The organism is Chromatiales bacterium (assembly GCA_020445605.1).
In the GTDB taxonomy this organism is placed as follows: domain Bacteria; phylum Pseudomonadota; class Gammaproteobacteria; order JAGRGH01; family JAGRGH01; genus JAGRGH01.
Window position 1 is genome coordinate 111,898 of record JAGRGH010000049.1, and the last position, 55,956, is coordinate 167,853.

Annotated in this window: 57 protein-coding genes, 1 tRNA gene and 1 pseudogene (2 of these 59 cut by a window edge); 23 read left to right on the forward strand and 36 right to left on the reverse strand. The window is 65.4% G+C overall.

Going from position 1 to position 55,956, the window contains the following annotated elements:
* The 3 genes from lysS to KDG50_10865 form a co-directional block, all read right to left on the reverse strand.
* Window positions 1-578 carry the 5' portion of a lysine--tRNA ligase gene (lysS, locus tag KDG50_10855; GenBank protein MCB1865922.1) on the reverse strand. 922 nt of this gene lie to the left of the window's left edge, so 578 of the gene's 1,500 nt are visible here — the first part of the coding sequence; the start codon lies at window positions 576-578; the stop codon falls past the left edge of the window.
* Window positions 579-599: 21 nt separating this feature from the next.
* Window positions 600-1,698 (reverse strand): peptide chain release factor 2 gene (gene prfB / locus KDG50_10860; protein ID MCB1865923.1). Its coding sequence is split into 2 segments (ribosomal slippage): window positions 600-1,622 and window positions 1,624-1,698, totalling 1,098 coding nucleotides; the frame shifts between segments, so codons are not numbered across the junction.
* A gap of 98 nt (window positions 1,699-1,796) precedes the next feature.
* Entirely contained in the window at window positions 1,797-2,288 is a 492-nt protein-coding gene (locus tag KDG50_10865; GenBank protein ID MCB1865924.1) for a DM13 domain-containing protein, read from the reverse strand.
* 108 nt (window positions 2,289-2,396) lie between these two features.
* Between KDG50_10865 and KDG50_10870 the strand changes: the two genes are divergently transcribed.
* A complete protein-coding gene (locus KDG50_10870; GenBank protein ID MCB1865925.1) occupies window positions 2,397-2,729 on the forward strand; it encodes a hypothetical protein in 333 nt (110 codons plus the stop codon).
* A 32-nt stretch (window positions 2,730-2,761) separates the two neighbouring features.
* Here KDG50_10870 and KDG50_10875 read toward each other — a convergent pair whose 3' ends face one another.
* The 18 genes from KDG50_10875 to KDG50_10960 all read right to left on the reverse strand — a co-directional run bounded on the left by KDG50_10875 (window position 2,762) and on the right by KDG50_10960 (window position 18,324).
* Window positions 2,762-3,508 carry a molecular chaperone DnaJ gene (locus tag KDG50_10875; protein ID MCB1865926.1) on the reverse strand — a complete coding sequence of 249 codons (747 nt, stop codon included), beginning with the start codon at window positions 3,506-3,508 and terminating at the stop codon, window positions 2,762-2,764.
* Window positions 3,509-3,514: 6 nt separating this feature from the next.
* Window positions 3,515-4,225, reverse strand: a complete 711-nt coding sequence (locus KDG50_10880) for a VWA domain-containing protein (GenBank protein ID MCB1865927.1) — start codon at window positions 4,223-4,225, stop codon at window positions 3,515-3,517.
* On the reverse strand, window positions 4,215-5,063 hold the full coding sequence (locus KDG50_10885; GenBank protein MCB1865928.1) for an alpha/beta hydrolase: 849 nt from the start codon (window positions 5,061-5,063) through the stop codon (window positions 4,215-4,217). The genes KDG50_10880 and KDG50_10885 overlap by 11 nt, the downstream gene beginning before the upstream one ends.
* A gap of 18 nt (window positions 5,064-5,081) precedes the next feature.
* A complete protein-coding gene (locus tag KDG50_10890; GenBank protein MCB1865929.1) occupies window positions 5,082-5,678 on the reverse strand; it encodes a lytic transglycosylase domain-containing protein in 597 nt (198 codons plus the stop codon).
* Between the two features lie 4 nt (window positions 5,679-5,682).
* On the reverse strand, window positions 5,683-6,180 hold the full coding sequence (locus KDG50_10895; protein MCB1865930.1) for an SEC-C domain-containing protein: 498 nt from the start codon (window positions 6,178-6,180) through the stop codon (window positions 5,683-5,685).
* Window positions 6,181-6,185: 5 nt separating this feature from the next.
* On the reverse strand, window positions 6,186-7,433 hold the full coding sequence (gene fabF / locus KDG50_10900) for a beta-ketoacyl-ACP synthase II (GenBank protein ID MCB1865931.1): 1,248 nt from the start codon (window positions 7,431-7,433) through the stop codon (window positions 6,186-6,188).
* 72 nt (window positions 7,434-7,505) lie between these two features.
* Entirely contained in the window at window positions 7,506-7,742 is a 237-nt protein-coding gene (acpP, locus tag KDG50_10905; GenBank protein ID MCB1865932.1) for an acyl carrier protein, read from the reverse strand.
* Between the two features lie 241 nt (window positions 7,743-7,983).
* A complete protein-coding gene (gene fabG, locus KDG50_10910; protein ID MCB1865933.1) occupies window positions 7,984-8,724 on the reverse strand; it encodes a 3-oxoacyl-ACP reductase FabG in 741 nt (246 codons plus the stop codon).
* Window positions 8,717-9,673 (reverse strand): ACP S-malonyltransferase, encoded by a 957-nt coding sequence (gene fabD / locus KDG50_10915; protein MCB1865934.1) that lies wholly within the window; start codon window positions 9,671-9,673, stop codon window positions 8,717-8,719. Before fabD ends, fabG begins: the two co-directional genes overlap by 8 nt.
* Window positions 9,674-9,695: 22 nt before the next feature.
* Window positions 9,696-10,661, reverse strand: a complete 966-nt coding sequence (locus KDG50_10920) for a ketoacyl-ACP synthase III (protein MCB1865935.1) — start codon at window positions 10,659-10,661, stop codon at window positions 9,696-9,698.
* A gap of 11 nt (window positions 10,662-10,672) precedes the next feature.
* Window positions 10,673-11,695, reverse strand: coding sequence for a phosphate acyltransferase PlsX (gene plsX, locus KDG50_10925; GenBank protein MCB1865936.1), 1,023 nt, complete (start codon window positions 11,693-11,695; stop codon window positions 10,673-10,675).
* 68 nt (window positions 11,696-11,763) lie between these two features.
* Window positions 11,764-11,943, reverse strand: coding sequence for a 50S ribosomal protein L32 (rpmF, locus tag KDG50_10930; protein MCB1865937.1), 180 nt, complete (start codon window positions 11,941-11,943; stop codon window positions 11,764-11,766).
* Between the two features lie 122 nt (window positions 11,944-12,065).
* Entirely contained in the window at window positions 12,066-12,593 is a 528-nt protein-coding gene (locus KDG50_10935) for a DUF177 domain-containing protein (GenBank protein MCB1865938.1), read from the reverse strand.
* Window positions 12,594-12,679: 86 nt separating this feature from the next.
* Entirely contained in the window at window positions 12,680-15,190 is a 2,511-nt protein-coding gene (locus KDG50_10940) for a heavy metal translocating P-type ATPase (protein MCB1865939.1), read from the reverse strand.
* Window positions 15,191-15,400: 210 nt separating this feature from the next.
* Window positions 15,401-16,033 carry a cytochrome c4 gene (locus KDG50_10945; GenBank protein MCB1865940.1) on the reverse strand — a complete coding sequence of 211 codons (633 nt, stop codon included), beginning with the start codon at window positions 16,031-16,033 and terminating at the stop codon, window positions 15,401-15,403.
* A gap of 2 nt (window positions 16,034-16,035) precedes the next feature.
* Window positions 16,036-17,658 (reverse strand): cbb3-type cytochrome c oxidase subunit I, encoded by a 1,623-nt coding sequence (locus tag KDG50_10950; protein ID MCB1865941.1) that lies wholly within the window; start codon window positions 17,656-17,658, stop codon window positions 16,036-16,038.
* Between the two features lie 17 nt (window positions 17,659-17,675).
* Complete coding sequence (locus KDG50_10955) at window positions 17,676-18,158, reverse strand: hypothetical protein (protein MCB1865942.1); 483 nt, start codon at window positions 18,156-18,158, stop codon at window positions 17,676-17,678.
* Between the two features lie 13 nt (window positions 18,159-18,171).
* The gene (locus tag KDG50_10960) at window positions 18,172-18,324 is read right to left on the reverse strand and encodes a hypothetical protein (GenBank protein ID MCB1865943.1); all 153 of its coding nucleotides are present in this window, start codon (window positions 18,322-18,324) and stop codon (window positions 18,172-18,174) included.
* A gap of 260 nt (window positions 18,325-18,584) precedes the next feature.
* Between KDG50_10960 and KDG50_10965 the strand changes: the two genes are divergently transcribed.
* Window positions 18,585-19,277 (forward strand): Crp/Fnr family transcriptional regulator, encoded by a 693-nt coding sequence (locus KDG50_10965; GenBank protein MCB1865944.1) that lies wholly within the window; start codon window positions 18,585-18,587, stop codon window positions 19,275-19,277.
* A gap of 323 nt (window positions 19,278-19,600) precedes the next feature.
* On the opposite strand, the gene hypE is transcribed toward KDG50_10965, so the two are convergent.
* The 6 genes from hypE to KDG50_10995 are packed head-to-tail and all read right to left on the reverse strand — an operon-like array spanning window position 19,601 to window position 25,399.
* A complete protein-coding gene (gene hypE / locus KDG50_10970) occupies window positions 19,601-20,656 on the reverse strand; it encodes a hydrogenase expression/formation protein HypE (protein ID MCB1865945.1) in 1,056 nt (351 codons plus the stop codon).
* Between the two features lie 4 nt (window positions 20,657-20,660).
* Window positions 20,661-23,000, reverse strand: a complete 2,340-nt coding sequence (gene hypF, locus KDG50_10975) for a carbamoyltransferase HypF (protein ID MCB1865946.1) — start codon at window positions 22,998-23,000, stop codon at window positions 20,661-20,663.
* Window positions 22,891-23,991, reverse strand: a complete 1,101-nt coding sequence (gene hypD / locus KDG50_10980) for a hydrogenase formation protein HypD (GenBank protein MCB1865947.1) — start codon at window positions 23,989-23,991, stop codon at window positions 22,891-22,893. Before hypD ends, hypF begins: the two co-directional genes overlap by 110 nt.
* Window positions 23,988-24,791: a hydrogenase nickel incorporation protein HypB gene (gene hypB / locus KDG50_10985; GenBank protein ID MCB1865948.1), complete on the reverse strand. Its 804-nt coding sequence runs from the start codon at window positions 24,789-24,791 to the stop codon at window positions 23,988-23,990. The genes hypD and hypB overlap by 4 nt, the downstream gene beginning before the upstream one ends.
* Window positions 24,792-24,801: 10 nt before the next feature.
* Entirely contained in the window at window positions 24,802-25,164 is a 363-nt protein-coding gene (locus tag KDG50_10990; protein ID MCB1865949.1) for a hydrogenase maturation nickel metallochaperone HypA, read from the reverse strand.
* Complete coding sequence (locus KDG50_10995; protein MCB1865950.1) at window positions 25,157-25,399, reverse strand: HypC/HybG/HupF family hydrogenase formation chaperone; 243 nt, start codon at window positions 25,397-25,399, stop codon at window positions 25,157-25,159. The genes KDG50_10990 and KDG50_10995 overlap by 8 nt, the downstream gene beginning before the upstream one ends.
* A gap of 201 nt (window positions 25,400-25,600) precedes the next feature.
* Between KDG50_10995 and KDG50_11000 the strand changes: the two genes are divergently transcribed.
* The 11 genes and pseudogenes from KDG50_11000 to hemN all read left to right on the forward strand — a co-directional run bounded on the left by KDG50_11000 (window position 25,601) and on the right by hemN (window position 35,860).
* Window positions 25,601-26,116 (forward strand): hydrogenase maturation protease, encoded by a 516-nt coding sequence (locus KDG50_11000; GenBank protein ID MCB1865951.1) that lies wholly within the window; start codon window positions 25,601-25,603, stop codon window positions 26,114-26,116.
* A complete protein-coding gene (locus tag KDG50_11005; protein MCB1865952.1) occupies window positions 26,103-26,528 on the forward strand; it encodes a hydrogenase expression/formation protein in 426 nt (141 codons plus the stop codon). The genes KDG50_11000 and KDG50_11005 overlap by 14 nt, the downstream gene beginning before the upstream one ends.
* Complete coding sequence (locus KDG50_11010; GenBank protein MCB1865953.1) at window positions 26,521-27,615, forward strand: hydrogenase small subunit; 1,095 nt, start codon at window positions 26,521-26,523, stop codon at window positions 27,613-27,615. Before KDG50_11005 ends, KDG50_11010 begins: the two co-directional genes overlap by 8 nt.
* Window positions 27,612-28,268, forward strand: a complete 657-nt coding sequence (locus KDG50_11015; protein ID MCB1865954.1) for a nitrate reductase — start codon at window positions 27,612-27,614, stop codon at window positions 28,266-28,268. The genes KDG50_11010 and KDG50_11015 overlap by 4 nt, the downstream gene beginning before the upstream one ends.
* 29 nt (window positions 28,269-28,297) lie before the next feature.
* Window positions 28,298-29,635: a (Fe-S)-binding protein gene (locus KDG50_11020; protein ID MCB1865955.1), complete on the forward strand. Its 1,338-nt coding sequence runs from the start codon at window positions 28,298-28,300 to the stop codon at window positions 29,633-29,635.
* A 96-nt stretch (window positions 29,636-29,731) separates the two neighbouring features.
* Complete coding sequence (locus tag KDG50_11025; GenBank protein MCB1865956.1) at window positions 29,732-31,453, forward strand: nickel-dependent hydrogenase large subunit; 1,722 nt, start codon at window positions 29,732-29,734, stop codon at window positions 31,451-31,453.
* A gap of 13 nt (window positions 31,454-31,466) precedes the next feature.
* Window positions 31,467-32,033, forward strand: a complete 567-nt coding sequence (locus KDG50_11030) for a HupE/UreJ family protein (GenBank protein MCB1865957.1) — start codon at window positions 31,467-31,469, stop codon at window positions 32,031-32,033.
* Window positions 32,034-32,152: 119 nt separating this feature from the next.
* A pseudogene (locus KDG50_11035) lies at window positions 32,153-33,624 on the forward strand (DUF1538 domain-containing protein).
* Between the two features lie 15 nt (window positions 33,625-33,639).
* The gene (locus tag KDG50_11040) at window positions 33,640-33,990 is read left to right on the forward strand and encodes a P-II family nitrogen regulator (protein MCB1865958.1); all 351 of its coding nucleotides are present in this window, start codon (window positions 33,640-33,642) and stop codon (window positions 33,988-33,990) included.
* Complete coding sequence (locus KDG50_11045; GenBank protein MCB1865959.1) at window positions 33,987-34,394, forward strand: CBS domain-containing protein; 408 nt, start codon at window positions 33,987-33,989, stop codon at window positions 34,392-34,394. Before KDG50_11040 ends, KDG50_11045 begins: the two co-directional genes overlap by 4 nt.
* A 74-nt stretch (window positions 34,395-34,468) precedes the next feature.
* Entirely contained in the window at window positions 34,469-35,860 is a 1,392-nt protein-coding gene (gene hemN / locus KDG50_11050; GenBank protein ID MCB1865960.1) for an oxygen-independent coproporphyrinogen III oxidase, read from the forward strand.
* Window positions 35,861-36,163: 303 nt separating this feature from the next.
* Here the strand turns inward: hemN and KDG50_11055 are convergent, their stop codons facing one another.
* The 3 genes from KDG50_11055 to KDG50_11065 form a co-directional block, all read right to left on the reverse strand.
* Window positions 36,164-37,852 carry a glutamine--tRNA ligase/YqeY domain fusion protein gene (locus tag KDG50_11055; protein MCB1865961.1) on the reverse strand — a complete coding sequence of 563 codons (1,689 nt, stop codon included), beginning with the start codon at window positions 37,850-37,852 and terminating at the stop codon, window positions 36,164-36,166.
* Complete coding sequence (gltX, locus tag KDG50_11060; protein MCB1865962.1) at window positions 37,849-39,258, reverse strand: glutamate--tRNA ligase; 1,410 nt, start codon at window positions 39,256-39,258, stop codon at window positions 37,849-37,851. The genes KDG50_11055 and gltX overlap by 4 nt, the downstream gene beginning before the upstream one ends.
* A gap of 134 nt (window positions 39,259-39,392) precedes the next feature.
* On the reverse strand, window positions 39,393-39,656 hold the full coding sequence (locus KDG50_11065) for a hypothetical protein (GenBank protein MCB1865963.1): 264 nt from the start codon (window positions 39,654-39,656) through the stop codon (window positions 39,393-39,395).
* On the opposite strand from KDG50_11065, the gene KDG50_11070 reads away from it, so the two are divergent.
* The 6 genes from KDG50_11070 to KDG50_11095 all read left to right on the forward strand — a co-directional run bounded on the left by KDG50_11070 (window position 39,649) and on the right by KDG50_11095 (window position 46,822).
* Entirely contained in the window at window positions 39,649-40,206 is a 558-nt protein-coding gene (locus KDG50_11070; GenBank protein ID MCB1865964.1) for a hypothetical protein, read from the forward strand. The genes KDG50_11065 and KDG50_11070 overlap by 8 nt on opposite strands.
* Window positions 40,207-40,217: 11 nt before the next feature.
* The gene (locus KDG50_11075) at window positions 40,218-40,790 is read left to right on the forward strand and encodes a hypothetical protein (GenBank protein MCB1865965.1); all 573 of its coding nucleotides are present in this window, start codon (window positions 40,218-40,220) and stop codon (window positions 40,788-40,790) included.
* A gap of 269 nt (window positions 40,791-41,059) precedes the next feature.
* Entirely contained in the window at window positions 41,060-41,890 is an 831-nt protein-coding gene (locus tag KDG50_11080; protein MCB1865966.1) for a fimbria/pilus periplasmic chaperone, read from the forward strand.
* A gap of 30 nt (window positions 41,891-41,920) precedes the next feature.
* The gene (locus KDG50_11085; GenBank protein MCB1865967.1) at window positions 41,921-44,401 is read left to right on the forward strand and encodes a carboxypeptidase regulatory-like domain-containing protein; all 2,481 of its coding nucleotides are present in this window, start codon (window positions 41,921-41,923) and stop codon (window positions 44,399-44,401) included.
* A 67-nt stretch (window positions 44,402-44,468) separates the two neighbouring features.
* Window positions 44,469-44,543: transfer RNA gene (locus KDG50_11090), tRNA-Val, on the forward strand.
* A 398-nt stretch (window positions 44,544-44,941) separates the two neighbouring features.
* A complete protein-coding gene (locus KDG50_11095) occupies window positions 44,942-46,822 on the forward strand; it encodes a PhoX family phosphatase (GenBank protein MCB1865968.1) in 1,881 nt (626 codons plus the stop codon).
* 42 nt (window positions 46,823-46,864) lie between these two features.
* Here KDG50_11095 and KDG50_11100 read toward each other — a convergent pair whose 3' ends face one another.
* Entirely contained in the window at window positions 46,865-48,502 is a 1,638-nt protein-coding gene (locus KDG50_11100; protein MCB1865969.1) for a cation:proton antiporter, read from the reverse strand.
* A gap of 148 nt (window positions 48,503-48,650) precedes the next feature.
* Here KDG50_11100 and KDG50_11105 point away from each other — a divergent pair, with 148 nt between their 5' ends.
* The 3 genes from KDG50_11105 (at window position 48,651) to KDG50_11115 (ending at window position 50,275) form a co-directional block, all read left to right on the forward strand.
* Entirely contained in the window at window positions 48,651-49,223 is a 573-nt protein-coding gene (locus KDG50_11105; GenBank protein MCB1865970.1) for a hypothetical protein, read from the forward strand.
* A complete protein-coding gene (locus KDG50_11110; GenBank protein ID MCB1865971.1) occupies window positions 49,213-49,764 on the forward strand; it encodes a TlpA family protein disulfide reductase in 552 nt (183 codons plus the stop codon). The genes KDG50_11105 and KDG50_11110 overlap by 11 nt, the downstream gene beginning before the upstream one ends.
* A 145-nt stretch (window positions 49,765-49,909) precedes the next feature.
* Window positions 49,910-50,275 carry a TusE/DsrC/DsvC family sulfur relay protein gene (locus KDG50_11115; protein MCB1865972.1) on the forward strand — a complete coding sequence of 122 codons (366 nt, stop codon included), beginning with the start codon at window positions 49,910-49,912 and terminating at the stop codon, window positions 50,273-50,275.
* Between the two features lie 45 nt (window positions 50,276-50,320).
* Here KDG50_11115 and KDG50_11120 read toward each other — a convergent pair whose 3' ends face one another.
* Complete coding sequence (locus KDG50_11120; GenBank protein ID MCB1865973.1) at window positions 50,321-51,208, reverse strand: neutral zinc metallopeptidase; 888 nt, start codon at window positions 51,206-51,208, stop codon at window positions 50,321-50,323.
* Window positions 51,209-51,493: 285 nt separating this feature from the next.
* Here KDG50_11120 and KDG50_11125 point away from each other — a divergent pair, with 285 nt between their 5' ends.
* Window positions 51,494-52,693: a twitch domain-containing radical SAM protein gene (locus KDG50_11125; protein ID MCB1865974.1), complete on the forward strand. Its 1,200-nt coding sequence runs from the start codon at window positions 51,494-51,496 to the stop codon at window positions 52,691-52,693.
* 31 nt (window positions 52,694-52,724) lie between these two features.
* Here KDG50_11125 and KDG50_11130 read toward each other — a convergent pair whose 3' ends face one another.
* The 4 genes in view from KDG50_11130 to kdsA are tightly spaced (at most 46 nt apart) and all read right to left on the reverse strand, a layout consistent with a single transcriptional unit that may run on beyond the window.
* Window positions 52,725-53,435, reverse strand: coding sequence for a class I SAM-dependent methyltransferase (locus KDG50_11130; GenBank protein MCB1865975.1), 711 nt, complete (start codon window positions 53,433-53,435; stop codon window positions 52,725-52,727).
* Between the two features lie 46 nt (window positions 53,436-53,481).
* Window positions 53,482-54,045 carry a DNA-3-methyladenine glycosylase I gene (locus KDG50_11135; GenBank protein MCB1865976.1) on the reverse strand — a complete coding sequence of 188 codons (564 nt, stop codon included), beginning with the start codon at window positions 54,043-54,045 and terminating at the stop codon, window positions 53,482-53,484.
* A gap of 11 nt (window positions 54,046-54,056) precedes the next feature.
* Window positions 54,057-55,337 carry a phosphopyruvate hydratase gene (gene eno, locus KDG50_11140; protein ID MCB1865977.1) on the reverse strand — a complete coding sequence of 427 codons (1,281 nt, stop codon included), beginning with the start codon at window positions 55,335-55,337 and terminating at the stop codon, window positions 54,057-54,059.
* A 38-nt stretch (window positions 55,338-55,375) separates the two neighbouring features.
* Window positions 55,376-55,956, reverse strand: partial view of a 3-deoxy-8-phosphooctulonate synthase gene (gene kdsA / locus KDG50_11145; GenBank protein ID MCB1865978.1) — the 3' portion only. 262 nt of this gene lie beyond the right edge of the window; 581 of the gene's 843 nt are visible here — the last part of the coding sequence; its start codon lies beyond the right edge, outside the window — the gene reads right to left on this strand; its stop codon occupies window positions 55,376-55,378.

Sequence of the window (55,956 nt, forward strand, 5' to 3'; positions counted from 1 at the left end):
AGGTAGTCGCGGATGTACTGAATGACCGCGCTGCGCAGGCGGAAGGTCGCCCGGGTCTCGTCGGTCATGATCAGGTCGACGTAGCGCTGACGGTAGCGCAACTCCTGATCCGCGAGACCGTGAAACTTGTCGGGCAGCGGGCGCAGGCTCTTGGTCAACAGGCGAAGTTCGTCGACCCGGATCGACAGCTCCCCCGTCTTGGTCTTGAACAGCACGCCGGCCGCGCCGACGATGTCACCGATGTCCCAGCCCTTGAAGGCCTGGTAGGCATCCGCACCGAGCGTATCGCGTTGAACAAACAGCTGGATGCGGCCTGACATGTCCAGCAGATGGCCGAAACTGGCCTTGCCCATGACGCGGCGGCTCATCAGCCGCCCGGCCACGCTGACGCGGATGGCCTCGGCTTCCAGTTGGTCGCCGCTCTTCTCGCCGTGGGCCGAGTGCACCAGTGCGGCCATCGAATCGCGGCGGAAATCATTCGGAAACGCGTTGCCGGCCGCACGCAGTTCGGCAAGCTTCTCGCGTCGTTGCGCGATCAGCTTGTGTTCGTCGACTGCTGGAGTTTCGTTTTCGGACATGGGAATGATGTAAAGTGCTGGTTAAAGGCCGGCCTTGAGGCTGGCCTCGATGAACGGGTCGAGATCGCCGTCGAGCACGGCCTGCGTGTTGCCGGTTTCGTGGCGTGTGCGCAGGTCCTTGATGCGCGACTGGTCCAGCACGTAGGAACGAATCTGACTGCCCCAGCCGATGTCGGACTTGCTGTCTTCGAGCGCCTGGGCCTGTTCGCGCTTCTTCTGCATTTCGAGCTCGTAGAGCTTGGCCTTGAGCTGCTTCATCGCCGTGGACTTGTTCTTGTGCTGGGAGCGGTCGCTCTGGCACTGCACGACGATGCCACTCGGATTGTGCGTGATGCGCACGGCCGATTCGGTCCGGTTGACATGCTGGCCACCCGCGCCGGATGCGCGGTAGACGTCGATGCGCAGGTCCGAAGGGTCGATCTCGATCTCCACATCGTCATCGATCTCGGGCGATACGAACACGGCCGCGAACGAGGTATGCCGCCGGTTACCGGAATCGAACGGCGACTTGCGCACGAGGCGATGCACGCCGGTCTCGGTGCGCAGCCAGCCGTAGGCGTAGTCGCCTTCGAATCGTATCGTGGCGCTCTTGATACCTGCGACCTCGCCCGGTGAGACCTCGATGAGCTCGGTGGCGAAGCCGCGCTGTTCACCCCAGCGCAGGTACATGCGCAGCAGCATCTCGGCCCAGTCCTGGGCTTCGGTGCCACCCGAACCGGCCTGGATGTCGAGGAACGCGTTGGCGATGTCCATCTCGCCGGCAAACATGCGCTGGAACTCCAGCGCGGCAATGGAGGATTCGATGCGGTCCAGGTCCGCCGCGACGGATTCGATCGTGTCCAGGTCGCCCTCGGCGGCGGCCATCTCGAGCAGTTCGCCCGCATCGGACACGGCTGCGCCGACATTGCCCAGGGTTTCGACGACCTGTTCGAGCTGGGCGCGTTCGCGCCCGAGTGCCTGAGCACGCTCGGGGGCCGCCCAGATTGCGGGGTCTTCCAGTTCGCGCAGGACCTCGGTCAGTCGCTCGCTCTTGGTGTCGAAGTCAAAGATACCCCCTGAGGGACGTGGAGCGCCCTCTGAGGTCGGCGATCTGCGCCTTGAGTTCGTTGATCTCGGCCACGTTCGTGGTGCCTTTGCCCGGTGTCAAGAAAGCCGGGCATGTTACTACATGGTTGCCGGGCCGCGCGGAGCGGCACCCGGACTTTGCCTGGAAAGCGCCTACACCGCGCCTTCGAACAGCAGTCGCGCCGGGGAAATCAGCACGCCGAAGTGCTCGCACCACACGACGACGTTTGGATACTGCCGCGGATCCACGCCTGCCGGGATGCGGTAGTTCTGGCTGCCCTTGAACGCGCGTAAGCGGCCGAGATCGACGTACATGCTGGCGGCGACATCCGTAGCCGGGGTGACCGTTTCCTCCGGCACGAGGTAGAGGTGATAAGCCGGCCCCGGGCCGACCTCGAAGTCGTCTTCCAGACGCACCAGTCCATCGTAGAGACTGATCCGGCCGCGCCCCCAGTGCAGACGATCGCCGGGGTCGGCGTGGATGAAGCGGCCCTGCGCGAGCGGTCGTCCCCCCGCACTGCCCGGCAGGGGTTCCTCGGCGACGATGTCGGCCTGGAACAGAAACGGATAGGCAAAGATGCCGCCGGCAAAGCCCCCTGCGCCGCCTAGCGCGAGTGCGACCAGAAACGTCCAGAAATATCGCATCACCCACTCCTCATGCCGCCGTTGCGGCATTGACGGTTATCATTGGCGGCCAGCCGGATCCTCCGGATACTGCTTGCCCCGCTCGCTTCGACTTCGCCCGGATCCAGCATGTTCGATTTCCTGAAACGATTTACCGCCCGCGTCGGGATCCTTCGCGTGATGCTCGGCATCCTCGCGCTGGTTCTCGTCGCCCTTGCCCAGCCACGCGGCGCCGAAATCGCCACGGAGGGCTGGGCGATGGCGTCCACGCTGATTGCGCCATCCCTGGTGCCGTTGCTGATCTTTGGTCTGCTGCTCGACATGCTGGTGTCGCGCGTGTGGATGTCCGGCGCCAGCGCGGAGAAGCTTGCACGCCAGCGCATGATCATTCGTTTCGATGCCGTTCTGCTGTTGCTGGTGGCCATCGCCTGGGCGCCGTTTTTCTCTTCGCTCGTTGTATAAGCGTGACCGGGACGCGACATGGATCCATGCAATCAGCGTTTGCCGACCAGCACGTCCTTGGCCTGATTGATCTTGGCGGCGAGAAAATCCGATCCGCCGCGATCGGGGTGGACCCGCTGCATTAGCCGGCGATGCGCGGTGACGATCGCATCCCGATCCGCATCTTCCGCCACGCCGAGGATCGCTCGCGCCTCGGTCGGTGACATCGACCCGTCCCCGCCGGTATCGCGTCGCTCGCCATCGCCGCCGCTGGGCGACCACCCCGAGAAGCGTCGTTCCAGGTAACTGCGCAGCAGCGCACGCGAGTCCGCGTCGTCGGCAATCTCCGCCCAGAGGCGTTCGAGCGCCGCGCGATCCAGGTCGGCGAGACGCATGCCGTACTGTGAGCCGTCGATGACTTCGCCATCGAGTTCGCCGCTCGTGTGATCCAGCTCCATGCGCAGATAGCGTGAGGCCACCGAAGAGATGCCCGGTCGGGCCCCGGCCGCCGCCGCCCGTGCGCGGCGATTGGACTGAATCCAGTGGTATAGGCCCTTGAACAGCGGCACGTAGCGCAGCAACGGCAGCAGCCGTGGCAGAAACGCCAGTGCCGAGCCGATCAGCGCAAACAGCCACGACAGCCGCCCGGTGGCCGCCAACGCGATGAGGATCACGCCAGCGGCGACAAGTCCCGCCCGCTTGAAGGTGCGCAGCGCCTGCTTGGGCGGCGTACGGATGAACCAGTGGATCGCGAGAATCACGCCCAGCGCAAACGCAATCAGCAGCAGGAGTCGACCCATGGGCGTTCAGCGATCGAGTTGCTGGGTGAGGCGGCGCACGTCCGCACTGGCCGATTCGCTGAACTGTTTGAGCGCCAGGCGTCCGCCTGCGCAATACACCGCCACCGCCTGTAACAGGGCCTTGAGCTGCGCGGCGCTGGCGTGGTCGAACGGACAGTACGCACCGCCGCTCAGGTGCGCGATCTGCCGCAGGGTGTGCGCCGAACCCGGCTCATGGCCGTCCTGAAACACGAATGCCGGCAGGCCACGTACGCCGAGCTGGCCGGCGAGCCGGGTGAGTGCGTCCGGTGATTCCTCGACGACATCGCCGACGAAAACTAGCGCCTGCAACGGGCGGCGCTTGTGTTCGTCGATCGCATGGTTGAGCACGCGCGCAATCTGCGTGAGCCCGGCCGCGCAGCGCACGTGCGTCATCCCGGCGATGATCGAGTCCGCGCGCCGCTCCCAGACGCCGGTATGAAACTCACCATGGCCGCGGTAGTAGCACAGCTGCACCTCGATGCCGCCCAGCGAAGCGGCTGCCTCGAACATCTCGGCCTGCAACCCGACGGCGCGATCCCAGGTCGGCTCGCGACTGGCCGTCGCGTCCATCGCAAACAGCAGCCGGCCGCGCGGATCGGCTGTGCGCACGGCGGGTTTGGCCCGCACCTCGCGCAGAAACGCGTCGACGGCCGCATGCCCGCCCGTACGCAGCGATTTGGAACGATCATCGGCCATGGTCGAATACGAACTCCCGGAAAAACTCCGCGACGCCGCGGCGATAGGTCGAGCCGCTTTCAAAAAAACCGCTTGCATGCAGCCCCTTGATCGGCAGAAATCGCCTGGGCTCGCGTGCCGCGTCATACAGCGCCCGGCCCTGCCCGATCGGCACGAGTTCGTCGTCCGCGCTGTGGATGATGAGCACAGGCATGTTCACCTCCCCGAGCCGCTCGCGCGTAGGGTACTGAATCCGGCTGATCCAGCGCACCGGCAACCACCAGTACACCCGTGCGCCAACATCCGGCAGCGAGGTGAAGGTCGATTCGAGGACCAGCGCGCGTGCCGGCACGCGGGTGGCCAGCCAGGCGGCGATGCCGCCCCCGAGCGAGCGACCGAACAGCACAATTCGCCCTGGGGCAATGCCGCGGATTTCGGTCAGATGGCGCCAGCTGGCGGCGGCGTCTTCGTAGGTGCCGGCCTCGCTGGGGACGCCGCTGCTGCGGCCGTAGCCTCGATAGTCCACGATCAGCGTGCTGACACCGAGCCCATGCAGGATTTCGAGCGTGTCGAGCCGGCCCGTGATGGCACCGGTATTGCCGTGCAGGAACAGCACCACCGGTGCGTCGGGATCGTCAGCGGGGACCCACCACGCGGCGAGGGTTTCGCCATCGGCGGTGGCGATCTCGACGTCGTCAAAGGACAGTCCGCGCAGGCTCGGCGTGACGCCTTCCGCGGCGCGGGTCGGAAAGTAGACCAGGCGCGGTTCAAACAGCCACACCAGCACACAGATGCCGAGGTAGCCGAGCGCGAGCGCGCCGACACCATATTCGAGGATCTTTGCCAACTCTCCGGACATGGGTCGTGCCGGAGCGGTTCAACCTGGTCCGTCGATGTTGCGCCGATATTGATCGAGGACCTTGCGCACGTACTCGCGTGTCTCCCGATAGGGTGGAATCTGCTTGCCATACGATTCGACGGCGTTCTCGCCGGCGTTGTAGGCCGCGAGGGCAAGTCGCAGATCGCGGTCAAACCGATCGAGCAGTTCGCGCAGATACCGCGTGCCGCCACTCACGTTCTGCTCCGGATCGTGGCGGTCGGTTACGCCGAAACGCCTTGCGGTCGCCGGCATGAGCTGCATCAGCCCGACCGCGCCCTTTTTCGAGGTCGCGCGCGGATCGTAGGCCGATTCCATGAGGATCACCGCGTCGACGAGCTCGGGGCTCAGGCTGGCGGCCTGTGCCGAACGCTGGACCAGATCGCGGAACCGTTTTCGATTGTCGGCGACCGAGGATGCCGGCTGGTTCGACTCACGGCTGCGCAGAACGAGCTTGTAGCCCTTGTGCGGCGGTCGGTCGGTCAGGAATACGTGACCATCGGGAGCGACGAAACGGTAGATGTCGGCGCTGGCGTGCGCCGCGGGAAGGGCCAGCAGGACCGCGGTGATCAGCTTCGCTGCGGATGAACGCAGCATCTGGCTAACGTTGAGCCTGCGCCTGCCCGCAGCACTTCTTGTATTTCTTGCCGCTGCCGCACGGACATGGATCGTTGCGCCCGACCTTGGGCGTCTCGCGGGTGACGGTCGGCGGCGAAACCATGCGTCCGTCAACAAAGTACCAGCGACCGTCGCTGCGCTTGAATACGGCACGTTCGTGGTATTTGCGCGGGACACCCTTTTCGCGGTAGCGCGCGATGAATTCGACCATGCCGTCATCGTCACCGCGCAGCTGCGAGCCGATCACCTCCAGGCCAAGCCATTCGGCCTGCTCGGCCCAGCGCCGGGTCGCGTCCGGGTCGTAGTCGTCGCGGTGTTCCGGGTGCAATGAATCACCCAGGAATGCGAGTTGCATCCGCACATAGGCCGTGTAGCGCGCGCGCATGAGCGCTTCGGGCGTGGCCGCCTGGCCGCCTGCCAGGATCGGTCCACAACATGCGTCAAACGTCTTTCCAGACCCGCAGGGACAGGTTTCGCTCATGTGCGTCAACCCTGAAAACGCCGCAAAACGATCGTGCCGTTCGTTCCGCCGAAGCCGAAGGAGTTCGACACGACCGTATCAATCTTCATTTCACGCGCGTGATTGGGTACGTAGTCGAGATCGCATTCGGGATCGGGATTTTCGAGATTGATCGTCGGCGGGGCAACCTGGTCGCGCAGCGCCAGCACCGAGAACACAGCCTCGGCCCCACCGGCTGCGCCGAGCATGTGGCCGGTCATCGACTTGGTGGAGCTGACTGCCACGCTGTGCGCACGGTGACCGAACACGCCCTTGACGGCCTGCGTCTCGGCGAGGTCGCCGGCCGGCGTCGAGGTGCCATGCGCATTGATGTAATCGATCTCGCCGACGTCAATTTCGGCGTCGTTCAGCGCGGCGCGCATGCAGCGCGCGGCGCCATCGCCATCGGGCGGTGGCGAGGTCATGTGGTAGGCATCGGCACTCATGCCAAAGCCGATCAGCTCGGCGAGAATTTCCGCCCCGCGAGCCTTCGCGTGCTCGAGTTCTTCAAGCACCAGCACGCCGGCGCCACTGGCGAGCACGAAACCGTCGCGGTCGCGATCCCATGGGCGGCTTGCCCGCGTGGGCTCGTCGTTGCGCGTGGAAAGCGCCTTCGCCTGTGCGAAACCGCCCAGGCTGGTTGCCGATTCAGCCATCTCCGCGCCGCCGGTAATCATCACATCCGCATCGCCGTAGGCAATCATGCGTGCGGCGACGCCGATGTTGTGCGTGCCGGTCGTGCAGGCGGTGACGATGGCGATGTTCGGGCCACGGAATCCATAGCGGATCGACACATTGCCCGAGATCATGTTGGCGATGTTCGCCGGCACGAAGAACGGCGAAATCTTGCGCGGCCCGCCGTTCAAATAGGTGTGATAGCCGTGCTCGATGCCCATGATGCCGCCCATGCCGGCACCGATTGCAACGCCGATGCGGCTGTCGGTGTCCTGCACATCGGTCAGTCCGGCGTGCTCCACGGCCTGGTAGCCGGCGGCAACGCCGTACTGGATGCTGATGTCCATGCGCCGCAGTTCCTTGCGGTCGAAATACTGTTCCGGATCGTATGCGCGCACCGACCCCGCGATCCGCACGGGAAATGCGGAGACATCGAAATGTTCGATCGGACCGATGCCGGATTCACCGGCGAGGATTCGGGCCCAGGACGATTCGACCGTCACGCCCAGCGGGCTCAACAACCCGAGGCCGGTGACCACAACGCGTCGCGAGGATTTCATGGCGCTCGCAGATGGTGGGAGTACGGTCGACCCGCGGTCCGCGCCGGCCGACCGACTCGCAGCGGCAGTACCTCAGCCCTTCTGGGCCTTGATGTAGTCGACGGCCTGCTGCACCGTCGTGATGTTCTCGGCCTCTTCATCGGGGATTTCGCACTCGAATTCCTCTTCCAGGGCCATGACCAGCTCCACCGTATCCAGCGAGTCGGCGCCGAGGTCATCGACGAACGATGCCTCCAGAGTGACCTCCTCCTCTTTGACGTTGAGCTGTTCGACAACGATCTTCTTGACGCGATCTTCAATGCTGCTCATGTTCGAATCGTTCCTCCGGTAATGGCTGGGAAGATAGTGCGGATGGACGCGACCGGTGCGCACGTCATGATCCGGTTCAGTTCGGCTCAGGGCGTTCCTGAAATGCCGGGCGCGATTGTACTGGAAAGCGCCGACCGGTCGGCAAGCGCACGCTGGGATCTGTGCGTCGCGCAGCCGACAGGCAGCGATTGTCAATTAAATACAGTTAGTTACGGAAACTTTCTGATGTGTATGTTCCGGGTTACCCCATGTACATGCCACCGTTGACATGCAGGGTTTCGCCAGTCACATAGGCGGCGTTCGGTGCGCACAGGAAGGCCACGCAGGCCGCGACCTCTTCCGGGCGGCCGAGGCGACCCAACGGAATCGAGGCCAGCAGGGCATCGCGCTGCTTGTCGCCCAGCGCCTCGGTCATGTCGGTGGCGATGAACCCCGGCGCCACGCAGTTCACCGTGATGCCGCGCGGACCGACTTCACGCGCCAGCGACTTGCTGAACCCGATCAGGCCCGCCTTGGCCGCGGCATAGTTGGTCTGCCCGGCGTTGCCGCTCGCCGCGACGACCGAGGTGATGTTCACGATTCGGCCATGGCGTGCCTTCATCATGGACTTCAAACACAGCCGTGAGAGATGAAAGACCGACGTGAGGTTCGTCTGCACGATCGCGTCCCAATCATCGTTCTTCATGCGTACAAGCAGATTGTCACGCGTGATGCCGGCGTTGTTGATCAGCAGACTCGGCGCGCCGAAACGTTCGGCTGTTGCCGTCAGGGCCGCTTCGATCGATTCCAGATCCGTGACGTTCAGGCGCACACCGCTGCCGGCGACACCGGCGTCCGCGAACATGGCGCTGATACGTTCCGCGCCCTCGTCGGTGGTCGCCGTGCCGACGACCTTCGCGCCCTGTGCGGCGAGTTCCAGCGCAATCGCGCGGCCGATCCCGCGACTGGCGCCGGTCACCAGCGCGATTTCGTTCTCAAGCATTGGCAATCGCCTCGATCGTTTCCTTCACGGAGTCGGGATCGAATATCGCGTGGGCGGCGAGTTCCGGTTCGATGCGCTTGTTGAGCCCGATCAGGACCTTGCCCGGACCACACTCGACAACGTTGCGCACACCGCTGGCCGCGATCTGGCGAATGATCTCGACCCAGCGCACCGGTTTGTGCAGCTGTTCGGCCAGACGCTTGCGAATCGCGTCCGCGTCGCCCGCCGCGGAGACATCCGCGTTGTGCAGCACGCGAATCTTCGGCTTCGTGAACTCGGTTGCGGCGAGGCGGTCAGCCAGACGCTCGGCCGCGGACTCCATCAGCGAACAGTGTGACGGCACGCTGACCGGTAGCCTCAGTGCGCGCTTCGCACCGGCGTCGCGGGCCGAATCCAGCGCACGCTGCACCGCGGATGCCGTGCCGGCAATCACGATCTGCCCCGGCGCGTTGAAATTCACCGGTTGGCAGACCTCACCCTGCGCACTGTTGTGGCAAAGCTCGCGTACTCCGTCATCGCTCAGGCCCAGGATTGCGGCCATCGCACCCTGCCCTTCGGGCACGGCCTGCTGCATGAGCCGACCGCGTTCGGCGACGAGCTTGACCGCAGTGACGAACTCCAGTGCGCCGGCACACACCAGCGCCGTGTACTCGCCGAGACTGTGCCCGGCCATGCTGCCGGGGACGGCGCCGCCGCGCTCGCGCCATTCGCGCCAAATCGCCACGCCGGCGGTCAGCATGGCCGGCTGGGTATTCTCGGTGCGGTTGAGGTCTTCGGCCGGCCCATTGCGCACCAGCGCACCGAGGTCGAAACCGAGCGCTTCGGAGGCCTCCGCAAAGGTGTTTTCGACCGTCGGGCTCGCGGAGCGCAGGGCGTCCAGCATGCCGACGGATTGTGAGCCCTGACCCGGAAAAACGAACGCGAGTTTTGCTTGAGATTCGCTCGTCATTGTCGCAACGCTCTCCCCGTTTTCAGAATTTGCAAAGCGCCGAACCCCAGGTGAATCCGCCGCCGAACGCCTCCAGCAGCAGGGTCTCGCCGCGTTGAATGCGGCCGTCGCGGACGGCGACATCCAGTGCCAGCGGGACCGAGGCCGCCGAGGTGTTGCCGTGCTCACCGACGGTCAGCACGACGCGGTCCAGCGCCATGTCCAGCTTGCGCGCGGTCGCCGCGATAATACGCTTGTTGGCCTGATGTGGAACCAGCCAGTCGATATCCGCCTTGGTCATCGAATTGGCTTCGAGTGTCTCGTCGACGATGCGTCCGAGAGTGTTGACGGCCATCTTGAACACCTCGTTGCCGCGCATCTCGACGTAGGCCTCGCCGGCCTTCATGCGCTCGTAACCGAGCGAAATGCCCGCGGGTACGTGCAGAAGCTGTTCATAGGCACCGTCGGCGTGCAGGTGCGTGGACAGAATGCCGGGTGTGTCCGACGCACCCAAAACCACCGCTCCGGCGCCATCGCCGAACAGGACGCAGGTCCCGCGGTCGGTCCAGTCGACGATGCGGCTCAGGGTCTCGGCGCCGATGACCAGTGCCGTTCGTGCCGCACCGCCGCGGATGAACTTGTCGGCCACCGAAAGCGCATAGACGAAGCCCGTGCACACCGCCTGGATGTCGAACGCGGGGCAGCCGTGGATATCCAGCCGCGCCTGTAACAGACATGCAGTGCTCGGGAAAATCTTGTCCGGCGTCGTGGTCGCCAGCACGATGAGATCGATATCCGCCGGCTTGATTCCGGCCGCCTCGATCGCCCGGCGGCTCGCGTGTTCGGCCAGGTCGCAGGTCGTCTCGCCGTCGGCGGCAACGTGGCGTTCACGAATTCCGGTGCGTTCCTGGATCCATTCGTCGCTGGTCTCGACCATCTTTTCGAGATCGGCATTGGTCAGCACACGCTCCGGGAGATAACCACCGGTGCCGAGAATTCGCGAGTAGATCTGCTGGTCGCTCAAGCCTCTGCTCCTGCCGTGGCGAGCTGTGCCGCGACTTCGGCACCAATGCGCTCGGGGACGCGTTCGCGCACTTCCTTCATCGCGATCCGGATGGCGTTGGCGAAAGCGATGCGGTCTGCGCTGCCGTGACTCTTGATGACGATACCCTTCAGGCCCAGCAGGCTGGCACCGTTGTAGTGGCGCGGATCGATGCGGTCGCGCAAACGTTTCAGGCTCGGCATCGCAGCCAGAGCGGACAGCCGCGACAGCCAGCTCGCGGTGAAACTCTCGCGCAGGAAATGCGCGATCATTTTCGCCACGCCCTCACTGCTTTTCAATGCAACGTTGCCGACGAATCCATCACAAACCACGACATCCGCCGCACCCGTGTAGATGCGATCGCCTTCGACAAAACCGACGTAGTTGAGATTCGAGCGGCTCAGCAGTTCGTGGGCATGCTTGACCTGATCATTGCCCTTGATCTCTTCTTCGCCAATGTTCAGCAGGCCGACTCGCGGTCGCGCGAGCCCGTGTACGGCGGTGACAAGCTCCGAACCCATCACCGCGAACTGAAACAGGTGCTCGGCCGTCGAGTCGACGTTGGCGCCGAGGTCCAGCATGTGGAAACAGCCCTTCGTGGTCGGCAGGGCCGTCATGATCGCGGGTCGGTCGATACCGGGCAGGGTCTTGAGCACGAAGCGCGCGGTCGCCATCAGGGCGCCGGTGTTGCCCGCACTCACGCAGGCATCCGCCCGCCCGTCCTGGACCAGATTGATCGCGACGCGCATTGATGAGTCCTTCTTCTTGCGCAGTGCATGCGATGGCAGGTCGTCCATGCTGACGACCTCGCTGGCATGCACGATCGACACGCGCGGGCGGTCGCCGGGCCCGAGCTGTTCGCGGATGACATCCTCGCGCCCGACCAGCAGCAGTTCCAGATCGGCGTGCCTGGCAAGCACGTCCAGCGCGGCCGGAACGGTCGCGGGCGGACCGCAGTCGCCACCCATGGCGTCCACGGCGACACGGATGACTGCGGGCATCGCCGAGTCCTGGTGCGGCCTGTCGGCGCGCCGGGTCTGGTTGGCGCCGGCGCGCGTGGTGGGCCGTGTCAGTCGTCGATGCCCGGAACGGCCTTGCGACCGCGATAGAAGCCGTCACGCGTGACGTGGTGACGCAGATGCGTCTCGCCGCTGGTCTTGTCGATCGACACGGTCGGTGCGCCCAGTGAGTCATGGGCGCGCCGCATGCCGCGCTTGGAGCGGGTCTTGCGATTCTGTTGAACGGCCATCGGCTCGTATCTCCTGCAAAATTAAGACGTTATACGGTTTCGTCCTGCCACGGAGCCTGGTCGGCCTCCCGGCAGGTTCTGCCCTGCGCCGACGCGCCGCGGTGCGGTCGCCGGAGCTGCAATCAGTCCTCGCCCTGTCCGTCGAGCAGATCGCGCAGGCCGGCAAACGGCCTGCGAACCTCCTGCGCCTGCCGGAGGTCGGCGCCGTCGGCATTGCGCGCCACCGGCGGGCTGCACTGCCCCTCTGCGTGGCGTGCGACGATCGGCAGGAGCAGCAGAAGTTCGTCCTCGACCAACTCGTGCACGGCCAGGTAGTCGTCGTCCAGCAGAACCGGCTCCAGATCCTGCGGAAGCTCGGCCACCGGGTCCGCCGAGCCCACCAGCACCGCCGAGACCTCGCCGGCCAGCGGCCAGTCGACGACCTCAAGGCAGCGCTCGCAACGAAGCTGTACCTGCGCGCTCACCGCGCCGTGTACCTCGATCCGGCCGTCACGGCGCACGAGTTCAAGCTCCGCGCGCGCCTCACCGGTCATGCCTAGCGATGCGGCGCGCAGTCGCTCGAGGGCCTCTCCCGGCACGACACCGGCCAAACGCACGGGGTCGGCCGCGAGTTTTCGCACGTTGACCCGTTGCGCAAGCTGCGCGGACATAAGCCGGCTATTGTAAATTTTTCAAGCGAGCCCAGTCAAAAGACTGTAACGGTGCGGCGCGGCGCCCGGACGTGAGTCCGTCGCGGTCACCGCGGTACGGCACCCGCGGCGTCCAGCGGCCGGCCGGCCTGGCCCTCGCCAGTGGCGACGGGCATTTGGGGGGGCGGAGCCGCCCCATGGGCACGCAGCCGCAGCGAATTGCCGACCACGATCAGCGAACTTGCCGACATTCCAAGCGCGGCGCCCCAGGGCGGCACCCAACCGGCGATCGCCAGCGGGATGGCGACCAGATTGTAGGCAATCGCCCAGGCCAGATTGCCGCGGATGGTTCGGGCCGTTGCGACCGCCAGCGCACGCGCGCGCGCGAGCCCGGCCAGGGAATCGCCAAGCAGCACGAAATGGCTGTGCGAGCGGGCCAGTTCGGTGGCCTCCTGAAACGAAACTGCGACATCGGCTGCCGCGAGCGTGGGCGCATCGTTGATGCCGTCGCCAACCATCCAGACGCGTCGCCCGGCCGCCTGAAGCTGTCGAACCCGGCGCAACTTGTCGTCGGGCGTCTGTTCGGCGCGCCACTCGATGATGCCGGCGTTTGCCGCCACCCGTTCCACGGCGGATGCGCGGTCGCCGCTGAGCAGTTCGATGTGCGTGATCCCCTGTGCGCGCAATGCCGCAAGGGTTGCAACGGTGTCGTCACGCAACGGGTCGTTGAGCGCATACAGTGCGACGGGATCAGAGCCACGACGCAGCACGACCACGCTGTGGCCCAGCCGTTCCCAGCCGCCGACCCGCTCGGTTGCGGCAGAGCTGAAGTCACGTTCAGCGGCGTCCAGCCGCCCGATTGACCAGCGTTGACCGGCAATATCCGCCTCGACCCCTTGCCCCGGTATGACGCGCTGGTTCACCGCGGCCAGCCGCGAGGCACCGGCGGCTGCGGCGAAGGCACGCGCGAACGGGTGTGCGGCGCCGGCCTCGAGTGCCGCGGCGACGCTCAGCGCCCGGTCCCGGTCACCGTCCAGAGCGAGTTCGTCGACGATGCGCGGTACCCCGCGGGTCAGTGTGCCGGTCTTGTCGATCAGGAGCGTGTCGGCTTTGGCCAGCGCCTCGGTTCGATCGACATCGAGCGGCAGCAGGCCGGCTTCGGCGGCGCGACCGATACCCATCGCCAGCGCCAGTGGGGTGGCAAGGGCCAGTGCGCATGGGCAGGTCACGATCAGAACGGCAATCGTGTTTGGCACGGCCTGCACCGGGTCTGTCGCGCCCCAGAACGCGGCGGTTGCGAGGGCGATGGCGATGATCGCGAGCACGAAAAACCCGGCGACCCGGTCCGCAAGCTGTGCGGCGCGCGGTCTCCAGCGATTCGCCGAATCAATCAGCAACTGCATGCGCGCGGTGGCTGAATCCCGTTCGGCATGCACGACCTCTACCTCCAGCGGGGCCGCGGTGTTCAGGACGCCCGCCGCCACCACGCTGCCGGCTGCACGAAACACCGGATTGGCCTCCCCGGTCAGCGCGGCCTCATCGAGTTCCGCGTCGGCGAGCAGTCGCGCGTCGACCGGAACGGCCGAACCCTCGGCGATGCGGAGCCGGTCGCCCGGGGCCAGCGCGGCGGTCGAAACGGTTTCCCAACCCTCGCCTGTGCTCCGCTCCGCGGTCTGTGGAATCACCCGTGCCAGCCGGTCCAGGCCGGCTGCGGCCATGCGCCGCCCGGCGAGTTCGCGCCGTCGTGCCAGCAGCACCAGAAACACGAACATCGCGATCGAATCGAAATAGGTCTCGCCTGTACCCGCCCAGGTCGACCAGGTGCTCGCGATCCAGGCCAGCGAGAGCCCGAGCACGATCGGGACGTCCATGCCAGCCCGTCGGTTGCCGAGGTCGCGCAGCGCGCCCGCAAAGAATTCGCGACCGGGCCAGGCCAGCAGCGCCGTTGTGACGATCAGGCTTGACCAGCGCCCGATCCGCACCCACAGCGGCAGCGTGCCGGATTCATCCGCGTGGCCGAACAGGTACACGGCGATCGAGAAATGCATCACGGCCATGCCGAGCACGCCGGCAAAGATCAGCCGGTCCAGCGAGCGGCTGTGCTCGGCACGTTCGAGCGCATCGCGGTGGGCGGGATCAAACGGGGTCGCCCGGTAACCGAGCGCGGCCAGCGAGTCGAGGATCGAGCTGAACGCGATCTGCTCCGGGTCCCAGCGGACGCGGGCGCGATGGGTCGCGTAGTCGACCTCGACGTCGACAATTCCCGCGGTGGCGCGCAACTGGCGCTCATTCAGCCAGACGCACGCGGCGCAGCGGATGTCCTCCAGCACCAGCGTTGCCTCGCACAGGCCGTCGTGGGGTCTGACGAACCGCGCCTGCAGCGCGGCGTCGTCGTAGAGTTCGGTGCTGCGAAGGAATGCCGGTAGCGATTCGATGCTGGCCGGGTCGGCCTTGCGCTCGCGATAGCGATAGTAGTCGCCGTGACCCGCGGCGACGATGGCCCGGGCGACCGCCGCGCAGCCGACGCAGCACATCGTCCGCGGCTGAGCGTCGATCATGACGGTGTCCGGCGGCGGCTGCGGACATGGCAGGCCGCAGTGAAAGCAGTCTTCAGTCACGGCTGGGGTGGGTTTGAATCGTGCCAGCCGCGATGATTTCAGAGTGGTCTCAGGTCCATCAAGCAGGCGAGCGGATCAGCTTGGGTAAGGCCGGAATCGCCCCGGACGACAGTCCAGTTCCCCTTCCCCGCCGGAAAAAGGCCTGGCACGTCCCTGTGCCGTCAATATCAGGAGATGAGGAGGAGGACCCTCGACCGCGCACGTCCCGTGCTACTGGGCGTAATAGTTCGAAACTGCTTCGATTTCCTGGGGAGTCATGGCCTTCGCAATTGAACGCATGACGCCATAGACGTCATTGCCTCGAACACCGCTGGCATAGTTGCGAAGCGTTGCAGCGAGGTAGCCCTTGGACTGACCGGCGAGTGCCGCGGCATTGACGTCCTTGCCTGCACCTGCACGGCCGTGACAGGTGGCGCAGGCCGGAATCAGCCGCTTGCCGTCACCGCGCGTGACCAGGGTCGGCGCATCCCCGCTCGCCCCGGCCGGCAACGGCTTGGATGCGTAGAACGCGGCAAGATCAGCCATGGCCTGATCGGTCAACGGCGCCGTCAGGCCCCGCATGATCGGGTTGTCGGCGCGCGTGCCGTCCTTGTAATCGCGAAGCTGCTTGAAGGTATACCCGGGCAGCTGTCCCGCCACATGCGGAAATACCGCCGTCGGTGACATGCCGTCCGCGCCGTGACAGCTTGCGCACTGCGCGGCGAGCTGCTGACCCCGGCCGGCGTCCCCGCCGGCGATCAGCGTCCGCGTTGCGCCATCCCAGGCCACGTTCGACGATGGCCCGGCGACGGCCGAACCGCAAACGAGACTCAGCGCGGCGAGGAGTTTGCTTGTGTGCTTCATTGTCATACCCCCCAGGCGAATGCGCCGTGCGTCGGCATCAGGAAGAACTGCGCGATCGGATAGCCGTAACTGGCCACCATGTAGAACAGCAGGATGATGTTCCACAGTTTGAATCCGTTCAGTGACGACGGCAGTGCAAGCACCGGGTGGATGGGTTCGGCGTAGCCGAAACTGACATCGGTGGCGGACTTCGTGCCATGGGAGCGCACCAGGACCAGTACGAGCATCAGCGCGGAAACCAGCAGAATCAGCCCGCCGACGATCATGATCGCCTCGCTCGCGGCCCACGTCTCCACCAGCGGAGTGTCATACGGCGTTGATGAAACGCGCCGCGGCTGGCCCTGCATGCCGATCAGATGCCAGGGCATCGTCAGCACGAACATGCCGATGGTCCACAGCCACAGCTGGGCACGCGCCATGCCCGGCGAGGCCAGGGCCTTGCCGGTCATGCGTGGCCACTCGTAGTAGGCGATGCCCATGTACATGATCACGACCGTGCCACCGAAGATCAGGTGGAAATGTCCGGTGATCCACTGCGTGTTGTGGACCATCGCGTTCATCGAGTAGCTCGCGTTGATCATGCCGCCGAAGCCGCCGAAGATCAGCATCACGAGTGCCAGTCCGCAGGCCAGCACGATCGGTTCCTTCCACGGCAGCGCGCCGATCCAGCCAAACAGCCCCTTGCCGCCGTGCAGGCGCCCTGTGACCTCCAGCGACGCGATGACAGTGAAGCCCGTGAACAGCGTCGGCAGCATCACGAGGAACGTGCCGAACATGTGCAGGAACTTCCAGCCCTCGGCCTGGAACGGGTCCATGTACAGGTGGTGGAAGCCGATCGGCACGGAGATGACCGTCAGCATGATGAACGCGATGCGCCCCATCTCGTCGCTGAACAGCCGGCCACCGGCCGCCTTCGGAACCAGCGTGTACATTGCGATGTAGGCCGGGAACAGCCAGAAGTACACGATTGCGTGCAGTGTCCACGAAAACAGCGTGCGCGCCAGACCGATATCGATGGTGTCGATGATGCCGAGCGACCACGGAATGAGCTGGAACAGCACCTCCGAGGCGACGCCGACACTGGTCCACAGCCACATCACCGCATTGGCGACCACGCCGAACATGACCAGCGGTACGGGTTTGCCCGGGTTCTCGCGCTTCCATGCCATCATCGACATGATCATCTGCACACACCAGATCCAGGAGCCGACCACGAGCAGGGTCGCGCCCAGATAAAACAGCGGGTGTGCCGCGAGCGGCGGATAGAACGTGAACAGCACCGAGGCCTGGCCGGTGAGCAGCGTGAACGCCGCGATGGCCACGCCGATCAGCGCGACCCAGAACGCCAGCCAGCCGAGACCGCTGCCGCCCCAGACCGGGCGTTTCAGGCTTGAGACGCCCCACTGGTAGCCGGTACCCATGACGACGAAGGTCGTCAGGACAAAGGCCATCAGCACGCCGTGCGTGGTGACCGAGCCGAAATACAGCTCGTGCGATTCAATCGCCGGGAACATGCCACTGCGTTCGGCGACCTGATAGACGCCGAGTACAGAGGCGCCGAGGAATGAAATCAGCGCCACCCACCAGTTTGCGAGTGCGAGCGACGCGGTTTTTTGTTCGTGCATTGTTGTGACCTCCGCGTTCAGGAGCCGCTGGGCGTGACGATCAGCCGCGACCACATGTAGTCATGACCGAAGCCGCAGTATTCGTTGCACAGCAAGGGATACTCGCCGGCACGCGGAAACTGCGTGTTGACCTCGGATACATAGCCCGGCACGACCATCGTGCTCATGTTCGTGTACGGCGCGTGAACACCGTGGAGAACATCGGCGCTGGCGATGCGGAAGCGCACCGGCGTGTTGGCCGGCACTTCGATCCGCTGCGGAAAAAATCCGTAACGGGCGGCAACCATCGTCACGGTGATTCCGTTGCCATCGCGCTTTACGCCCAACTGGTCCTCGGCAAACTCGCTGGTGAGGTGCAGCCGTGTGGAATCGATGGTCTCCACGTTGCTTGGAGGATGAATGTTCGAGCCAACCGCATAGGCGGTCATGACCCCGACGAGTACAGCGGCCATCAGGATGGCCACATAGACCCATTTCTTTTCGAGTGCATCGACATGCATGGCGCGTGCTCCTTCAGTTCACCGGGCCGTGGCCGAGGAATCGGACCAGAAACATGAACAGCCACGCCGCGGTAAACCCGAGCGCGACCAGCAGCATCAGCGTCCAAGTGCCTTTGGGAGCGGATTCCAGAATGGCGCGCTCCTGATCGGGCGAAAGTGAGGCCATGTAATCCTCCTGTATTGACTGGGTTGTGGTTGTCGTTTTTGATGGGTCGGGACCCAGACCAGCCTGCCGTGGTGCATCGGTGCTGGCCTTGTTGTTATTCGAGCGAGCCTAGCGCCGCGCCGGAATCGGGTGCTATAACCTGTATCAATCCCCGATGGCTGCCGGCCGTATATCACGGCAACAGAATGACAACAAAAACCCCAGGCTCCCATGAAAAGCTGGCACAGACCGTTGCCTGCACCGCGTGTCCGGTGCGGCAGATGGCGCTGTTCCGACCCGTTTCGGACGCGCAGCTCGACTGGACCCAGCGCAATCGCAGCGGTCAGTTGCGGCTTGCATCACATACCCGCGTGTTCGATCAGGGTGCGCGGGTCGAGCACTGCTACACGCTGTTCAGCGGCTGGGCGATTCTGCACCGCACCAACGACAATGGTCAGCGTCAGATCCTGCACGTGGCCCTGCCCGGTGATTTCCTGGGATTCCAGTCCGACATCGACGGGCCGATGAACCATGGGGTCACGACCGTGACCGAGGCCATCCTGTGCGCGTTCCCGCGTGCGCGCGTGCGCGAGCTGATCAACGAGAATTCCGCACTCGCGCAGCAGATGACTTGGATGATCGCGCGCGATCTCGACATCGGTCGCTACCACATCGAGGCCCTGGGCCGTCGCTCCGCCATCGAGCGGATCGCCTACCTGCTGCTGGAACTGTTTTATCGCTGTCATGATCGCTGTGCGATCAATGGCGACCTGCTGGAAATGCCGCTGACCCAGGACGAGATCGGCGACACCCTCGGCCTGACCAACGTGCACGTGAGTCGCACGCTCGCCGAAATCCACCGGCGCGGACTGATTGATCGGCATGGGCACCAGATCCACTTTCGCGACCTCGCGACCCTTGGTCACCTGGCGAGCTTCGAACCGCACATGGTCGAGCCAAAGCCGTTGTTTTAGCAGGCTGTTGAAATTCTCATTTCAACAGCCTGATCACGCGAGACAGGGAGGTCTCGCCCGAAAACCACGCTTTTCGGTTGCGAGGTTGAAAAGGCCATGGATGGGCCTTTTTCAACAACCTTTTAGGGCGACTGCGATCAAGTCATCGTGGCTTGATCGGCGTCTCCTCAGGGAAGCTCTGATCAATCCGTCCCGGATTGCCAGAGCTTTGAGCCCGAAAAAGTGTCATTTTTCGTTTTCTTTCATTTTCAACGTCTTACATCCGTTGAAAATGGCGGCACTTCCCTGTGCCGCGGGAAACTCTGAATTGTTCAGAGTTTCCCTCAGCAGATGCGCGGCAGCGGATCGTCCTCAAGTTCCTCCAGGTAGCGTTCGCCACCCAGCTCACTTTCGGCGATCACCCGCGGCGTGCCGGGCGCCGGCTCGATCTCACCGATGACGCAGGCATCGGCGCCGGCCCGCGTTGCGCGCCAGCGCGCAAGCAGCTCGTCTGCGCAGTGTTCGGCGCAGACGACGACCACCCGCCCCTCACAGGCCAGATACAGCGGGTCGTAGCCAAGGATCTCGCAGACCGCGCGCACCGGATCGCGTATCGGAATGGCCCGTTCCCGCACCCGTACCTGCAGACCCGTCTGCAGCGCGATCTCGTGCAGAACCGTCGCCAACCCGCCGCGCGTCGGATCACGCATGAAGCGAATCCCTGGCATGTCCCATGCAGTTCGGGTCAACGGCAGCACGCTCGCACAGTCCGAGCGCAGATTGCCGTGCAGACCGAAGGCCTCACGGGCCAGCATCACGGCGATGCCGTGATCGCCGACCGGCCCGCTCACGATCACCGTATCGCCGGGGCGGATGTTAGTGGCCGACCAGCGCGCATGGCTCGCGCGCACGCCGACGCCGGTGGTCGCCAGATACAGGCCGCCGCCCTCGCCCCGATTGAGAACCTTCGTGTCACCCGCAACCACAACAACACCCGCGGCCGCCGCCGCATTGGCGAGGCTCGCGACGATCCGCTCCAGCGTCGCGATTTCGAAGCCCTCTTCAATGAAGGCGTTCAGGGTCAGATACAGGGGCCGCCCCCCGGCCACGGCCAGATCGTTGACTGTGCCGTGTACGGCCAGAGAACCGATGTCGCCGCCCGGGAACTCCAGCGGCTGCACCGTGAAACCGTCGGTCGTCACCAGCGGTTCACCGTCGAGCACTGGAAGCGAGGCGGCGTCCGCACTGGGGTCCAGCAACGGGTTGGCGAGTGCGCGGGCGAAGACCTCGTCGATCAGTTCGCGCATGAAACGCCCGCCGTTGCCATGCGCGAGTCCGATGTGGGTGTCGGTCAGTTCCGCACGCTTCGAACGCCGGTTGCCGGCCATCGAGGTTCCCATCGGATCAGCCGTCCAGCGCCACGGTTTCGACGAGCTGACCAAAGCTCAGGCCCGCATCGTTCGCGGGCACGGCCGCGGACAGTTCCACCGCGAATCCGGCCGCGGCGAGCGCGGTTTGTGCCAGCTCCACCAGTAGTCGGTTCTGGAACACACCGCCCGAGAGCCCCACGCGGGTTACGCCATGCGCCTCGCGGGCGAGCGTCGCGACATCGACGATGGCGCCGGCAAGGCTTGCGTGAAAGCACCCGGCACGTTCGCTTGCGGGGCGTGACCGATCACGCAGCATGCCGATCAGCGGACCCCAATCGATGCGCAGGCATTCGTCGACGGCGTTGACGGGCAGTTTCAGCGGCGCCGCGTCGCGACTTGCGATGGCCGCCAATTGCATCGGCGCCTGGCCCTCGAAACTGGTCGCCTCGATTCCGAGCACCAGCGCTGCGGCGGCGTCGAACAGCCGGCCGGCGGCCGAACTGGTCGCCGTGTTCAAACCCCGCTCCCAGGCTTGGTGCGCAAGCGCGGAATCGAACTGTGCGGCGTCGAACGTGGCGCCCGTCGCCCAGCAGACGGCCGCCGCCGAGCGCCAAGGTTCGCGCCCGGCGCGCTCGGCGCCCGGAATACGAACCGGCCGCAGACTGGCGTAGCGCTGCCAGCGCCCGGCTGCGCCGACCAGCGCCTCCCCGCCCCACAGGGTTCCATCGCAGCCCAGACCGACGCCGTCGAAGGCAAAGACCAGCCGGTCGCCCGTTTGCGGATGTTCACCGGCGAGCGCCGAGGCGTGCGCGTGATGGTGCTGCACGCGAACGAGGGGCAGCCCGCTGGCGACGCCCCAGCGACTGCTTGCATAGTCCGGGTGCAGGTCGCAGATCACGCGTTCCGGCGCGACCCGGTACAGACGCGCAAAGGCGTCGATGGTCGATTCGAACGTGGCCGCGCTGCGTGGTGAGCCGAGGTCGCCGATGTGCGGCGATATCACCACCCGGCGCCCGAAACCGAGCGCGACCGAGCTTTTCAGATGCCCGCCGACCGCCAGCGTCGGACAAGCGAGCGGCGCGGGCAACTCCAACTCAAGGGGCGCGTTGCCGCGGCCGAGGCGGATTGCGCGAACGCGGCCGGCGACCGGCCGAACGACCGGGTCGTCCGCGGGTCGCACGATCCGGCGGTCGTGGTGCAGGAATCCGTCGGCAACCCGGCCGAGGCGCCGCTCGACCTCGTCGGGCTCGGTCAGTATCGGCTCGCCGCTGAAATTGGCCGAAGTGGCGATCAACGGGCCACCGTATCGCGAGACCAGAAGGTGCTGGAGCGGATTCGACGGCAGCATGACGCCGATTTCGCTCAGGCCGGGTGCGACGGCCGGCGCGAGTCGCGAACCGGCCCGCGCCGGCACCAGCACGATCGGGCGGGCACGACTGTGCAGGGCCGCCAGCGCACAGGCGTCCAAGTCGACACTGCGGGCAAGTTCAGGATCATCCTCCGCGAATACCACCGCGAATGGCTTGTGCGGTCGCCCCTTGCGCACCCGCAGACGAGCGACGACCGAGGCGTCGCGCGCATCGCACAGCAGGTGGTAGCCACCGACCCCGCGCACGGCCACGATCCGGCCGCGCCGCAGGGCGTCAACCGCGGCGGCGAGCGCCGCCGCCGAACCTGTGATCGCATGGCCGGGCGATTTGTATTCGAGCTGCGGACCACAATCGGGACACGCCAGCGGTTCCGCGTGAAAGCGGCGGTTGGAGGGGGCCGAATATTCCGCCGCACAGCGCGGGCACATCGCGAACGCCGCCATGCTGGTGGCCTGGCGGTCATACGGCAGGGATTCGATGATCGTGTAGCGCGGTCCGCATTGCGTGCAGTTGATGAACGGATGGCCGAAACGCCGGTTGCCCGGATCGTTCAGCTCCGCACGGCAGTCCGGACAAACATCGAGATCGTGCGGCAGATGCACCTCGGCCGGCCCCTGCGCAACGCTGCGGCCGATCGAAAAGGCTTCGATGCCCGCGGGCGGGATGCGCTCGCGCGAGGCCAGCGTGGGTCGGGCCAGCGAGGGCGCGTCGTCGATCAGGCGCACACAGAAGCCGTCGATGGCCGTCGTTTCGCCCTCGATGTCGATCACGACCTGCCCGGCGCGGTTACGCACCTCGCCGACAAGCCCCAGTTGAGTGGCCAGCGCATGCACGAACGGCCGAAAGCCGACCGCCTGCACGCAACCGGCGACCGTCACCCGCTCGGCGTGGCGTTCAGGCGGCTGCGCGTTCACGGATCCCGCTCGCCCACCAGATCCGGCAGGCGCCCTCGTCGGAAACCATGCAGGGGCCGATCGGCGTCCTCGGCGTACAGGCCGCACCATACAGGCGGCACTGGTTGGGATAGATGCGGCCGAGCACGACCCGCGCGCAATCGCAGCCGGGCGGCATCTGGCCCGCGCGCTTGCGGGCATCGTCGCGATAGCGCGGATGGCGCAGGCGCGCGTCCTGCGCTGCGAACCGCTCGCGAATGTCGAATCCCGAAGCCGGAATGCTGCCGATGCCGCGCCAGGTGGCCGCGCCGACGCTCATGGTCAGGGCGAGCTGCTGCTGCGCGGTGGCGTTGCCGGTATCGCTGACCACCTCCGGGTAGCAGTTGTCGAGAAACGCGCGACCCTCGATGCGCTGGCGCAGTACCGAGTAGAACGCCGCCAGCAGCGATTCCGGCGTGAAACCGGCGACGGCCGAGGGAATGCCGAAGTCATCGGGCACGAATCGCCACTCCGCCGCGCCCATCACCGTTGAGACATGGCCAGGCGCGATCAGCGCGTCGAAGCCGGGCGTGTCGGAATCCAACAGCATGCGCACGGCCGGCCAGGTCAGTCGTCCGGAGAGCAGCACCGAGAGGTTGGCCGGCACGCCTTCGGCCAGCATGGCCGCGACCGGTGCAGTGGTGGTCTCGAATCCGGTCGCGAAGAAGACCACCTCGCGACCGGGATTTTCAGCGGCGACACGCACGGCCTCGCGCGGCGAGGCGATCGGACGGATGTCGGCGCCCCCGGCACGGGCCTGCTGCAGCGACCGCGGTTCGGCCTTCGGCCGATTGACCGGCACCCGCAGCATGTCGCCGAACGCGAGCAGAATCACCGGCTCGTTGCGGGCGAGTTCGATCGCCTCGTAGACGTCTTCCTCGGGACAGACGCAGACGGGGCATCCGGGCCCCGGAATCAGCTCGATTCCCGCGGGCAGGACCCCGCGCAGCCCGGCCATGCTGATCGAGCGTTCATGACCGCCGCAGACGTTGAGGATGCGCACCGGGCCCGGCAGGTCCAGCGCGCGAATGCGCTCGAGCCAGGTCCGGGCCTCGGCGCTCACGGGTGACTGTGCCCGGGCTGGGCATGGCCGTGGTCTTGCGACCGGCGTGGCGCGGCCCGATGCGCGACCCGTTCGCGCTCCAGCCATTCGAGCCAGGCCGTCAGCTCCGGTGTGCGCCGCGTGGCCACGGGGACCACCGGTGCCCGGCTCGCCAGGTTGCGAACCGCCGTTTCAGCGCGTTTCGGATCGAAGTCGTCGAGCACGCCGAGCAGGTCGGCCTTGCTCAGCAGCACCAGATCGGCCGCGCGAAACATGACCGGATACTTCGCCGGCTTGTCGTCGCCTTCCGGCACGGACAGCAGAATGACGTTTCGATGCTGACCGAGATCGAAACTCGCCGGGCAGACAAGATTGCCGACGTTCTCGATGAACAGGATGTCGACCCCCTCCAGCGGGAGTTCGTGCAGGGCATGGTGCACAAGATGCGCGTCGAGGTGGCAGGCGGTACCGGTCGTGATCTGTACCGCGGGGATGCCCTTTGCGCGCACACGCTCGGCATCGTTTTCGGTTTCGAGATCGCCCTCGACGACCGCCAGCCGCACCCGGCCGCGCAGGGCGTCGGCGGTCGCCTCGATCAGCGCGGTCTTGCCGGCACCGGGCGAAGACATCAGGTTGATGACCAGAACGCCCGCGGCATCGAAGTGCCCGCGGTTGTGTGCGGCCGCGTGATCATTGGCCGTCATCAGGCCGCGCAGCACCTCCACGCTTTCGGCGCCCGACGCCGTGTGCGCAAGCCGGCCCTCGCCTTCAAGCAGGTGGGAATTGCCGGTGGTGATGTTGCAGCCGCAGGTGTCGCACATCAGCGGGCCCTCAATGCAGTTGTCGTTGTGCGGCGCCGAGTTCGACCCTTTGCAGCACCAGTTCGTCGCCGCTGACGAGTTCGGTGCGCCAGTCACCACAGGCGCCGCAGACCAGTCGGCCGCTGGCGGCATCGGTCTCGGCCGCGCAGGCCGTGCAACGCACGCGGATCGCAACCGGTTCGATCTCCAGTTCGGCAAGCGCCGCGACCGTTCCCGTCCGTGCGACGGTGTAGGCCTGTTTCAGCAGATCGGGTTCGGCACCGCTCAGCGGGCCAAGCCGAACCTGAACCCGCTCCACCTGCATGCCCGGATGGTCGCGCGCGACCCGCTCGACCTCGTCGAGCAGGGCCTGACACAGCGCGAGTTCATGCATCCGGGCCGGCGTCCTCGGCGGCGAGCATCTGGTCATACAGTTCCCAGGCGCTGCGGGCGTCGGCGGCCGAGACCTTCTGGATGGCGTAGCCGACATGGACCATGACGAAGTCGCCGGTTTCCACCTCGCCAGGCGGCAGCATGAACAGGCTGACCTCGCGTGTGACGCCCTTTGCCTCGCAACGGGCCGTGAACCCGTCGATTGCCTCCACCCGCATCGGAATGGCGAGACACATGCGCCTACTCTGCGGCCGATGGCAGCGGGCGCGCCGCTGCGGGCATGACCCAGATCAGGAAAAGCGCCATCACGGAAGACTCGTCCGACATAGGCCGATTAAACGCCTGAAACGCAGGGTGATTGTTGACTCACGTCAACGGGATGCCCGGTGCTCGGTGCTAGCGTGATCCGCAACTGGCTGTGGGGCGGATCCGTGGTAATGAAGCAGGTCGCGGTGCTTGGAATCGGCAACACGTTGCTCACCGACGACGGCATCGGCGTCCACGCCGTTCGCTGGCTGGAAGAGCGTGGCTATGGCGAACGCCACGGCATCCGCCTGATCGACGCCGGGACCCTGAGCTTTACGCTGGCCGTCGAGATCGAGAACGTCTCTCACCTGATCGTCATCGACGCGCTGCGCAAACGCAGCCCGCCCGGCCGCGTGCATGTGCTGCGCGGGAGCGAAATCGACCATCACCTCGCGCACGCCGCCAGCAGCGTCCACGAGGTGGGGCTCGGCGACCTGCTGCATATCGCCCGTCTGTCGGGGCGCATGCCGGCGGAGATTGCGCTGATCGGCATCGAACCGGCCGAGATCGGCTGGGGTGACTGCCCGGGTCCGGCGGCATTGGCGGCGTTGCCGGCGGTCGGTCGAAACGTCGAGGCACTGCTGGCCGACTGGGGCTTTGATTCGCGGCCAGCCCGCCCGAGCGATGCACGCCATGCGTACGCCTGACTTCGACGTCGTGACCGGGTGCGGCCCGGGTCCCGGCTCGGTACCCACCGGCAATGTCGAGCCGCTGCTGTTCGAGATCGCCCATGCGCTCGATCGACTGCTGGAGACCGGCGAAACCCATGTGATCGATCTGCGATCGATTCCGCTCGGGCCCGGCGAGGAGGATCGGATCGAAGCGGCCCTGGGGCGCGGCGAGATCCTTGCCCGTCTCGACGCGCTCGGTCCAAGCGAGATCCGCGAGTCACGTTTCCCGGGCGTGTGGCTCGTCACTCATCGCAACGGCCACGACGAGATCGTGGCGCGAAGCATCGAGATCACCTTTAGCCCGACCTTGCTGGCCGCACCGCACGAAGATGTGCGGGCCGGCCGGGATCGTCTGCATTCCGAACTGGAGGCCCGTGGCGATGACTGAACGCGATACCCTCGGCGCACAGCTGCGTGCACAAGGCGTGAGCCGGCGCGGCTTTCTGAAGTTCTGCGCGGCCACCGCCTCGATGATGGCCCTGCCACCCGCAATGGTGCCGCGCATCGCCGCGGCGCTCGAGGCCGCGCGACGTCCGTCCGTGATCTGGCTGTCGTTTCAGGAATGCACGGGCTGCACCGAGTCGCTGACGCGCTCGCACACGCCCACCATCGAAAACCTGATCTTCGACAGCATCTCGCTCGACTATCACCACACGCTGCAGGCCGCGGCCGGCTATGGTGCGGAAGAAGCGCGCGAGGAGGCCATGCGCGAACACCATGGCAAGTATCTGCTGGTGGTCGACGGCTCCATTCCAACCAAGGACGACGGCGTCTACTCGACGATTGCCGGCATGACCAACCTGGCCATGCTCGAAGAGGCCGCCGCCGGTGCGGCGGCGATCATCGCGGTCGGTACCTGCGCGGCCTTCGGCGGCCTGCCGCACGCGAAGCCGAACCCGACCGGCGCGAAGGCGGTGTCGGACATCATTCACGACAAGCCGATCATCAACGTGTCGGGCTGTCCGCCGATCCCGGTGGTGATCACCGGGGTGCTCGCTCACTTCCTGACCTTCGGCACGATCCCGGACCTCGATCATCTCGGCCGGCCGAAGGCCTTCTTCGGCCAGAACATCCACGACCGCTGTTACCGGCGGCCGTACTACGAGCGCGGGCTGTTCGCGAAGACCTTCGACGATCAGGGCGCGAAAAACGGCTGGTGTCTGTACCTGCTTGGCTGCAAGGGGCCGGTCACCTACAACGCCTGTGCGACGACGAAGTGGAATCAGGGCACGAGCTTCCCGATCGAGTCCGGGCACGGCTGCATCGGCTGTTCGGAACCCAACTTCTGGGATATGGGCGGGCTGTACCGATCGCTGTCGCAGGGCAGCTGGGGGGCGGCCGAGGGCCTGGCCGCAGCCGCGGGCATCGGTGCCGCGGTGGGCATAGGCTCGTCGCTGCTGGCGCGTGCACGTCAGGGTGCGCCGAAGCGCGAGGTACAGGCCCGGCTTGACGCCGCCGCGGAGGAATCCAAGTGAGCCTGCTGGAGTTCGCGCGCGGACCGGGCATGCACTGGGCCGTCATCATCCTGATCGCGGGAATGGTGTGGCGGATCATGGGCGCCCTGCTGATGACCGGTAGCCGCGATCGATCGACCGCACGCCAGGGCGGCGCCGGCGCCGGCCTGCGCCTGGTGTTCCGGCGCTTCTGGCCGCATCGCGAGTTCATCCGGCCGACCCTGTTTCATCTGGTGGCCGGCTATGTGCTGCACATCGGCCTGTTCGTGGTGATCTTCCTGTTCGCACCGCACATGCTGTGGTTCGCCGACCTGAGCGGCCTGCCGCACTGGCCGGGCCTGCCGAACAACCTCGTCATGATCGCAGGTGCACTCACGGCGGCCTCACTGGTTGCGTTCGTGCTGCGACGGATGACCCATCCGGTGATGCGCAGGATTTCCGGCCTTGATGATTACGCGAGCAACCTCGTGACGCTGGCACCGGTGGTGACCGGCATGCTCGCGTTCGCGCATGTCCCGATCGCACGGTATGAAACCCTGCTTGCCGTTCATCTCCTGTGCGTGGAGTTGCTGTTCGTGTGGATGCCCTTCAGCAAGCTTGCGCATGTACTGCTGTTCATTCCGTCGCGTTTTCAGCTTGGCGCGGCGCTCGGCCGGCGCGGGGTGAAGGCATGAACGGCCTGCGGATTTTGGAGGGCTGAACGATGGCCGTCGAATCACAACGCGTCGACCAGTTCTTCGATGGCGTGAAACAGCTGCCCGGCATGGCGCGGCCGACCGAGTGCCCACCCGGTGAGCGCCTGCAGCAGGTCAAGACCACGTTCCTGGCGAAACTGGACCGGCGCATGGCCGTGGACCTGGAAGCCTGCGTGCACTGCGGGCAGTGTGCGGAGGCCTGTCACTACTACAACGCCACGCGCGATCCGAAGTACACACCGATTCGCAAGCTCGATCTGATCAAACGGGTGTACCGGCGCGAACTCTCGCCGATGCGCTGGCTACAGCGGCTGTGGACACCGGACATCACGATCGATGAGGTCAACGAGTGGATCGAACTCGTCTACGACTCCTGCACCGAATGCGGCCGCTGCTTCATGGTCTGCCCGATGGGGATCAACATTCCGGCGATGGTCAATGTTTCGCGCCAGGCCTTCGCGAACGCCGGGCTGATTCCGGTCGAACTGCGTGCGATGGAGCAGGAACAGTATTCCGGTTCGACACTGTTCGGGATTGGTCCGGCGGAGACCGAAGCCGCGATCCGCAAGATCGGCGCGGAAATTGGAGTCGAAGTGCCGCTCAACCGCGACAAGGCGGACGTGCTGCTGCTGACTTCAGTCGTTGAGGTCATGGTCTTCACCGACCAGATCGCCGCGGCGATCAAGGTGCTCAACCATCTGAAGCTCGACTGGACCCTGCACATGGACGGTTTCGAGGCCGCGAACTTCGGCATGCTGTCCGGGTTCGAGCCATTGCAGCGTCGCGCGGGCGACCGCATCGTCAAGACTGCAAAGAGGATTGGCGCAAAGACCGTGCTCGTACCCGAATGCGGCCACGCCTACCCTTCCCTGCGCTGGGACCAGGCCAATATCGACGAGGCGGCGCTGCCGTTCGAGGTCCTGACCATGGCCGAACTGATGGCACGTGAACTGAAGTCCGGTCGACTGAAGATCAGGCCGATCGGCCGGGACAAGTCCGTCACCTTCCATGACCCCTGCAAGATCGGCCGGCATTCGGGTGTCTTCGATGAACCACGCGAAGTGCTCGATGCCCTCGGCGTGGACTTTCACGAGGCCGAATCCTCGCGCGCCGTGAACTGGTGCTGCGGCGGTGGTGCCGGTGTGTTCCTGCTCAACAGCGCGGCGAAACTGCGTGAGGGTGCCTGGAAGATCAAGCAGGCGCAGATCGACGCGACCGGCGCCGATGGTGTGGTGTTGTCCTGTGCGTCATGTCGGCTGAACTTCGAGAAAGGCGCCCGCAACAACCACTGGGAAAAGCCGATCGAGTCACTGCTGTCGCTGGTGGCCGAGAATCTCGATGAATGACCGTCGTGACCGGCGTTCGACGCAGAAAATACTTCCGGGCGCGTTTTATTCCGCCGAGCCGCAGCGGCCGTCCGCTTTTAACCAAGGTACGAAACGATGAGTGAACGAGTCGTCGTCGATCCGATTACGCGAATCGAGGGCCACCTGCGCATCGAGGCGCAGATGGATGGCAGCAATATCGCCCAGGCCTACTCGTCCGGCACGATGGTGCGAGGCATCGAAACGATTCTGAAGGGGCGCGATCCGCGTGATGCATGGGCCTTCGCGCAGCGCATCTGTGGCGTGTGCACGCTGGTGCACGGTGTCGCCTCCATCCGCGCGGTCGAGGATGCACTCAAGTACAAGATTCCGCCGAATGCCGAGATCATCCGCAACCTGATGATCGCCGCGCAGTACGTGCACGACCACGTCATGCACTTCTACCACCTGCACGCGCTCGACTGGGTCGACGTCGTCTCGGCGCTGTCGGCCGACCACAAGGCGACCTCCGAACTTGCCCAGTCGATCTCGAACTGGCCGAAAAGCTCGGCGGGTTACTTCCGCGACGTGCAGAAGCGACTGAAGGATTTCGTGGCCGCCGGCCAGCTCGGCATCTTCGCGAAGGCCTACTGGGGCCATCCGGCCTACAAGCTGCCGGCCGAGGCGAACCTGATGGCCGTTGCGCACTATCTCGAAGCGCTGGAGTGGCAACGCGATGTCGTCAAACTGCATGCGATCTTCGGCGGCAAGAATCCGCACCCGATGTTCCTGGTCGGCGGGGTGCCGAGCCCGATCGATCTGAATTCCGATTCGGCGATCAACGCAAAGCGACTCGCCCAGGTGCAGGATGTAATCACCCACATGCGCACCTTTGTGGATCAGGTCTACATCCCGGACACACTCGCCGTTGCCGGTTTCTACAAGGACTGGGGCGAACGTGGCGAGGGCGTGGGCAATTTCCTCTGCTACGGCGACTTTCCGGCCAAGGGCATGGGTGATCCGTCGAGCTTCCTGATCCCCCCCGGCGTGATTCTGGATCGCGACCTGTCGACCATTCATCCGATCGACATGGAAAGCCCGGACGAGATCAAGGAGTTTGTCAGCCACTCCTGGTACGACTACACCGGCGGCAAGGCGACCGGCCTGCACCCCTACGCCGGCGAAACGAATCTGAACTACACCGGCCCGAAGCCGCCATACAGGCAGCTCAACGTCGAGGAGTCCTATTCCTGGCTCAAGGCGCCGCGCTGGAAAGGCAAGGTCATGGAGGTCGGCCCGTTGGCGCGTGTGCTGACGTTGTATGCCAGCGGTCACGAGATGACGAAAGAGCTGGTTGGAATGACGCTCGCGAAACTCGACCTGCCCGCGCGAGCGCTGTTCTCCACACTCGGGCGGACCGCCGCGCGCACGCTCGAAACCAAGATCATCGTCGAGGCGATGCAGGGCTGGTACGACACGCTGGTCGCGAACATCAAGTCCGGCGACACCAAGACGTTCAACGAGACGCAGTGGTCGCCATCGACCTGGCCGCGCGAGGCCCGTGGCGTGGGTTATACCGAGGCGCCCCGCGGGGGGCTTGCACACTGGGTCGTGATCAAGGACGGCATCATCGACAACTACCAGGCCGTGGTGCCGTCAACCTGGAATGCCGGTCCGCGCGATGCCGAGAATCAGCCCGGACCCTACGAGGCCGCGTTGCAGGACAACCATCAGCTGCATGATCCGAAACAGCCGATCGAGATCCTGCGCACCATCCACAGCTTCGATCCCTGCATCGCCTGCGCGGTGCATGTCACGGATCCGGATGGCGAGGAGCTCGTTCAGGTCCGTGTGCTTTAATGGAGCGTTGACAATGCGATTTCTGATTCGACTTTTCGCCGTCCTCCTGTCCGCGCTGGCAATGACCTGCGCGCACGCGCATCCGCCGGATGCACTGGCGCTCGGCGCCGGGCTGGCCCATCCGCTGACCGGAACGGACCATCTGCTCGTGGTGACAGGACTCGGGCTCTGGGCGGCGATCTCCCGGCCGCAACGCTACTGGAGCATCGCCAGCGCCCTGTTTTTTGGCGTTGCGGCCGGTTACGGGCTGGCGGTGATGGCGCCCGCGGGCGCTGGTCTGCACGTGGCGCTGCCGGCCTCGGTCGCGATTGTCGGGCTGGTGGTCGCGGCTGCCCTGCGGTTTCCTGAATGGATCGCCTGGCTGCTGGCCGCGGGTGCCGGCGCACTGCAGGCCGTCGTCCATGCCGCACCGACGGGACTCGCCGGACAGATCGACTTCGAGATCGGACTGCTGCTCTCGACACTCGTGCTGTACGCCGGCGGCCTCGGCGTCGGCCGGTGGCTGCATCCGGGTGGCGTTCGCCTGCTCGGTATCTTGATCGCGACCGCCGGAACGGGACTGGCCTGGGCGTTACACTAGTGGGCCATTAGGCCCACCAGGCCCTTTCACACTGCGCTTGGCGCAGCGTCGCTGCCCCAGAACACTCGGGTGCCCGGCGCCAGGCGATTTTCCGTGGCGTTGATCCGAGCTTGAGCGGACTGTCCCGAAACCTGCTTGAAAGTGCCCGCGACCTGGCCCCGATCATCGGGGTCATCGCGTTTTTCCAGATCGTCGTCCTCGGTCAGCCCCTGCCTCGGTTCTGGGAGCTGCTGTACGGCACCGCACTGGTGCTGGTCGGCCTTGCCCTGTTCGTGCGTGGACTCCAGCTCGGCCTGTTTCCGATCGGCGAATCGCTGGCCTGGTCGTTTGCGCGCAAGGGCAGCCTGTTCTGGCTGCTGGCCTTTGCCTTCGCGCTAGGCTTCGGCACCACGGTCGCCGAGCCGGCGTTGATCGCCGTTGCCGACGAAGCGGCCGTGGTCGCGGCCGACGGCGGCATGATCGAATCCACCGCCGACGCCAGGGACCGCTACGCCACGGGCCTGCGTTACACCGTCGCGGTCTCAGTCGGTTTCGCGATCGTGCTCGGCGTGCTGCGCATCGCGCTCGGCTGGCCGCTGCCGGCGCTGATCATCGGTGGTTACATCGGCGTGGTGGTGATGACCTATTTCGCGCCACACGAAATCATCGGCATCGCCTACGACGCGGGCGGCGTGACGACCTCGACGATCACCGTGCCGCTGGTAACGGCACTGGGCGTCGGGCTCGCCTCCAGCATCCGCGGCCGCAACCCGCTGGTCGACGGCTTCGGGCTGATCGCGTTCGCCTCGCTGACGCCGATGATTTTCGTCATGGGCTACGGGATGGTCGTATGAGCGAGCGCCTGCTGCACCTCCTGCACACGCTTGCGGGCACCGTGTGGGATGTCGCCCCGATTGCGCTGGTGATCGTGGTCTTCCAGGTCGCCGTCATTCGCAAGCCGATCGAGCATCCAAGGCGAATCGTGGCCGGTTTTGTCTACGTACTGCTCGGGCTGACGCTGTTTCTCGAGGGGCTCGAGGTCGCGCTGTTTCCGCTTGGCAAGCTCATGGCTGAACAGTTGACGGCCGGTTATACGGGCGGCAGCCCGTTCGCGCCGGAATATCTGACCGTGTATGCCTTCGCGGCCGCGATCGGCTTTGCCACGACGCTCGCCGAGCCTTCGCTGATCGCCGTCGCGATCAAGGCCGGACAGGTCTCGGGCGGTGCCATCGGGGCGTGGCCGCTGCGCCTCGCCGTGGCCATCGGCGTGGCGATCGGCATCGCGCTCGGCGCATGGCGCATCGTGACCGGCACGCCGCTGTACTACTACATCATCACCGGCTATGTGCTGGTGCTGATCCAGACGGCGTTCGCACCGCGCATGATCATTGCGCTCGCCTACGACTCCGGCGGCGTGACGACCTCGACGGTGACCGTACCGCTGGTGGCCGCCCTGGGCCTGGGTCTCGCCTCGCATATCCCGGGGCGCAGCCCGCTGCTCGACGGCTTCGGACTGATCGCCTTCGCGAGCCTTTTCCCGATCATGACCGTGCTCGGTTACGCGCAGATTTCGCACTGGCGCGCGCGCGTGAGGCGCGCCGCCAAAGAATGACCCGGAGGATTCGATATGAGATTCAAGTTATTGATCGCACTGGTACAAGACGAGCGAACCGAGGCCGTCCTCCAGGCCGCGCGCGAGGCCGGCGCCACCGGCGCCACGGTCATCACGAGCGCCCGCGGCGAAGGCCTGGAGCCCACCCGCTCGTTTCTGGGTCTGTCACTGGAAACGCCGCGCGATGTGGTCATGCTGCTGGTCGAGGAACATCGCAGCCGCGCGATTCTGGAGCACATCGCGCAGGTGGCCCGGTTCGACGCCGATCCCGGCTCGGGCATCGCGTTTCAGATCGCGGTCGAGGACGCGGTTGGAATTTCCCAGCAGATGAACGTACTGCTTCAAGAAGTGGAGGACGAACTATGAACGACGAGACGATCGTGCGCGTCGCCGAGGTCATGCACCGTGGTGTCGACGTGATCGACGGCCGCGCGACCATCGCCGAGGCGCTGCACGCGATGCAGTATCCGGACAACAAGCTCATGCTGGTGCGCAAACGCGATGTCAACGACGAGTTCGGCGCCCTGCTGCTGTCGGACATCGCCCGCCACGTCATCGCGCCGAACCGTGCGCCCGAGCGCGTGAACGTCTACGAAATCATGGCCAAGCCCGTGATCAGCGTGCCGTCGCGAATGGATATCCGCTACTGCGCGCGGCTGCTCGACCGCTTCAACCTGTCCCGCGCCCCGGTGATCGACGGCGACGAACCGGTCGGGGTGGTCAGCTTCACCGGCATCGTGCTGCGCGGCCTGCGCGACCGCATGCCCTGATACGCCCTTGATGCAGGTCAAACGCATGACGGTCGGCATGGCTCAGAATCTGCCTGCCGACCTGATATGAATCCATGGACAAGATCGTTTTCGACCCGGAACTGATTCGCCGCCACGACCGGCCGGGGCCGCGCTATACCTCGTATCCGACCGCGGTCGAGTTTTCGGACGATTTTTCCGAGGCCGATTACAAGCGGCACGCGCGCGAAACCAATCACGACCCAATCCCCTCGCCGCTGTCGCTGTATTTCCACATCCCGTTCTGCGCGCACGTCTGCTTCTACTGCGGCTGCTCGAAGATTGTCACCCGCCAACGCGAACGTGCGTTGCCGTATCTCGAGCGCCTCAAGCGCGAGATCGAAATGCAGGCGGAACTGTTCGACCGCGACCGTGGCGTGGACCAACTGCATTTCGGCGGCGGCACGCCGACCTTCCTGAGCATCGACCAACTGCGCGATCTCATTGCGCACATCGGCCGGCATTTCAGCCTGCGCAGCGACGACAGCGGCGACTACTCGATCGAGATCGACCCGCGCGAGGCCGATGGCCAGATGATCGCGGACCTGCGCGGTCTCGGCCTCAACCGGATCAGCATCGGCGTGCAGGATTTCGACCCGCGCGTGCAGGAGGCCGTACACCGCGAGCAGCCGATCGAACTCGTGCAGGCGATCATCGACGCCGCGCGCGAGGAAAAGTACCGCTCGGTGAACTTCGATCTGATCTACGGCCTGCCGTTTCAGACCGTGCAGACCTTCCGCGAAACTCTGGACCGCGTGATCGAACTCGGCCCGGACCGCATCGCGGTGTTCAACTATGCGCACCTGCCCGAACGCTTCAAGCCGCAGCGCCGCATCCGCGCCGAGGACCTGCCATCACCCGCGGAAAAAATCGAGATCCTGCAATCCACGATCGAACGTCTGACCGGCGCGGGCTATCGTTTCATCGGCATGGATCATTTCGCGCGCCCGCACGACGAACTCGCCCGCGCGCAGCGCCAGAACCGCCTGCACCGCAACTTTCAGGGCTACACCGAGCGCCCGGAGTGCACGCTTGTAGGTATGGGCATGACGGCGATCGGTGATCTCGGCACGGCGTATGCGCAGAACGCGCGCACGCTGGACGCCTACGTCGCCGCAATCGACCAGGGCCGACTGCCGATCGAGCGTGGCGTTGCGCTGAATCGCGACGATCTCGTGCGCCGCCGCGTGATCATGGACCTGATCTGCAACCTGCGCACCGATCTGACGGATGTCTGCGACTGTTTTGCCATCGAAAACGCCGATTATTTCACCGCGGCGCTGGAGCGTCTGGGCGAATTCGCCGCCGATGACATGGTGCGTATCGACGGCAAAGTCGTGCAGGTGCTCGATCGCGGCCGGCTGCTGGTACGCAACATCTGCGGGGCGTTCGACCGCTATCGCGGTGAATCCACACCCCAGCCCAACCGCTTCTCGCGTGTGATCTGAACGCCCTACGCGGTGCAGCCATGTAGGGTGCGCACAGCGCACCGGGTTCGGCTGATTTTGAACCGCAGCGCCGCGGAGCACGCAGAGAATTTTCCCGGTCTTGAGCTTCAACGGTGCGCGGTGCGCTCCCTACCCGGCCTGGCGGTTCAAACCGGCGCCTGATTCAATATCCCGGCGTGGCGGCGCAAGGGGCGCACGCTTCGCGGCAGGAAATTTTCTCTGCGTCCTCCGCGCCTCTGCCGTTCAAACGTGGTTCCATCGGCTTCAACGGTGCGCGGTGCGCACCCGGCGACGCTGCGCGCCCTAACCGGCTTCGTTGTCCTGCGCGCCGCGGGTGTCGCGCAGGGGTACGACGCGGTTGAAGACCGGTTGCCCGTCCTCGGTGTTCGTCTTGTCGCGGCAGAAGTAGCCCTCGCGCTCGAACTGCCAGGGCTGTTCGGGTTCGGCGCTGGCCAGCAGCGGTTCGAGTTTCGCGTGCTGGCGCACGACCAGTGATTCAGGGTTGAGCTGATCGACGAAATCCGCGCCACCGGCCCCTGGACGCGCAACCGTGAACAGCCGGTCGTACAGCCGGACTTCCGCATGCACGGCCGTCGCGGCATTCACCCAGTGGATGACGCCGCGCACCTTGCGCCCGACCGGATCGGCGCCGAGCGTTTCCGGGTCGTAGCTGCAATGCAGTTTGCGAATGCTGCCGTCCTCGTCGTGCTCGATCGAGTCACAGCGGATGACGAACGCATTGCGCAGCCGAACCTCGCCGCCCAGCACCAGACGCTTGAACTTCTTGTTCGCCTCGGGCCGGAAGTCCGCGCGGTCGATCCACAGTTCTCCGCCGAATTCGATCGTGCGTTCGCCCATCGCGGCGTCTTTCGGATGGTTCGGCACGTGGAGCGTGACGGTTTCGCCGGCCGGCCAGTTGTCGATCACGAGTTTCAGCGGATCGAGCACGGCCATGCGCCGTGGTGCGTGGGTGTCCAGATCCTCGCGCACGGTGTTTTCCAGCAGCGACAGCTCGACCTGGTTCGCCGCCTTGGTAATCCCGATGCGGTCACAGAACAGGCGAATGGCGCGCGGCGTATAACCGCGTCGGCGCAGACCGGCGATGGTCGGCATGCGCGGATCGTCCCAACCGGAAACGTGCTTTTCGTTCACAAGCCGGGTGAGGTGGCGTTTCGACAGCACGGTGTACTCGAGTTCCAGACGCGAGAACTCGATCTGTCGCGGCCGACATTCGGTCGCGCAGTTTTCGATCACCCAGTCGTACAGCGGCCGGTGATCCTCGAACTCCAGCGTGCACAGCGAATGCGTCACGCACTCGAACGCATCCGATAGCGGATGCGTGAAGTCGTAGCTCGGGTAGATCGACCAGGTCGCGCCGGTCTGGTGATGTACGGCTCCGTGCTTGATGCGGTAGAGCACGGGATCGCGCAGGTTGATGTTGCCCGATGCCATGTCGATGCGGGCGCGCAGCGTGCGCGAGCCGTCCGGGAAGGCGCCGGCGCGCATCTCGCCGAACAGCGCGAGGTTTTCTTCAACGGATCGTTCTCGATACGGACTGTCGCGACCGGGTTCGGTCAGCGTGCCACGGTATTCGCGCGTTTCGTCCGGGCTGAGATCACAGACGTAGGCCCTGCCCGCGCGGATCAGCGCAACCGCGCAGTCGTGGATCCGCTCGAAGTAATCAGACGCAAAGTACAGCCGGTCGTCCCAGTCGAAGCCGAGCCAGCGCACGTCGTTCTGGATGGAGTCGACGAATTCGACATCCTCTTTCGCCGGATTCGTGTCGTCGAAGCGCAGGTTGCAGATCGAATCCGGGTAATCCAGCGCCAGACCGAAATTCAGGCAGATCGACTTTGCATGGCCGATATGCAGATAACCGTTTGGCTCCGGCGGAAAGCGTGTGACGATGCGACGATGCCGGCCGGCGGCGAGATCATCCTCGATGATCTGGCGGATGAAGTGCGCCGGGCGGTCCGCTTCGGTCGCGCTCATGCCACCGCTTCCCGTGCGCGCGTGAATTCGATTGCGCGATCCAGCCTTCGCAGCGTGGCGTCGCGGCCGATCAGCGCCAGTGTCACATCGATCGATGGTGATGCGGCGCGCCCGGTGACGGCGACGCGCAAAGGCTGCGCGACCTTGCCGACCTTGAGCTGCATCGTTTCAGCGACCTGCTGGACGCGCGCCCAGGCCTCGGCGCCGTCCCATGCGTCAAGTTTCGCCAGTTCCGCGCGCACGGCCTCGAGCGCCGGCAGTGCGACCGGACGCAGATGGGCCTTGGCGGCATCGGCGTCAAAGTCATCGAAATCGCGAAAATACATGGCACTTTGCGTGGCCATCTCGACGAGTGTCGTCGCGCGCTCGCGCTGCGCGGTGACGACCTCCGCAACGGGCGGTCCGTCGTCCGGATCGATGCCGAGTGCGCCTAGATGCCGCCGTAGCAGCGTCGCGATGTGCCCGGTGTCCGCGCTTTTCAGATAGTGCTGGTTGAACCAGCTCAGCTTGTCGGTGTTGAACGAAGCGGCGGCCTTGTTCACCGCGCCGAGATCGAAGTGGCCGATCATCTCGTCGAGCGTGAACAGCTCCTGATCGCCATGCGACCAGCCGAGCCGCACCAGATGATTGAGCAGCGCCTCCGGCAGAAAGCCATCGTCGCGGAACTGGATGACGCTGACCGCGCCGTGGCGCTTGGACAGGCGCTGGCCGTCATCGCCGAGAATCATCGGCACGTGGGCATAGCGCGGCAGCTCGGCGCCGATCGCTCGCAGCAGGTTGATCTGCCGCGGCGTGTTGTTCAGATGATCGTCGCCGCGGATCACATGCGTGATGCGCATGTCCAGATCGTCGGCCACGACGCTGAGATTGTAGGTCGGCGTACCGTCGCTGCGGCGGATCACCAGATCGTCCAGCTCGGCGTTGTCGAAGGCGACCGGTCCACGGATCAGGTCATCGACGACGACCGTGCCGGCATCCGGGTTACGAAACCGCACGACGTGTTCACTGGTGGCCGAAACATTGCGTGCGCGACAGCGACCGTCGTAACGCGGCTTGAGCCCGGCGGCGCGCTGCGATTCGCGCAGTTCGTCGAGCCGCTCACGCGAGCAGTCGCAGCGGTAGGCATGCCCTGCCCCCAACAACTCGTCGATGATCGCGTTGTACCGGTCGAATCGTTCGGTCTGGTAGAACGGCCCCTCGTCGTATTCCAGCCCCAGCCAGGCCATGCCTTCGAGGATGGCGTTGACGGATTCGGCCGTGGAGCGCTCGCGGTCGGTGTCCTCGATGCGCAGCACGAAAACCCCGCCATGGCGGCGTGCATACAGGTAGCTGAACAGCGCCGTGCGGGCGCCACCGACATGCAGATAGCCGGTCGGGCTCGGGGCAAAACGGGTGCGGACGGTCATGCGAATCGACGGTGCGGAAAACGCGCGATTGTAGCAGCCCGGGCCACACGCGAAACCGGCACGTTGCGCGTCTGCGCGGTGCGCCCCGAACCACCACAAAACGTCACTTTCTGCCTCGAAACTGAGCTAAATCATCAAATCTGGCGATGGAACCCCCGATTCACCGGCTTGCCGGTCGGCACGATACTTGCGTTGCTTCCATATTGATACCAGAATCCTTCGTAGTTGCCGGTGGTGCGTCCAAACCGGCCGGGAGTCGCGCGAAAATCCGGACGATGCATCCGTACCGCGAGACGCAAAACAAGATCCGACGCCATTTTCAGAGCCTTCAGGAGTGTGGAAACGATGAAACCACGTCTTAATAAGAGCCCTGCCGTACTGGCCGCCGCAGTGGCCATGCTGGGCCACAACGCCGCCACCGCCCAGGTCAACGTCGATATCGACATCACACTCGGCGGCATCACGATCCTGCACTACTTCAGCAACCTCGACGTGACGATCGACGCGACCGCGCTGACCCAGATGCTGGGTTACGGCGGGACCGAGGTCGACGAAGGCACCGCGGGTGCGATCACGGTCAGCGCCTTTCCGTTTTCCGGCGACGCGGCCATGACCGCGACGGCCCCCACCAACGATCCCTCAGATGTTGATCTGACGATCCAGAACGCCTGGGCGGTACGTTCAATCACCGCGGCCGGCACCAACACCGTTGAGATTGTCGTCACCGACGACACGCTGACCGAGGGTGGTGGCGACACCATCACCATTACGGATGCCCAGGTGGACACCGCAGGCGGTACCCAGGGCGCGGGAACGGTCAACTTCGATTCACCGGGGCTGGTCAGCCCGCAATACGGCGACGTCATCCTGTCACTCGATCTGTCACTTGCGACCACAGCGGGCACGTACAACGACGGCGTGTTCACGCTGGAAGCCACGACGCCCTGAGATTTGCAACGATGCCGCGCGCGGATGTCCCGCGCGCGGTGCTCTGCTCGGGGTTTCTTTCCTGCCTGACGGCGCTCGCTGACGCGGCGCCGTTCGATCGACTGCATACCGTGGCGGAAGCCCCGCTGCCGACGCCGCGCGAGGTCGGTGAGTTGGTCGTGCATCCACGGCCGCTGCTCGAATCGCTGGGGGCCGCCGATCTCAGCCTGGTCTCGCCGCACGAACAGGTCGATCTCGGTCGTGCCGGCGACCGGTTTGCACCGGCGGGTGTTTCCCCGACATCGTTGATCGCCCGTCGTACCCTGCCGGTCCTGTGGCGTCTGCGCGTCCGGGATGCCGCCGAAGCCACCTCGCTGAGTGTGCGCTATCAGGCCGGCGTCGGTGCTGACGGCTGGCTCGAACACGACAGTGCGCCGCAATCCCGAATCGCGATTCAGGTGCAACCCCTGCCGCTGGACTGGTATTCGTCGGGTGACGACGGGGTGATTGTCGACGGTGGTGTTGAACTCGAATTTGACCTTGGCGAAGCGACTCGGGCCGGGCGCTATTCCGGTACATTGATCATCGAGTTCGGCCGGATCTAGTGGGCCAAGTGGAAAGTTCTATGACACTCAGAGCCACAGTGCGAGTGCGAATCAAGGCGCGTTTCGCGGGCAATGGCCCCGCCCTTGGCAAGAAACGCAACACAGAGTCGCGCGCGCACAGCGGCTCCCGAAGGGCCGCGCCACAGGCATCGTGGGCGGTGTTGCAGTCCTTGGAAAGGGCCTGCCATTCCCTGCGGACTGCGCCTTGCCCACAATGCCTGTGGCGTGGCTGAGTGTTACAGAACTTTCCACTTGGCCCACTAGCCCCCATGCGCGCCACCTACGCCCGAGTTTTTCCGCTGTTCGCATCAATCTGTCTTGGTGTTGCAGTGGCCGCCGATCCACCGGCACCGCCCCCACAGGTCGCGATCAGCCCGCCGAACATCGAGCTTGCCCTGGATGCGGCTGGCGCCAGCGGTGCGGTGAAGGTGCATAACCTCGGCACCGAGCCGATCGAGGTGCAGGTTTCGACCGCGAACTGGCGGCTGGACGACGACAGCCAAGTGGAGATCATCGCACCACAGGAGCAGTCGCTCGATTCCTGGATGATCATCAATCCCCTGCGCTTCACGGTGGCGCCAAAACGTTCGCAGACGGTGCGGTTCGCGGTTCGTCCGCGCGTCGAACCGGCGCCGGGCGAACATCGCGGAATGATCTATTTCGACCAGGTTCTGCCGCCCGCGCCCGCGAAAACCGGCATCCGTTTTCGTTTCCGCTACGGAGTGGCCGTCTACGGGCTCGTGGAACCGGTCCATCGCAACACGCGATTGCACCGGGTTGCGGTCGAGGATACGGCGCGTGGACGTGATCTCGTGCTCGACATCGAAAGCGTGGGCAACGCCAATGTACGCCCGAAAGGCGACTACCAGGTGTTTGCGGCCGGGCCCGGCGATGCCGCGACGGTGCTGGAGTCGGGCCCCCTGCCCACGCGACCCGTGCTCCCCGGCACACGTCGCATGCTGCGCCAAACCATTGGCAAATCGCTGCCCGCGGGGCAGTACCGCGTACGGCTGAGCGGCGCCATCGCGGACCAGACACTGGATCAGTCGCTCGCCTTCGAGGTGCGCCCACCAGAGCGCACGGGCGCGGGCGCGCGCTGACGCACGCCGGTGCGGTGTTCGGCGCACCGTGTGCGGGCGGCCCTCTTCGCGATCCTCGTCTGTGCCGGTCTGGCGCGGATGGGCCACGCGCAGTCGACCGATCCGGTCATTGAGCATCTGCTCGTTGCAATCGTGCTCGATGGCCGCGAGGTCGCGACGCTTGAAGTCCTGCGCGACCGGCATTTCTGGCTGCCGCTGGAACGCTTCTGCGAGCTGACCGGAATCGACTGGAGCCGCCGGACGGACGGCCGCCACCACCTGACGACCCCGCTCGGCGAAGCGGACGCCTCCGCGGCCGAGACGCTGGAGGTCGATGGTCTGCACTACCTCTCCGAGACGTTCATCCGGCAGCGTCTCGCGATTGGATTCGACTTCAGGCCGTCCGCGTATGCGATCCGGCTGGACCTGCCGTGGTCGACCCGCCGGCGGCAACGGGCCGATCGCGAAACTCCCGTCGCGCCGGACTTCGAGCCGCAGTCGGCGAGCCTTTCGGTGCTCTCGGTCGAGACCCGCTGGGAGGACTCGAACCGCCGCGACGAGCGCCTGACCACGGATGCCCTGCTCGGTGGCGGCCTGTACGGCGGGCGCTGGCTGGTGCGCGGGCGCCACTCGGATCGCACGGACTTTGACTTTTACGACTACGCCTGGCTCAGACGCGACGGCGATCGGCTCTGGCTCGTCGGGCATCAGTACCTGCACCTGGACCCGCTCCTGCCGGGCCTGGAACTCACCGGCGTGCAGGCCGCATGGACCGACCACCCGAATGCGATCTTCCAGCGTCGACTGCAGCCGGGCGAACTGCTGCCCCGTGCGCTGCGGCCGCTCGAACGCTTCGCCGGCCACGGTCCGCCGGGCGGTCGCGCACAACTGCGGGTCGACGGGCGCACGATCGCCGTACAGCCGATCCTGCTGAACGGCGAGTACGACTTCGACGGCGTGAGCCTCGGCACCAGCGGCTACGGCCGGATCGAGGTCTACCTGTTCGAACACGGCTCGAACGGCATCCCCACGGGCATCGACGATCACTCGCAGGCGCTGTCGGCGAACCTGCTGCCGGCCGGCGTACGCCTGGTCCAGGGCGGTCTTGGCGTCTCAGGCAATCCGCTATCGGACCGGGTCAGCCGCAGCGAATCCGACGGCGCAGCGGGATTCGCACAGGCGCGCTGGGGCTGGACGCGCGACCTGACCCTCGAGACCACGGTGCAGAGCGATTCCGAACGCGAGTTCGCCAGCGCGGGGCTGGTCTGGCGATTCGGCGCGCGCTGGCTGGCCTCGACCGCGGTCGCGGTCGGTGAGAGCGGCTTCGGCACGCGCGCGACGCTGGACGCGCGCTGGCCCGCCTGGCGCCTGCGAGCGTTCTCGATCTTCCGCGAGGCGGGTTTTCTGGACCCGGACGCGGAGCAGACCCACGACCACTACGCGGAGCTGTCGCGGCGCTTCGATCGCAGGCTGGAACTGGCTCTGATCGGCCGGGCCCGGCGCAGTGACGACCGGCGCGTGACGTTTCTGCGACCGGCGGCACAGTGGCGACCGAACGCGCGCCTGGCGCTCTCGATACGGCCGGACGAGGACGGCGACTATGTCGCGGACCTGAACTACACGCTGAGCGCGGACACGCGCCTGTCCGTGCACCACCAGGACGCAGTCTGGGCGGAACTCGATCAGCGCATCTCGCCGTACTGGCGGCTGAGGGTGTTCGGCCGCGACGGTGGCGATGCACCCGCACGCTACGGGGCGCTCGCGCGCTGGCAGGCCAATGATCCAAGACGGCCGTTTGCCGAGTTCGGACCGCTCTATTCCGAAGGCAGCACCGGCTGGCAGGGGGCGCTGGGCATGGAACCGACGCCGGGTCTCACGCTGCGCCTCGACTGGCAGGATGACCCTGCCCCGTATGGCACGGACGGTACTGGCGAGCAGCGCATCTTCCTGACCATGCGCCTGGATTACGCGCTGGTCGGTGGTCGGCTCCAGCCTGCGCGCGCGACCCGCATCGACGAACGCTTCGGCATCCTCGCCGGGCGCATCGAGGCCCCGGCGACCTACCGCGGTCGCCTGGGCGACATCGCGGTGCTGGTCGACGGTCGCGTCGTTGCACGCACGTCCGCCGATGGCAGCTACTTCGCCGATCGGATCGCCGAGGGTGTCCGCGAGGTCGATCTCGATGCCGAACATCTGCCGATCGAGCTGGAACTCCAGCACCGTGGCCGACTGGCCCGTGTGGCACCGGCCGCGACGACCCGGGTGGATTTCGACACCCGGGTGTTCTACGGCGTCGCCGGACGGGTGCGCGATGCGGACGGCCAGTCCGTTCCGGAAGTGGTGGTCAAACTCACGACCGCCGACGGCCATGAGCTGCGCCGCGCGGTGACCGACCGGTTCGGACTGTACCGCCTCGACCGCGTCGCACCCGGCAACTACCAGCTGCGCATCAACGGCCATGTGCGCCAGTCGCTGCACGTCGACGGGCATCGCTTCGGACAGGACCTCGTCGTGCCGCCGAGCGGTCCGTGACTTTCGCCGTGCGCGTTGACCCGCCCCGGCGCGCATCCCTACAATCGCCGCGACGATTCCCTCATCGGGGCGCGTAGCTCAGCGGGAGAGCACTGCCTTCACACGGCAGGGGTCGCTGGTTCGATCCCAGCCGCGCCCACCAATCCATTCAAAGCCCGGCGAGTCGTTGAAGACGGCCCTTAAGTGGTCCTCGACGCCTCGACCAACAATCGCGAGTTTGCGTAACGCGCGAGAATTTGCCACCGGCGTCGCCGCGCTTCGAACGGGATTGCCCCCCGTCTCGCGCAATTCGTTGGGTCGAAACCGGCCGTTATCAGCCCGGGCGGGTTCGCTCGATCTGATTCCTGACGGCCACAAGCCGCCGAAAATGGCTGCCCCCTCTGCCCCGCGGGAAACGCTGAATCCAACAGCGGGCACCTTGCAAGACCGTGGTTTGACTGACTGTGGATCGTCGCCGATATTGCCCGCTGCGGGGCCACGGCGCCGTTTCACGTTCCGCTACGCGGTAAGTGACGATTTCCCATTGCCTGGTCGAACCGGATGAATCGTGACGATGACGAAGACATGAGCAATCGATCCGGAAATCGGCCGTTTGCGGATGTATTGCAGGTCTTTGTGTCACGCCGGAAGGCGTTGATCGGCGGCTTGGCCGCCGGTGCGGCAACGTTCTTCCCGGGACTTGCCGCCGCCGGTCACCGGCCCTGTGGGGCGAATCAACGGGCCGACTCGTTGCTGGGTTTCACACCCGTACCCATCGCCGAGGGCTCCGGCCCCTGGCCGGGCATCGCGTCCGAATACCAGTTCGATATTCTCATTCCCTGGGGCGACCCGATCGAGCCGGGTGGCCCCGGGTTCCGGTATCCGCCGAATGCCGCGGATCAGGCACTGCAGCTTGGCATCGGTCACGACGGCATGGCGTATTTCCCGATCCATCCGGAAGATGGAGGCTCTGGTGACGGTCGTGAACGCGTCGAAACTCGTGCTCGCTTCGGGCGCGGCAACCGCCGTGGATTGTTGGCCATCAACCACGAATTCGGTACGAATAAGCATGTGCTCGGCAAGAACGCGCCGGATTCGCTGGAGGACGTACGCGTTTCGCAGCGCGCCCACGGGGTCTCGGTCGTCGAGATCGAAAAGCGCGACGGCCGCTGGCGGCCGGTCGCGAGCGATTACGCGCGCCGGATTCACGCCAACACGCCGATGGCAATCAGCGGGCCGGCCGCCGGCTCGAAGGCGCTGCTGACACCGAACGGGAACGTTGCGCTCGGCACGCTCGCCAACTGTGCGAGTGGCACGACTCCCTGGGGCACTTATCTGACCTGCGAAGAGAATTTCCACGCCTACTTCGGCGCCAGCAGGCTTGCGGCGGACTGGCAGGCGACGGCCGAGCAGGCGCGCTACGGATTCGGCGCGAGTGGCTCCGGCTATGGCTGGCACCTGTTTGACCGGCGTTTTGATCTGTCCGATCCGGGTTACGTCAACGAGGAGAACCGCTTCGGCTGGGTGGTCGAGATCGATCCCTTCGACGCGACGCGATCACCCGTCAAGCGCACCGCCCTGGGACGTTTCAAGCACGAAAGTGCCGCAGTCGCCATCGGTCGTGGAGGTCGTGCGGTGGTCTACATGGGCGATGACGACCGCTTCGATTACATCTACAAGTTCGTCTCCTCCGGTCATTACCGGCGGATGCTCGACGACGGGATCAGCCCGCTGGACGACGGCCGGTTGTATGTCGCGAGATTCAGCGACAACGGCACCGGCGACTGGCTCGAGCTGACCATCGACCATCCGTTGCTCGCCGCGCGCTTTTCGGATCAGGCCGAGGTGCTGACCTATGCGCGGATTTCGGCTGATCTGCTGGGCGCCACGCCGATGGATCGTCCGGAATGGACGACCGTCGCGCCCGATGGCCATGTCTATTGCGCCCTGACCCACAACAGTCGCCGCACGACGCCGAATGCGGCCAACCCGCTGGCACCGAATCCTGATGGGCACATCATCCGCTGGATGGATAGCGAGCAGTTCGTCGGTCTGGGCTTTACCTGGGAGGTCTTCCTGATCGCCAAGGACACCCACGGCGGCGAGAACGCCTTCGGTTCGCCGGATGGACTGTGGGCGGACCCGGACGGTCGCCTGTTCATCCAGACCGATGGCTCGCAGCCCGGCGGTCTGAACGATCAGATGCTGGTGGCCGACATTGCCACCGGTGACCTTCGCCGTCTGTTCACCGGCGTCACCGGCTGCGAGGTGACCGGGATCGCCACCACCCCGGATCGACGCACGATGTTCGTCAATATCCAGCACCCGGGAAATGGTGACCCGGCGTTGACCAACTTCCCGGCAGTCACCGACGGCATCACGGTCCCGCGCGACGCGACGATGGTCATCACCCGCAAGGACGGCGGTATAGTCGGGTCTTGACGGGCCTGTGTTACAACCGCCGTCGGGGCTGAACCATCAGCCTCAGCCGGGACGGATCGTATCCCCGCCGGTGTCACCGTCAAACAGCGACCGCGCATGGGTCGCGAAGCCGCGCCCGGCCTCGGCGTAGATGTTGAACACGACGTCGACGCCATTGGCTTCCAGCGTTTCGACTTCGTCCGGAAATTTCGCGCTCGCGCCGATCTTGCCGCTGAACCCCCAGGCACGCGCCAGTCGCGCGGCGGTCAGATTGGCATGCAGCGTGGGCATGGCCAGCAGGATCCATTCGAGCCGGAAGCCGTCACGGTCGATACGCGCCCAGAAGTCCGGATTGGTGATGTTGCCGAAACGGACATTGCGCCCCGCCGCGAGGTGGCGTGCGACCGTTTCCTCATTCAGATCCACGGCGACGACGGACGAACCGAAATCGCCGGCCAGCGCCTCGTAGGCGCCGCCGCCGACGCGGCCCATGCCGCAGACCAGCACACGGGCGTCGCCGAATACGACGGGTTCATCGCCGGCGAGCCGCTGGCCGGTCTCGAAGCGTCGAAGTCGCGCGCGCAGGGTCGCGTAGTTCTCGTCGGCGCGGGCGTTCAGCGCGGCCGCCACAACGAACGACACCGCCACACTCAGCGCAATGATCACGATCCAGTCCGGGGACAGCCAGCCATTGGCCGCGGCGATGGTGCAGACGATCAGTCCGAACTCGCTGTAGTTGCTGAGCACCTGCGCGGCAAGCGTCGCGGCACGGGCCCGCGCACGAAACCGCGTGAGCAGCCAGAAGTACAGGCCCGTCTTGATCGGTAGAAGGAGCGCCAGAATCGCCACCATCGGCAGCATCGACAGCTCGGGCACACCGGCCATGCCGATGCTGAGGAAAAAGCCGACCAGCAGTAGATCCTTCAGGTTCAGCAGCGCCTTGAACAGTTCGTTGGCTTTCGCGTGGCCCGCGAGCAGCGCCCCGAAGATCAGTGCCCCGAGGTCGCCCTTCATGTCGACCAGCTCGAACAGGCCGGCCCCGCCAAGGGCGAGGACGAGTCCGAACAGCACCAGCAGTTCGCCGTGACCGGCGCGTTCCAGCAGCCTAAGCAACAGCGGGCGGCCGGCAATGATGCCTACGATCACGATCGCGGCCAGCGGCGACGGCACCTTGGCCGTCGAGATGCCCAGAAAAATGACGGCGGCGATGTCCTGGATGATCAGGATGCCGACGGCGATCCGGCCATACCAGGCGGCCATGTCGTCCTTTTCTTCGAGCAGCTTGACTGCGAAGACGGTGCTCGAGAAGGACAGCGCGAAGCCCAGCAAGATGGCGACCGGCCAGTCGAGCGCTCCGGCCGCTCCCAGGCCGGCAAAGGCGAACAACATCAGCAGGGCCGCAAACAGGCCGGTGGTCACCAGCAGATGAACGCTGGCGACGCCCCAGACCTCGGCGCCCGCGAACTGGCGCAGCCGCAGTTTCAGGCCGATCGAGAACAGCAGCAGCGTCACGCCGAGATCCGCCATCTCGTTCAGGAATGCCCCGCCCTCGGCACCGAGCCCGTTGAGCGCGAACCCGGCCATCAGAAAGCCGACCATTGCCGGCAGACGCACGACCGACGCCAGATAGCCGAATGCGAACGCGACCGCGATCCAGACGGGATCGCGGTAGTCGATCGAGGCAAACAGCGATTCAGTCATCATGACGCAACAATGGGAACAGGCCGCAATTCATGCGCGATGACATGTCGCGCGTGATTGTCTATCGTAGCCCTGACTGCGGCTTGAATGCTCAATTGCCGCAGTGTAGGTTTCCGTTTCCGATCCGTATACGTTGCGCGTGCAGCTCATGAAACCCCGCCTTCGCGCCAGCGCCCTCACCGCATGTTGGTTGCTTGTTTGCACGGATGCGGTGTGCGCGCAGACGCAGCATGACGTCGATCCGACGACCGGGTCGGAAACCTGGAAGACCAGCGCGCACGGCGTTGCGCTGTCACTGACCCAGATCCTTCCGGACCAGGCGCGCGCGTTCTACGTCAATCGCGGATTCAGCGCCGAGGACGCCGAGCGGTTCGCTACCGCCTGTGTCTACATGACCGTGCTGCGCAACGACGCGGCCGGCGGCACCGTGGAGTTCGTATTACAGGACTGGAAGGTACGCAGCGCCGAGGGCGTACGTCCGCCGCTGGCCGTGGCCGACTGGATGCAGCGCTGGACCGACAAGGGCCTGGGCAAACCGCAGCTCGTTGCCTTCCGCTGGGCGCAGTTTCCGCCCAGTCAGGCCTACGAACCCGGCGACTGGAACCAGGGCATGCTGACGACCGGCTTGCCGGCCGCTACCGTGTTCGACCTGACCGCGCACTGGAAGGTCGGCGATCAGGCCTTCTCCGCCACACTCGAAGGGGTGCGCTGTGCGAACTGATGGGTGGATTCAGGCAGTCGCGCTGACCCTGCTGCTCTCGGCGGGACGAGCTGCTGCGCAGGAGTTGCCGCCACTGACGGCGGAGCTGACGCCAAGCCCGACGATGCCACCGGCGCCGGCGCTGGTATTTCCGAACCTGGACGAACAGCCGGTCGATCTGGCCGCCTATCGGGGCGAGGTGGTGGTCGTCAATTTCTGGGCCACCTGGTGCCCGCCGTGCCGGCGCGAGATGCCGGCGCTCGAACGCCTGCATCTGAAAACCGCCGATGAGAAGATTCGCGTGATCGCCGTGAATGTCGGCGAGGATTTCGACACCGTGTTTTCGTTCACCGGTCAGCTGACCCCGGCGCCGACCTTTCCGATGCTGTTCGATGCCGAGGCAACAAGCATGGAGCCGTGGAAGATTCGCGGTCTGCCGACGACCTATGTCGTGGACCCGGTCGGGCGCATCGCCTATCGCGCAGTCGGCGGTCGCGAATTCGACCATCCGGATCTCATCGCAAAGCTTCGCGAGCTTGCCGCCGGCGGCGCGCCGCACTGATCGCGACACTGCGGTGAACGGGGTCGTTCGGCCCGTGCAGCCGCCCAAGCGTGACGGGATTCGCGCGGATTTTGGGGTGGGAATCAGGCCGGGCGCGTGCCAGAATCAGATCACACAAACACGATAACGATCAGAGGAGTTTGCAATGCCCGACGTAAGCAAATATCTGCGCGATCCCGACGCAATGCAGGCCGATCCGGAAGGTCACCTGCTGGATCTGGAACCCTGGTCACCGGCCCACGCCGCTGAGCTGGCTTCAGGTGAAGGGCTGGATCTCGGCGACGAACACCTGCAGGTACTGGCGTTTCTGCGAGAGCAGTTCGCCGAAGCCGGCCCCGCGAAACATGCGCGCGATCTGAGCGAGATGCTCAATGAAGCATTCGCCGATCAGGGCGGCTCGAAATACCTCTACCGGCTGTTTCCGAAGGGTCCGGTCGCACAGGGCAGCCGGCTGGCGGGCCTCCCCGCGCCGGATGGCGCGAAGGACGGCTCGTTCGGAATTTCGTTCTGACTTGCGGATAACAGCTGGGCGGTGATCAGCCGACCACGCGCGTCGTCAAAGCGAGGCGAACGTATCGCAGTCGGAGAGCTTGCCGCTTTTCAGCCCGCGCAGCAGCCATTCGCGCCGCTGCTGTGAGGTGCCGTGCGTGAACGACTCCGGGCGCACCGCGCGACCGGCCTGCTTGAGCAGGCGGTCATCCCCGACGGCCGCGGCGGCAGCCAGCCCCTCGTCCACATCCCCTTCCTCGAGCAGGTTCTGGGTTTTGTGTGCGTGGTTTGCCCAAACCCCCGCATAGCAATCCGCCTGTAGCTCCATCTTCACCGACAGGGCGTTTGATTCGGACTCGCCCGCGCGCGCCTGCATCTTGCGCACCTTCTCGGCCGTGCCGACGACGTTCTGGACATGGTGTCCGACCTCGTGGCCGATCACGTAGGCCCGCGCGAAATCACCCGGCGCGCCCATGCCGCTCAGCTGCCGGAAGAACGCGAGGTCGATGTAGAGCTTCTGGTCCGCGGGACAGTAGAACGGCCCGGCCGCCGCCGAGCCCATGCCACAGGCCGAGCGGGTCAGACCCGAGTAGAGCACGAGGGTCGGCGCCGGGTACTGCTGATTGGCTGCCTTGAAGATCGCCGACCAGGTGTCTTCCGTCGAACCCAGAACCGCGGACGCGAACTGGGCCTGTTCGTCGTTTTCCGGCACGCCCTGGGTGCCCGTGGTCTGGGTTTCGTAGCCCGGTGACAGCCCGCCGGACGACCCGTCGCCGAGAATGCCGATCAGGGTCTGCGGGTCCGCGCCGAGCAGAATCGCGCCCACGACGATGACCAGCAACAGGACGCCGCCACCTTTGCCGCCGCCGGGTAGCGGGAAGCCGCCGCCACCCATCCCGCCGCTGCCGCGGCGATCGTCAACGTTCTGTGATCGTCTCTGCTTGCGCCAGCGCATCGCGCGGTTCCTCTGACGAATTGACCAGTGCGCGAGTGTATCGCGCCTGCCGCTGGGCCGGCCACGCACGACCCTGCCTAGCCTTGTCCAGCGCGTATGATCGCCGCACGGATCTCGCCACTTCTGCGGTTGATCGGGGACTGCCTCCAGCAGATCTCGCCGACACCTCGCAGCGGACGTATCACGATTTACCCAACGGATGTCGCCTTCCACCCGATGTTTAAGCTGATTTCACGACGCAAGATTCGGTCTGTCGACGACGTGACGCGGAGTCGGGCATTCTGCATGCTGCCCTGGGTTCACCTGTATGTGAACACCCAGGGCAAGGCCACGCCATGCTGCTTCTTTCCCTGGGATGAAAAGAGCCAGCTCGGTGATATCAACCAGCAACGCATAGCGGAGATCTGGAACGACCGGCCGATGCGCCGCCTGCGTGCGTCAATGCTGAGGGATCAGCGCGTCGACGGCTGCTGGCAGTGTTATACGAACGAGAAATTTGGTCTGCGAAGCAAGCGCCAGATTTCCAATGAACTGTTCAAACACAGGTTCGACTGGGTGCGCGCAACGGACGTATCGGGGAATTCGCCCGATTCAAAGCCCGTGTACTGGGACATCCGCATCTCGAACCTCTGCAACTTCAAATGCCGCATCTGCGGACACCACTCGAGCTCCAAGCTGTTCGATGAAGCAGTCGAATTGGGGACCACCAGCTTTGCCGAGCGCGTGCATCAAAGCATCTCGGACATGCCGGATTTCTACCGGCAAATCATGCCGTTGGTCGATTCGGTCGAGGAGATCTATTTTGCCGGTGGCGAGCCGCTGATCATGGATGAGCACTATCGAATTCTGGACCTGCTGCTGGAACGCGGTCGCACGGACGTACGGCTCAGCTACTCGACCAATCTCAGTGAACTGACATTCCGGGGTCGCGACGTCATGGATCTCTGGAGCGGCTTTTCGGACGTGACCGTCCACGCCAGCCTGGATGGTTGGGGTGCGCGCGGCGAGTACCAGCGCAAGGGTCAGCGCTGGAACGAGGTTCTGATGAATCGCCAGCGCCTGCGGGAGCGGTGCCCGGGAATCCGGTTCATCGTCACGCCGACCATCACGGTGTTCAACGTTCAGCATCTCCCGGAGTTTCACCGCGCGTTGGTCGCCCACGGACTGATTCGTGTGGACGAGATGCTGCCACGCATCCTCAAACACCCCGACATCTACAACATCAGGATCCTGCCCGAGTCGGTAAAACGGTCGGTTGAAGCTTCGTTTCGAGAGCATCTCGACTGGCTGGATACGTTCGACGTGGTGGCGCACGGGAGACTCCCGGCCGTGCGCAACGAGTTCCGTCAGTGCCTGGAGTATCTGCGGTCCGCAGACCGGTCCGATCTGATCCCGAAGTTCAGGGCGAGCTGCGAACGTCTGGACCGGATGCGCAAGGAATCAACGCTGGAGATCTTCCCGGAGCTGGCGCCGCTTCTGCTCTGAAACCATCTGGCCAACAGGCCTGGCCGTTTTGCTACGGCAACCCGAACAGCCGCTTCAGCCCGGTTACCAGCCAGCGCCGGCTGCATCCCGCGCAGAATCGCAACGACGGATTGTCGATCATCTTGCGGTATCGGTGCAGCCGGCTCCGATAGTTCAACGGGTGAACCAGATCGACGATGGGGCGTTCCAGCGCACGGAGAGATTCCCGGTCGATGGTTGTCTCGTCCGGCCCGAGGAAAACGAAGCAGTTCTGCCTGTACCACCATTCGACGGCCGGATTGTTCCAGATCGCCGGTCGAATGCAATCGAAACACTCGAAACCACGCGAGCGGAAACGTTCGATCCAGAACGACTGCCATTGCTCGTTGATGTGCCCCGGACCACCCTGGTGTGGCACCGCAGCGCCAAAAAGGATCACATCGGAGGTCGAGCACAGCAGATCGACAAAGCGCTCTGACTGATCCTCGGGCAGATGTTCGGCGACCTCCAGGGAGATACAAAGATCGTATCGTTTGTCGAGTTTCGGTAGCGAGTGCGCCAGATCGGCGGGCTCGAATTCGATCGACGGGTGGGTCAGATCCGCGCACTGAACCCAGTCACCGTCGATGCCCTTGAGCGTAGTGGCACCCAGTGCGGCGGCGGCCTTGAGCCAAACGCCCTGCCCGCAACCAATATCAACAACGGAACGCGGTTGGAACCGGGCGAAGATCAGGCTGAGCACGGCGTTGGCAGACTCGGACATGCCGCCGAGGTGTTTTGCAAAGAAGGCCTGATCGTAGGTTTTGCGATTATCTGGCGAGTTCCGCATGGCGGGTACAGGTCGTCAGGTGATCGTTGACCATGCCCGTGGCCTGCATGAAGGCATAGCAGATCGTCGGGCCGACGAAACGAAAACCGAGTTGCTTCAGCGCCTTGCTCATCGAGCGCGATTGCGCGGTTTCGGCGGGCACTTCGGCCAGTGCGGGCCAGCGGTTCTGAACTGGCTTCCCGTCGACGAAGCTCCACATGAAGTCCACGGGGTCGTCTGACGCCGCCAGTCTGAGCCACGCCTTTGCGTTGGCGACGGTGGCGTCGATCTTCAGCCGGTTACGGATGATGCGGGCGTCTTCACGCAGGCGCTCGCGCTTGCGGGCATCGAAGCGCGAGATGCGTTCGGGATCGAAACCGGCGAATGCGGCGCGATAGCCCTCGCGTCGATGCAGCACGGTGCGCCAGGAAAGCCCGGCCTGCGCGCCTTCCAGTATCAGCATCTCGAACAGGTGGCGGGCGTCGCGCGAGGGAACGCCCCACTCCTGGTCGTGATAGCGCGCGTAGAGTTCGTCGCCGGCCGTGACCCAGTCGCAGCGCGGCACGACGAGCCGGTCTATCCGCGTTTCAACGCCGCAGCGCCGGGGAACCAGGCCCGGTCGCCGAGTTCCGCCTCGATGCGGATCAGCCTGTTGTATTTGGCAACCCGGTCGGAGCGCGACAGCGAGCCGGTCTTGATCTGGCCGGTCTGTTCGGCGACGGCGAGGTCCGCGATGGTCGTGTCCTCGGTCTCGCCGGAGCGATGCGAGACCACGGCCGTATAGCCGGCCGCGTGCGCCATGGCGATGGCGGCGCGGGTCTCGGTCAGCGTGCCGATCTGGTTGACCTTGATCAGGATGGAATTCGCGATGCCGCGGTCGATCCCCTCGCGCAGTATTTCGGGGTTGGTGACGAACAGGTCGTCGCCGACGATCTGCACGCGTTTGCCGAGCCGTTCGGTCAGGATCGCCCAGCCGTCCCAGTCGTTCTCGGCCATGCCGTCCTCGATCGTGACGATCGGATAGCGGTCGACGAGCGTCGTGAGGTAGTCCGCGAAGGCCTCGCTGGTGAATTCGCGACCCTCGGAGTCCAGGCGATAGCGTCCGTCACGGTAGAACTCGGAACTCGCGCAATCCAGCCCCAGGGCGATGTCGTCGCCGGGGCGGAATCCGGCCACCGAAATCGCACTCAGGATGGCGTCGATCGCCGCCTCGTTCGACGCGAGATCCGGCGCAAAGCCACCCTCGTCGCCGACCGCGGTGTTCAGGCCGCGCTCCTTGAGCACGGATTTCAGGGCGTGGAACACTTCGGCGCCGTAGCGCACGGCCTCGGCGATCGAACCGGCGCCGACGGGCAGGATCATGAATTCCTGCATGTCCACGCTGTTGTCGGCATGCGCGCCGCCGTTGACGATGTTCATCATGGGCAGCGGCATGCGATAGCGCTCGGCATCGGCGAGCGCCGCGTACAGCGGTATGCCGCGCTCGTTCGCGCTGGCGTGTGCCGCGGCGAGCGAAACGGCGAGGATCGCGTTTGCGCCAAGCCGGCGTTTTTCCGCGGTGCCGTCGAGATCGATCATGCACCGATCGATGCCGGCCTGATCGCTCACCGCCATCTTCAGCACGGCTTCGCGCAGCGGCCCATTGACGTTGGCGACGGCCTTGGTCACACCCTTGCCGCCGTAGCGCTTGTTGTCGCCGTCGCGCAGCTCCAGTGCCTCGCGGGTACCCGTGGAGGCGCCAGACGGCACGGCCGCGCTGCCGCGCGCACCGGTCGCGGTAAACACCTCGGCTTCGATGGTCGGGTTGCCACGGGAATCCAGGATTTCGCGCGCGCAAACGTCTGTGATTTCTGACATTAGAAACCCTTTATAACCTACTGAATTAAAGCTGAAATCTATGACGACGCCAGGGCGTCTTCGACAAACCGTCTGGATTTCACCGTGCGGTCGATCTCGACCAGCGACTCCAGCAGTTCGGCCATGTGTCCGAGCGGCCAGGCATTCGGGCCGTCGCTCTTCGCGCAGTCCGGGTCCGGATGCGACTCCATGAACACCCCGGAAACCCCGGCGGCGACCGCGGCGCGCACCAGCACGGGCACGAATTCGCGCTGCCCGCCCGAGGCCGTGCCCTGCCCGCCCGGCAACTGGACCGAATGCGTGGCGTCATAGACCACGGGGCAGCCACAGCCGCGCATCACCGACAGCGAGCGCATGTCGGACACCAGGTTGTTGTAACCGAACGAGACCCCGCGCTCGCAGGCCATGATCTGCTCGTTGCCCGCGGCACGCGCCTTGTCGATGACGTTGCACATTTCCCAGGGCGACAGAAACTGGCCCTTCTTGATGTTCACGGGCCGGCCGGCGCGCGCCACGCTGGCGATGAAATTCGTCTGCCGGCACAGAAAGGCCGGTGTCTGCAACACGTCGACGACCGCGGCGACCTCGGCGAGCGGCGTGTCCTCGTGCACATCGGTGA

What these genes read in the sequence shown, in the direction of transcription:
- KDG50_10865 (MCB1865924.1), bottom strand. Translation starts at nt 2,288, where the DNA reads ATGCGATATTTCTGGACGTTTCTGGTCGCACTCGCGCTAGGCGGCGCA.
- KDG50_10870 (MCB1865925.1), top strand. Translation starts at nt 2,397, where the DNA reads ATGTTCGATTTCCTGAAACGATTTACCGCCCGCGTCGGGATCCTTCGC.
- KDG50_10875 (MCB1865926.1), bottom strand. Translation starts at nt 3,508, where the DNA reads ATGGGTCGACTCCTGCTGCTGATTGCGTTTGCGCTGGGCGTGATTCTC.
- KDG50_10880 (MCB1865927.1), bottom strand. Translation starts at nt 4,225, where the DNA reads ATGGCCGATGATCGTTCCAAATCGCTGCGTACGGGCGGGCATGCGGCC.
- KDG50_10885 (MCB1865928.1), bottom strand. Translation starts at nt 5,063, where the DNA reads ATGTCCGGAGAGTTGGCAAAGATCCTCGAATATGGTGTCGGCGCGCTC.
- KDG50_10890 (MCB1865929.1), bottom strand. Translation starts at nt 5,678, where the DNA reads ATGCTGCGTTCATCCGCAGCGAAGCTGATCACCGCGGTCCTGCTGGCC.
- KDG50_10895 (MCB1865930.1), bottom strand. Translation starts at nt 6,180, where the DNA reads ATGAGCGAAACCTGTCCCTGCGGGTCTGGAAAGACGTTTGACGCATGT.
- fabF (MCB1865931.1), bottom strand. Translation starts at nt 7,433, where the DNA reads ATGAAATCCTCGCGACGCGTTGTGGTCACCGGCCTCGGGTTGTTGAGC.
- acpP (MCB1865932.1), bottom strand. Translation starts at nt 7,742, where the DNA reads ATGAGCAGCATTGAAGATCGCGTCAAGAAGATCGTTGTCGAACAGCTC.
- fabG (MCB1865933.1), bottom strand. Translation starts at nt 8,724, where the DNA reads ATGCTTGAGAACGAAATCGCGCTGGTGACCGGCGCCAGTCGCGGGATC.
- fabD (MCB1865934.1), bottom strand. Translation starts at nt 9,673, where the DNA reads ATGACGAGCGAATCTCAAGCAAAACTCGCGTTCGTTTTTCCGGGTCAG.
- plsX (MCB1865936.1), bottom strand. Translation starts at nt 11,695, where the DNA reads ATGCCCGCAGTCATCCGTGTCGCCGTGGACGCCATGGGTGGCGACTGC.
- rpmF (MCB1865937.1), bottom strand. Translation starts at nt 11,943, where the DNA reads ATGGCCGTTCAACAGAATCGCAAGACCCGCTCCAAGCGCGGCATGCGG.
- KDG50_10935 (MCB1865938.1), bottom strand. Translation starts at nt 12,593, where the DNA reads ATGTCCGCGCAGCTTGCGCAACGGGTCAACGTGCGAAAACTCGCGGCC.
- KDG50_10945 (MCB1865940.1), bottom strand. Translation starts at nt 16,033, where the DNA reads ATGAAGCACACAAGCAAACTCCTCGCCGCGCTGAGTCTCGTTTGCGGT.
- KDG50_10950 (MCB1865941.1), bottom strand. Translation starts at nt 17,658, where the DNA reads ATGCACGAACAAAAAACCGCGTCGCTCGCACTCGCAAACTGGTGGGTG.
- KDG50_10955 (MCB1865942.1), bottom strand. Translation starts at nt 18,158, where the DNA reads ATGCATGTCGATGCACTCGAAAAGAAATGGGTCTATGTGGCCATCCTG.
- KDG50_10960 (MCB1865943.1), bottom strand. Translation starts at nt 18,324, where the DNA reads ATGGCCTCACTTTCGCCCGATCAGGAGCGCGCCATTCTGGAATCCGCT.
- KDG50_10965 (MCB1865944.1), top strand. Translation starts at nt 18,585, where the DNA reads ATGGCGCTGTTCCGACCCGTTTCGGACGCGCAGCTCGACTGGACCCAG.
- hypE (MCB1865945.1), bottom strand. Translation starts at nt 20,656, where the DNA reads ATGGGAACCTCGATGGCCGGCAACCGGCGTTCGAAGCGTGCGGAACTG.
- hypF (MCB1865946.1), bottom strand. Translation starts at nt 23,000, where the DNA reads ATGGTGCGGCCTGTACGCCGAGGACGCCGATCGGCCCCTGCATGGTTT.
- hypB (MCB1865948.1), bottom strand. Translation starts at nt 24,791, where the DNA reads ATGTGCGACACCTGCGGCTGCAACATCACCACCGGCAATTCCCACCTG.
- KDG50_10990 (MCB1865949.1), bottom strand. Translation starts at nt 25,164, where the DNA reads ATGCATGAACTCGCGCTGTGTCAGGCCCTGCTCGACGAGGTCGAGCGG.
- KDG50_10995 (MCB1865950.1), bottom strand. Translation starts at nt 25,399, where the DNA reads ATGTGTCTCGCCATTCCGATGCGGGTGGAGGCAATCGACGGGTTCACG.
- KDG50_11000 (MCB1865951.1), top strand. Translation starts at nt 25,601, where the DNA reads ATGAAGCAGGTCGCGGTGCTTGGAATCGGCAACACGTTGCTCACCGAC.
- KDG50_11005 (MCB1865952.1), top strand. Translation starts at nt 26,103, where the DNA reads ATGCGTACGCCTGACTTCGACGTCGTGACCGGGTGCGGCCCGGGTCCC.
- KDG50_11010 (MCB1865953.1), top strand. Translation starts at nt 26,521, where the DNA reads ATGACTGAACGCGATACCCTCGGCGCACAGCTGCGTGCACAAGGCGTG.
- KDG50_11020 (MCB1865955.1), top strand. Translation starts at nt 28,298, where the DNA reads ATGGCCGTCGAATCACAACGCGTCGACCAGTTCTTCGATGGCGTGAAA.
- KDG50_11025 (MCB1865956.1), top strand. Translation starts at nt 29,732, where the DNA reads ATGAGTGAACGAGTCGTCGTCGATCCGATTACGCGAATCGAGGGCCAC.
- KDG50_11030 (MCB1865957.1), top strand. Translation starts at nt 31,467, where the DNA reads ATGCGATTTCTGATTCGACTTTTCGCCGTCCTCCTGTCCGCGCTGGCA.
- KDG50_11040 (MCB1865958.1), top strand. Translation starts at nt 33,640, where the DNA reads ATGAGATTCAAGTTATTGATCGCACTGGTACAAGACGAGCGAACCGAG.
- KDG50_11045 (MCB1865959.1), top strand. Translation starts at nt 33,987, where the DNA reads ATGAACGACGAGACGATCGTGCGCGTCGCCGAGGTCATGCACCGTGGT.
- hemN (MCB1865960.1), top strand. Translation starts at nt 34,469, where the DNA reads ATGGACAAGATCGTTTTCGACCCGGAACTGATTCGCCGCCACGACCGG.
- KDG50_11055 (MCB1865961.1), bottom strand. Translation starts at nt 37,852, where the DNA reads ATGAGCGCGACCGAAGCGGACCGCCCGGCGCACTTCATCCGCCAGATC.
- gltX (MCB1865962.1), bottom strand. Translation starts at nt 39,258, where the DNA reads ATGACCGTCCGCACCCGTTTTGCCCCGAGCCCGACCGGCTATCTGCAT.
- KDG50_11065 (MCB1865963.1), bottom strand. Translation starts at nt 39,656, where the DNA reads ATGGCCACTGCGGCGGCCAGTACGGCAGGGCTCTTATTAAGACGTGGT.
- KDG50_11075 (MCB1865965.1), top strand. Translation starts at nt 40,218, where the DNA reads ATGCCGCGCGCGGATGTCCCGCGCGCGGTGCTCTGCTCGGGGTTTCTT.
- KDG50_11080 (MCB1865966.1), top strand. Translation starts at nt 41,060, where the DNA reads ATGCGCGCCACCTACGCCCGAGTTTTTCCGCTGTTCGCATCAATCTGT.
- KDG50_11095 (MCB1865968.1), top strand. Translation starts at nt 44,942, where the DNA reads ATGAATCGTGACGATGACGAAGACATGAGCAATCGATCCGGAAATCGG.
- KDG50_11100 (MCB1865969.1), bottom strand. Translation starts at nt 48,502, where the DNA reads ATGACTGAATCGCTGTTTGCCTCGATCGACTACCGCGATCCCGTCTGG.
- KDG50_11105 (MCB1865970.1), top strand. Translation starts at nt 48,651, where the DNA reads ATGAAACCCCGCCTTCGCGCCAGCGCCCTCACCGCATGTTGGTTGCTT.
- KDG50_11115 (MCB1865972.1), top strand. Translation starts at nt 49,910, where the DNA reads ATGCCCGACGTAAGCAAATATCTGCGCGATCCCGACGCAATGCAGGCC.
- KDG50_11120 (MCB1865973.1), bottom strand. Translation starts at nt 51,208, where the DNA reads ATGCGCTGGCGCAAGCAGAGACGATCACAGAACGTTGACGATCGCCGC.
- KDG50_11125 (MCB1865974.1), top strand. Translation starts at nt 51,494, where the DNA reads ATGCTGCCCTGGGTTCACCTGTATGTGAACACCCAGGGCAAGGCCACG.
- KDG50_11130 (MCB1865975.1), bottom strand. Translation starts at nt 53,435, where the DNA reads ATGTCCGAGTCTGCCAACGCCGTGCTCAGCCTGATCTTCGCCCGGTTC.
- eno (MCB1865977.1), bottom strand. Translation starts at nt 55,337, where the DNA reads ATGTCAGAAATCACAGACGTTTGCGCGCGCGAAATCCTGGATTCCCGT.